The sequence below is a fragment of the Nonomuraea sp. B12E4 genome, assembly GCF_039871825.1.
Taxonomy (GTDB): domain Bacteria; phylum Actinomycetota; class Actinomycetes; order Streptosporangiales; family Streptosporangiaceae; genus Nonomuraea.
The window spans coordinates 168,773-225,930 of sequence record NZ_JBDPME010000002.1; the positions used below are offsets into that span (position 1 = coordinate 168,773).

Below are 57,158 nucleotides of genomic sequence, written 5' to 3' on the forward strand. Positions count from 1 at the left end.
CCGGCGCTTCCTCACCCACCTGTCACGCGAGGAGAAGGCCGGGCGGGTCTGCCCCGCGGACTGGTCGTGGATCGTGCCGCCCCTGTCAGGCAGCGCCACCCCGGTCTTCCACCGTTACTACGACACCCGCGTCCTCACCCCCGCCTTCGTCCACCACCGTTAGCCGCTCGCGCAGCAAGGCCAGCTCGGCGGTGGTCAGGCCGCCCGCCCGCAGGTATTCCTCGATGTCCAGGCCGTCCAGCAGGGTCATGATCACCTCGGGCGTGGTGGTGCCGGCCCGGGTGAGGTGTCCCCGCACGCGCAGGTCGTCGTCGGGCTGGCCCAGCAGGGCGTAGAGGGGGCGCAGGCGGGCCGCCGACAGCTCGTAGTCGGCCAGGATGTCGGGCTCGGCGACCCCGGCCAGGGCCAGCAGCAGCAACGTGATCAGCCCGGTGCGGTCGCGCCCGGCCACGCAGTGCACGAGCACCCCGCCCGGGGGCGCCTCGGCGATCACCCGCAGGGCGGCGGCGCACCGGTCGGGCCAGCGGTCCATCTGCGGGCGCAGGTAGAGCGGCGTCCCGCGGTAGAGGTGGACGTCGGGGTCGCCGGGGAGGTCCAGCGGGACCCGCACGACGGTCATGCCGGGGGGACGGTGGCCGGGCTCGGCCCGGTGCTCGCCGGGGCGGCGCAGGTCCAGGATGGTGCGTACGCCGTGGGCCGTCGCGGCGGCCCAGCCCGCCGGGGTCAGCCGGTCGGGCGTGTCGGAGCGCACCACCGCCTTCCAGCGCGTCCGGCGCCCGCCGGTGGCCGGTAAACCGCCCAGATCGCGCACGTTGTGGCAGCCGTCCCAGGCGAGGTCCCTGTTCATGCCGTCAGGGTATCCTTGCCATCGGCTACTAGAACATGGTTCTGTTGGGCTATGGAAGAACTCGTACTCTCCACGGTCGAGCAGGGCGTGCTCACGTTGACCTTCAACCGTCCCGACACGCTCAACGCCTGGACGGACGCCATGGGGCGACGCTACTTCGACCTGCTGGCCCAGGCCGAGAAGGACCCCGAGGTGCGCGCTGTGGTGGTCACCGGCGCGGGCAAGGGCTTCTGCTCGGGGGCCGACTTCAAGACCCTGGCCGCCATCCAGAGCGGCTCCTACGGCGAGGAGCCGGATCCGCGGCCGAACACGTTCCCCATCACCGTCGGCAAGCCGATCATCGCCGCGGTGAACGGGGCCTGCGCGGGGCTGGGCATGGTGCACGCGCTCGTGTGCGACCTGGTCTTCACGGCCGAGGACGCCAAGTGGACGACGGCGTTCGCGCGCCGCGGGCTGATCGCCGAGTACGGGCTGTCGTGGGTGCTGCCCCGCGTCATGGGCCAGCAGCGGGCCATGGACATCCTGCTGTCGGGGCGGGTGTTCAGCGGGCGGGAGGCGTACGAGCTGGGGCTGGCCAACCGGGCGCTGCCCGGCGAGTCGCTGCTGGCGCGGACCCAGGAATACGCCAGGGAACTGGCCGAACACAGCTCGCCCGCGTCGATGGCGGTGATCAAGCGGCAGGTGTGGCACGACTGGGAGGCGACCCTGCAGGAGTCCGCCAAAACGGCCACCCGGGAGATGGTCGTCTCCTTCGGCCGCCCCGACTTCACCGAGGGCGTCGCGAGCTTCCTGGAGCGCCGCCCGCCCCGCTTCCCCGCCCTGTGAACCGCCTGTGAAATCCCCGGTGAATCCGGGGTCAGGCCACGCGGTGCGCGCCCGCGGCCGGGGTCGCGGGCATGAAGCGCGGGGCCTGGAAGCCGTGCTCGGCGTAGGCGCTCGACACCGACTCGCGCACCCTGTCCAGGCGGTCCTCCGGCACCAGCGCGATGGCCGAGCCGCCGAAGCCGCCGCCGGTCATCCGCGCGCCGCGGGCGCCGCCCCGCAGCGCCGCCTCCACGGCCACGTCCAGCTCGGGGGAGGAGACCTCGTACTGGTCCCGCAGTGACAGGTGCGAGGCGTTCAGCAGGGCGCCGATCTCCGTGACGGCGCCCGCGCGCAGCAGGCCGACGAGGGCCTCCACCCGGTGGTTCTCGGTGACGACGTGCATCGTGCGTCTGCGCTCGGTGCCCTGCAGCCGCCCCAGGGCCTCGGCCAGGTCCGTGACGTCGCGCAGCGCCGGGACGCCGAGCTTGCGGGCGGCCGACTCGCACTCGGCGCGGCGCTTGGCGTATTCGCCGCCGGCGTGCTCGTGGTGCACCTGGGTGTCGATGATGAGCATGCTCAGGCCGTGCGCGGCCAGGTCGAGCGGGATGTCGCGGGAGCCGAGGGAGCGGCAGTCGAGGAACAGCGCGTGCCCCTCGCGGGACAGCGCCGAGGCGCCCTGGTCCATGATGCCGCAGGGCATGCCGACGAAGTCGTTCTCCGCCCGCTGGCTCAGCAGCGCGAGCTCCATGGGCGTCATGCCCAGCTCGTGCAGCTCGTTGAGCGCCGAGGCGACCGACACCTCGAGGGCGGCACTGGAGCTGAGCCCCGCGCCCTGCGGCACGTCGCCGTCGATGGCGATGTCCGCGCCCGCCGCCCGGTCGCCGAGCATCTCCAGCACGCCGACGACGTAGCGGGTCCAGCCCCGCGACTCCTCGTGGGTCTCCATGGTGACGGGCTCGCCGGGGGACTGCAGCGAAAGCAGCCGCACGGTACGGTCGGCGCGCGGCGTGACCGCGGCCGTCACCCCCCAGGGCACCGCGAAGGGCAGGACGAAGCCGTCGTTGTAGTCGGTGTGCTCGCCGATCAGGTTGACCCGGCCGGGCGCGTGCCAGACGGTCGCGGGGGACGCGCCGTAGGCGGCACGGAATGCTTCAACAACGCGCATAACCCAACACTCCTCAACAAGGGCCCGACCGTAGACTAGCGCCATGGAGGAACTCCTGGATCCAGCGCTCGGTCAGGTCCGGGTGTTCCTGATGCACGACGACAACAAGCCGCGCAAGCTCAAGTACAACCTGGGGCACGCGCGGCTGCTGACCTTCGGCGGCGCCTACTCCAACCACATCAGAGCGGTCGCCGAGGCCGGGCAGCGGCACGGGATCGACACGATCGGCGTCATCCGCGGTGAGGAGCACCTGCCGCTCAACCCCACAATCGCGCACGCCGTGGCCTGCGGCATGACGATCACCTATCTCGACCGCGCCTCCTACCGGCTCAAGCACACCGAGGAAGTGCGGGCGCGGCTGCGCGAGCGATGGGGCCAGGACGTGGTGATCCTGCCCGAGGGCGGCAGCAACGCGGAGGCGGTGCGCGGGTGCGCGGAGCTGCCGGCGGAGATCACCGCGGACTACGACGTCGTGGCCTGCCCGGTCGGCACCGGCGGCACACTGGCCGGGATCTCGGCGGGGCTGCCGGAGGGCAAGCGGGCGCTCGGGTTCGCGGTGCTGAAGGGGGCGGGGTTCCTGGCCGGGGAGGTGGAGCGGCTGCAGCGGGAGGCGTACGGGCGGGTCTGGTCGAACTGGGAGCTCAACCTGGACTACCACTTCGGCGGGTACGCCCGATCAACCCCGGCCTTGGAGCGATTTATCGCGAAATTTCGGGTCGAGGGGATTTATGTGGCCAAAATGCTCTACGGCCTGCTCGACCTCGCCCGCCAGGGCGCCTTCGCCCCCGGCACCCGCATCGTCGCCGTGATCACCGGCCGGCCCGCCGAGCGCGCCACCTCCGCCTCACAGCCGCGACCAGCCCATCGCGAAGAACCACGCCAGCCCGACCACGATGATGGCCAGGGTCAGCGCGAACATCACCCGCATCAGTCCTCCACGTCGCACTCGTAGGGCAGATCGCCCATCGGCTGGCAACCGGCGGCCGTGACCCGCCAGCCGTCGCTGAAGCGGTGCAGGAACAGCGTGTCCCCGGTCAGCCGTACTTGTGCCTCGTCGCCCCACACCGAGACGGAGACGAGCCCGCCGCCCGCCCCGAGCCGCACCTCCCGCAGCGCGTCGGCGCACCCCTGGCCGGGGTCGGGCAGCTTGTCGGCGGTCTTCCGGGCCAGCAGCGCGCACGCGGCGTCCTCCCGGTGCGCGGCCAGTGCCGCGTGGAAATCCGCCGCCGCCCGCGCCGGAGCCGACGTGTCCACGGCGCAACCGGCGGCGGCCAGGGCGAGCGCGAGCACGACGAGCGTGATCCTCATGCGTCCCGGCCTACCCGCGAGTGCATCGGGCATGCGGCCCGCGCGGGCTAGCCGAGCTGGTCGAGCACGGGGGAGACCAGCGCGTTGAGCTCGCGGGCGAGCACCGTCACCGCCCGGTGGGCACTCTGCTCCACCTCGTCGTGCGGCCCCTCCGGCTCCGGCGGCAGGTCGTCGAGCGGCACCGGTGCCTCGACGAGCAGCGTGGCCCGCAGGAACGGGATCCTGGCCAGGTCCTGCTGGGTCGGCTCGACGTACTGGCCGAAGGTCTCCTGCCAGCCCAGCCATCCCCGGTCGCGCCACCAGGCGCGCGACCGCGTGAGCTCCTCGGGCAGCGGCGAGACCAGCCGGACCCGGGCGTAGAGGGTGCCGTCCCAGGTGTTGCGGTGGCAGGTCGCCTCCAGCACGCGCCGGTCCCAGCGCACGAAGCCGGGGGTCAGTGACGGCGGCGTCGCCAGCCGCCACGCCGCGCAGGCGAACCTGACGGGCGCGATGTCGCCCCACTCGAACTCGTCCAGGTTTTTACGCACGTGAACCGCGTAGCGCCCGTCACGGTCCCTGTCGAACTCCTGGTCGACCCAGAACGCCTTGCCCATGGACTACACGCTACGGCGCTCCCGCACTTTCCGGCGCGAGGACCGGAGATCTCGGAATGCCCTATGACATGCGCGACAGATGTGTAGCTTTTTCACACTGTGTGGGATGACTTGGGAGTGAAGTGATGGCGTCAGAACAGCTTGACGCGGCCATGGGCCACTGGAAAGAGGGCAACCTCGACGCGGCCGCCGCGCTGTTCAGGCAGATCGCGGCCACGGGGGACCCGGAGGCGTCTCATTTGCTGGCCGGGCTGCTGCAGGAGCAGGGGGACCTGGACGGCGCCGAGGCGGCGCACCGGTCGGTGATCCAGTCCGGTGATCCGGTGTTCGGCCAGCGCTCGGCGATCGCCATGGGAATGATGCTGGTCAACGCCAAGGAGTGGCCGGCGGCGCACCGGGTGTTGTCGATCGCCTCCAGCGGGGCCGACTTCGAGGTGGCCGCGCTCGCCGACACGGCGCTGGTGCTGGTGTGCACGCAACTGGGGGACGCGCCGGGCGCGCAGGCGGCGCTGGAGCGGGCCCGGCGCTGCGACAGCCCCTCCGTGGCCGAGCTGGCCGAACGCTTGGAGCTGCCCGAGTTCCACCAGGACCCGGCCTCGGCCCGTGACCTGTACGAGCAGGCCGAGGACGAGGACGACTACCGCGCTCTGCTGACGTGCGGCGACCCGAACGTGGTGTCGCTCTCGGCGTTCCGGCTCTACCAGCTGTACGCCGAGGAGGAGGAGTACGAGTCGGCCCGCGAGGTGTGCGAGCACGCCATCGCCGTCGGCCACCCCGACCACCTGTCGATGGCGCACAAGCTGCTCGGCGCGGTGCTGGTGGACCTGGGCGAGTACGCCGAGGCCGCGGCCGCCTACCGCGTGGCCGCCGAGGACCCCAGGCCCGAGATCCGGCTGGAGTCGCTCATCGAGCTGGCCAAGGTGACCGCGCAGCTCGGTGACGTGGCCGAGACGAAGGCCATCTTCCGCCGGGTGATCGCCAGCGGCCAGCGCGAGTACGTCGTGCAGGCCCAGGCCTGCCTGGCCCAGATGCACACCGAGGCGGGCGAGACCGCCGAGGCACTGATCGCGTTGCGCGCCGTCCTGACGGCGGGCGAGAGCGAGTGGGCCTCGGTCTGCGTCCCCCTGCTCGCCCTGCTGCTCGACCAGAGCCCGGAGGCCCACGACGCGATCATGGAGCTGGTGGAGCTGGCCGCCGGGCACGAGGACTCGGACGCCGCCTTCAAGGCCGCGCTGCTGCTGGAGCACGCCGCCCGGCAGAAGCCGCTCGCCGACCCGGTCGCGGAGCAGGCGGTGCAGGACACCGACGCGGCGCTGGCCCACCTGAAGGCGGGCGAACTGGCCGAGGCCCGGCGGCTGCTGCGCGGGGTCGCCGACTCGACGGCCGTCACGGAGTCGCTGCGGGCCATGGTGATGCTGGCCGAGCTGGAGATGGGCGAGGGTGACCGGGAGCAGGCCGACGAGCTGCTGGCGTACGTGGCCGAGTCGGACGACATGCTCCAGGGGTTCCACGCGACCTTCGTGCTGCACCTGCTGCGCGAGTCGGGCGAGGAGCTGCATCCCGTGCTGGCGGCCATGCTGGCCCACCAGCGGCAGGGGAGGGAGGAGGGGCTGCTGCGCTACCGTGCGGCGACGGACCATGCCGACCCCGCCGTGGCGGCGATCGCCACCGCCGCGTTCGCGCAGGTGCTGGCCTCCTTCGGATATGACCTGTCCGAGGCGGCCAAGATGGTCCAGGCGACGGCGGACTCCGGGGACCCGCTGGCGCTGTCGTACACCGCCATGATCTGCAAGGCGATGCTGAACGACGCGGACGAGGCGCTCGCGCTGCTGCGCCGGGCCCGGGCGGACGGGCATCCGGTGCTGGCGCCGTGGGTGGCGTACGCGCTGGGTGGGATCGTCGCGGAGCAGGACTACGCGGAGGCGCGCAGCGCGTACCAGGAGGCGATGGACACCGGCTGCGGCGGGCTGCGGTATTCCGCGGCCACGGAGCTGACGACGGTGCTGGAGCGGCAGGGCGACCTGCTGGCGGCCTGCCGGTTGTATGAGCGGCTGATCGCCGAGGGCCAGACGCGGCGCGGCGCGTGGCCGCTCGGCTACGCCAGGGTCAGGCTCGACGACTTCGACGCGGCCAGGGCCGCCTTCGCCGCCTCGGATGACGAGCTGTGCCCGTTCGCCGGGCTCGTGCTGGACCGGGACTTCGCGGCGGCCGCGCGCGCCTTTCCCGAGGAGCCGCTGGACCTGCTGGCGAGCACGCTGGCGATGGAGTGCGCGCACGCCTGGCAGCGCGCCGGGCAGACGGAGGCCGCGGACGGCGCGTTGTCGCTGGTGCTCGCCGCGGGCCGGCCGGACATGCGGCAGGAGGCGGCCGGTTTCCTCGGAGCGCTGCGCGACGACGCGGGTGACAAGCGCGGGGCGCTGGAGGCATGGCGGCAGTCCGTGGGCGACGACGAGCGGCTCAGCGGCCTGGCCTGGCGCACCGTCGGGCGGATCCACCACGAGCTGGGGGAGCACGACGAGGCCGCCGAGGCGTTCGCGCAGGCGCTCGACGACGAGGACGGGCGGGCCGAAGTGGTGCTGCGGCTCGGCGACTCGCTGGTGGCGTGCGGCCGCACGGACGAGGCCCGCGAGCGGCTGGCCGGGATGTTCGGCCCTGCCGGGATCGTGTACTACGCCCGGTTCCTGAGGGAGCACGGCGACCCCGAGGGCGCGCTCGCGGCGTTGCGGGACGCGCCGCCCGAGCCGACCGGCGAGTCGGAGCGCCTGCTCGGCGGCCTCCTGGCCGTGACCGGCGACCTTGAAGGAGCCAGGGCGGCCTTCGAACGCGCGGCGGCCGTCGACCCCGACTCGGAGGCGCGGACCATGCTGGAGGCGGGCCGCCGCATGCTGGCGGCGGGCGACACCGAGACCGCGCACTTCGCCCTGGAACGGGCCGCCGCACAGGACGACGACGAGTACGCCGCGGCCGTGGCCCGCCTGCTGCTCGGCCGGGCCACGCCGGACGAGCTGCCCTGGGTGCTGGCCGCCGAGGGCGACCGGCCGGGCGCGCTCGCGGCGCTGACCGAGCAGACCGGGTCCGAGCTGACGGCGGAGGTGATGCTGGCCGTTCACGACGAGAACGTGATGGCCGTGCGCGGCCTGGTGACGTCGGTGCGTGACGCGGCCAGGGAGAAGATCCTGCTGACCGTCGCGGAGCAGGCCTTCGCGCTGGACGACGAAGACGTGGCCGAGGCGCTGTTCCGGCTGGTCGCCGAGCTGGGCGGGCAGGAACTCGTCGCGCGGGCCGCGATCGAGCTGGGCGCGATCAACGCGAACCGCGGCCAGCACAGCCGGGCCGAGCTGGCCTTCCTCCCCGCTACCGAGCACCCGGACAGAGCCGGGATGGCCTGGCGCAACATCTCTGTCGTCCGCCACCGCCGCGGCGATCTCGACGGGGCGATCGAGGCGGCCCGGGCGGCGCTGCCGGACACCACGCTCCTGCTCGCCGACCTGCTCGACGAGCGGGGCGACCGGGCCGAGCTGCGCGAGCTGCTGGCGGCGGGCACGGCGCGCGGCGACCGCGAGTGCCGCCTGCGCCTGCTCACCCACCTGCTCCTGGAGGAGGACTACGACGCCCTGGTCAAGGAGGCCGAGCTGGCCGTCGGAACCGGCGATCCCGAGACCGTGTCCATGGGCTACTGGGTGTGGGGTGACGCCCACAAGGCGTTGGGCGACATGCAGCAGGCGGCCCTCATGTACGGCAGGGGCATCGACACCGGGTTCGCCGATACCACGGCGAGCATCAGGGTGGACCTCGCCGGCGCGCTGCGCGAGCTGGGCGACACCGGCGGGGCCGTCCGCGAGGCGCGGCTGGCCATCGAGTCGGGCGACCCCGACGGGATGGCCAGGGGCGGTATGAAGCTCGGCGTCTGGCTGTACGAGGACGGTGACCACCTGGGCGCCGCGCGGGCGTTCGCGGCGGCGGCCGCGACCGACGTGACCGACCTGGCCGGCCCCGCGACCGAGAACCTGCGCGCTCTGGCCTACCAGGCGTTCCACCGGGGCGAGCACGCCCTGGCGGTGCAGGTGCTGGAGCTGATGGGCGAGCGGGCCGCCGAGGTGGCGCGGGAGCTGGGCGGGCAGTGCGACGACCCGGCGGCCGTGCGGGCGTACTTCGAGGCGGCGGGTCCCGGGCCGTTCGCGGAGCTGCGCATCGCCGACCGGCTGGCCGAGCTGGGTGAGGCGGCCGAGGCGCGGGCGATCTTCGAGCGGCTGAGCGGGCACGACGACCCGGAGGTGCGCTTCGTGGCCGGGGGCCGGCTGCTGGAGCTGCTCGACGGCGAGGGCGACGACGACGCCTTCTACGACCTCGCGCGGCGGCAGGCGGCCGACGCCGACAGCCCCATCCAGGGGGTGTTCGGGAGCCTGCTCGGCATGCTCCAGGGCAGCAGGGGCGACACCGAGGCGTCGATCGAGACGTTGCGGGAGGCGGCCGCCGGGGGCGAGCCCATCGCGCTGTCCACCCTGGCGCAGACGCTGATCGAGGCCGGCCGGGTGGAGGAGGGCCGGGAGGTGTACCTCCAGGTGCTCGACGCCGGCGACACCGAGTTCGCCACGCGGGCGATGATCGCGATCGGGCGGACGTACCACGACGACGAGGAGGAGCGGGCCCGCCACTGGTACCTCAGGGCCGTCGAGGAGGGCACGGGGCACACCGCCGCGTTGGGAGCGATGTACCTGGGCGCGCTGGCCAAGCGCAAGCGGGACTTCCCCGACGCGCTCACCTGGTACCAGCGCGTGATCGACTCCGGGGACTCGGAGTCGGGGATGGCCGCGGCGCACCTCGGCGAGCTGTGCTACTGGCTCGGGGACCGGGACGGGGCGCTCCGGTACTACGAGCTGACGCTGGGGCTGACCGAGCAGGACGACCTGGTGGCCGAGGCGGCCTGCCGGGCGGGTGAGATCCGCTACGAACGCGGCGACCTGGAGCCGGCCCGCCGCCTGCTGGCCCAGGCCGTGGGCACCGGCGACCCGTCCTTCGGCCCGGAGGCGGAGGCCCTGCTGGCCAAGCTCGGCTGAATCCATCTGCGAACCGGCCCGGCCGACTCCCCGCGCGGGAGGTGCGGCCGGGCCGGTTCGGCGTTTCCGGAGACTTGTGCTTAATTAAATGACCAACTAGTCTCATCTGGTCAAATAAATGGGGTGAGACTCATGGGCAAGGTCGGGCGGCCGCCGCAGGATCCCGCGCGCCAGGCCGAGCGGGCGCACCGGATCCTCGACGCCGCCGCCGAGCTGATCCTGCGCTGGGGCTACGACAAGACGACGATCGACGACGTGGCCAAGCGGGCCGAGGTGTCCAAGGGCACCATCTACCTGCACTGGAAGACACGCGACGAGCTCTTCAGCGCGTTGCTGCGGCGCGAGCGGGTCCACATGCTGGCCGAGGTGCGCCGGAGCGAGCCAGCCACGCTGAGCGCGGTGTCCGGCGAGATCGCCCGCACCCTGCTGCGGCGCCCGCTGCTCAAGGCGGTCCTGTCCGGCGACTCCGAGGTGCTCGGCAAACTCACCCGCCAGAAGCGGCAGGGCACGGGCGGGCTGGAGCCGGGCGACGCCTTCGAGGGCTATCTGGCGGAGCTGATCCGGCTCGGCACGGTACGCGACAAGCCGGGGGACCACATCAGGGTGATCAACTCGATCGTCTACGGGTTCCTGATGCTGCCGGGCGGGGCGAGCCTGCCCGGCGACACGATCGCGGACCTGGTGGCCGACACCGTCGAGCGCGCCATGAGCCCCGGCCGGGAGCCGACCGACGAACAGGCGGCCGCCATGGCACGGGCCACCCTGGATTTTCTCGACGCCGTTGAGGAGATCGCGCAGCGCAGGCTGGCGGGCTCCCTGGGCTCAAAGGAGCGTATGAAGTGAAGGCCGTACTCCCTCTCGGCGATGCCGCGGCCGACCTGGCGACCGTGGGCGGCAAGGGTGCCTCCCTGGCCAGGCTGATCAGGGCCGGGCTGCCCGTGCCCGGCGGGTTCCACATCACGACCGGGGCTTACCGCGCGTTCGTGGCGGGGTTCCAGGAGGAGATCCTGCGGGCCGCCGCCGAGGGCGCCCCGCAGCGGATCGCGGCGCTGTTCGAGGCGCACGACATGCCCGCCGGCCTCGCCGCGGAGATCCGGCGGGCGTGCGAGGAGCTCGGTGTGCCGGTGGCCGTGCGCTCCTCGGCCACCGCCGAGGACCTGCCGGACATGTCGTTCGCCGGGCAGCAGGACACCTACCTCAACGTCCGGGGCGAGGACCTGCCCGCGGCGGTCAAGCGCTGCTGGGCCTCGCTGTGGAACCCGCGGGCCGTCGCCTACCGCGACCGGAACGGCGTGCCGCACGACGACGTGGCGCTGGCCGTGGTGGTCCAGGAGCTGGTGGACGCGGACGCGGCCGGCGTCATGTTCACCGCCAACCCGGTCAGCGGCGCCCGCGACGAGATCGTCGTCAACGCCTCCTGGGGACTGGGCGAGGCGGTCGTCGGCGGCCAGGTCACCCCCGACACGGTCGTCGTGTCCGGCGGCGCGGTCACCGACACGCGCCTCGGCGACAAGGCCGTCATGACCGTCCGCACCGCGACGGGCACCGAGGAGCGGCCGGTGCCGTCCGAGCTGCGCGGCCGCGCCGTGCTCGACCCCGCCGAGGCCGTGGAGCTGGCCGGGCTGGGCGCGCGGGTGCAAGCCCTGTACGGCGGCACGCCCATGGACGTCGAGTGGGCCCGGCACGACGGCAGGTTCGCGATCCTCCAGGCCCGCCCGATCACCGGCCTCAGGCCGCGGCCGGAGGAGTGGAACGACAGCCTCAGGGGCGACTACCTGTGGACCGGCGGCAACCTGGGCGAGGCCATCCCCGACGTGATGACGCCGTTGACGTGGTCGTTCGTGCGGCTGTTCATCCATGAGGCGATGTCCGCCTCGGCTCTGCCCGGCTTCGACCTGGTCGGCAACATCGGCGGCCGCTTCTACATGAACCTGAGCGTCACCTACTCCATCGCCAGGGCCCTGGGCATGCAGTCCCGGCTGGGCGCGGTCGAGCAGCTCTTCGGCAAGATCCCGCCGGGGCTGGACGTGCCGATGGTGCCGATCTCGCGCTGGGGGATCATCAGGCAGGTGCTGCCCATGGCCGTACGCCTGCGCCGCCGCGTACGCGAGAACCTCAAGGGCATGCGCGCGTTCCTGGCCACCTCTCGCCGGCGGTGCGAGGAGCTGCGCGCCCGGATCGCCGCCACCGGCTCCGCCGCCGAGCTGGCCGACCTGTGGGCGCGCGAGATCGAGCCGCACGTGGTCACCTCCTCCCGCATGCTGGAGGCCGCGGGCCGCCAGGGCGGCGCGACGCTCGTCTACACCCGCGACAAGCTGCGCAGGATGATGGGCGAAGTGGACGCGGAGTCGATGCTGACCGGCGTGAACGCCGACGGCGAGCTGGCCAGCCTGGGCCCGATCATGGGCCTGACCAGGCTCGCCCGCGGCGAGATCACCAGGGACGAGTTCGCCAGGACCTACGGGCATCGCGGCCCGCACGAGTTCGAGGTGTCGATGCCCCGGCCCGGCGAGGACCCCGGCTGGATCGACGCCCAGCTCGCCGGCCTGCGCGACCTGCGCTCCGGCACGGAGGCGCTGCTCGCCCGGCAGGCGAAGGCCAGGGAGGAGGCGTGGGCCCGCTTCGCCCGGCGCTACCCGGGTAAGGAGGCCGGGATGCGGGCCAGGGTCCAGCGCTGGAACGCGGTCGTGCGCGACCGTGAGTCCACCCGATCGGAGAACATGCGGGCGTTCTGGGTGTTGCGGGCGTTCGCGGTGCGGGCGGGCGAGCTGACCGGGCACGGCGACGACGTGTTCTTCCTCGACCTGGAGGAGCTGCTGGCGCTGCTGCGCGGCGACCGGGCCGGGCTGGAGCGGGTGCCGGTGCGCCGGGCGACGCACGAGCGGTACGCGGCGCTGCCGCCCTACCCGGTGCTGATCGTCGGCCGTTTCGACCCGGTGCGCTGGGCCGCCGACCCCGACCGGCGGGCCGACCTCTACGACGCGCGCGGCGGCGGGACCCCGGTGAGCGAGACCGTGACCGGGTTCCCCGGGGCTCCCGGCGTGGTGGAGGGCGTCGCCCGGGTGATCGCGGGGCCCGAGGAGGGGGAGCGGCTCAAGGCGGGCGAGATCCTGGTGACCACGCTCACCAACGTGGGCTGGACGCCGATGTTCCCGCGGGCCGCCGCCGTCGTGACGGACATGGGCGCGCCGCTGTCGCACGCCTCGATCGTGGCCCGCGAGCTCGGCATCCCCGCCGTGGTCGGCACCGGCAACGCCACCATGCGGCTGCACGACGGCGACCGGATCAGGGTGGACGGTGAGCGGGGCACGGTGGAGCTGCTGGAGCTCAATGAGTCCGCCAAGCCGGTCGCCCACGGCTGAGTGAGGTGATCAACCCACGTGGATGCGGGGCCGCCGGTCGGGATCGGGCTCGCTGGAACGGATGATCTCCCGTACGACCGGAGCCGTGTCCCCGCGGCCCAGGATGAGATAGCGGAACAGGTGCATCAGCGGAGCCCCCTCCGCCCACTCGAAGTAGCAGTGCGGCCGGACTCCGGTGGCATCGCGCAGCGCGAGCAGGATCGCGGCGATGGCGTTGGGCCCGGCCGGGCTCTCCGCGCGCAGCACGCGGTATTCGCCCACCTTCGCCCCGTGCACCCGCAGCACGTCGCTGAAGCCGGACGGATCGATGATGTCGATCTCCAGGAACAGCACGTCCGCCCGCCCGGGCACCGGGTTGATGCCGCGCTGCTCGGCCTCCTTGGCCGCGTACTCCGCCCGGTCGCCGGGGCCGCGCCGGTTGGCGATGAGGTTGAGCGCGCCGTCGAAGTCCAGCGAGTCGGTCACGAACCGCCGGGCCGCCTCGTCGAACTCGATCCGGTCGGCCCGCAACTCGGTGGTGCGCGACACCCGCGAGACCAGGGAGATCGCGATGATGCCCAGGATGAACAGCGCGGAGATGGCGATGCCGTCCGGCTTCTCCCTGATGTTCTCCACCAGGGCGTACAGCAGGACCAGGGTGAGCACGACGAACCCGGCGGTCGCCGGGCCCTGCCGGCGGCGGATGGCGGAGATCGTCACCGCGACCGCGCCGGAGACCATCATGGCCAGGATGCCCGTGGCGTAGGCGCCCGCCTGGGCGTCGACGTCGGCGTCGAACGCGATGGTGAGCAGGATGCAGATGCCCGTGTAGACCAGCACCACCGGCCGCACGGCGCGGCCCCAGTCGGGAGCCATGCCGTAGGACGGCAGGTAACGCGGCACGATGTTGATCAGTCCGGCCATCGCGGAGGCCCCGGCGAACCAGAGGATGAGGATGGTGCTGATGTCGTACGTGGTGCCGAACGCCTCGCCCAGCCGCTCGTGCGCCAGATACGCCAGCGCCCGGCCGTTCGCCGCGCCGCCCGGCTGGAACTCCCGGGCCGGGATGAGCACCGTGGTCACGAAGCTGGTCGCGATCAGGTAGACGCTCATGATGAGCGCGGCCGTGGTCAGCAGCTTGCGCGTGTTGCCGATGCGCGCGGCCAGCCGCCGCTCGGGGTCCTCGCCCCGGGCCGCCACCAGCGGCATCATGCTGACGCCCGTCTCGAACCCTGACAACCCCAGCACCAGCAGGGGGAAGGCCAGCACCGCCGGCCCGATCACCCCGGTGAGGCCGCCCTGGCCGCTCATCAGCGCCTCGGTCCACCGCGACCACGTCTCGGGCGCGCCCAGTACGTCGCCGATCCCGACCGCCACGACCACGGCGTTCAGCAGCAGGAAGAGCGCCACCAGCGGGATCGCCACGCCGACGGCCTCGGTGAAGCCGAGCAGGAACACCCCGCCGAGCACCACCAGCAGCACCACGGTGATCGCCACCGCGTGCCCGTGCAGGAACGCGGGGAAGTAGGGATTTTCCAGGATGTGCACCGACGCGTCCGCAGCCGACAGCGTGATCGTGACGATCCAGGAGGTGGCCACGAAGCCCAGCAGCACCAGCACGAACAGCTTGCCCTGCCAGAACGGCAGCAGCCGCTCCAGCATCGCCACCGAGCCCTGCCCGTGCGGGCTCTCCCTGGCCACCCTGCGGTACATCGGCAGCATGCCGAGCAGCGTCAGCGCCACGATCAGCAGCGTGGCCAGCGGTGACAGCGCTCCGGCGGCGAGCGCGGCGATGCCGGGCAGGTAGGCCAGCGTGGAGAAGTAGTCGACGCCGGTGAGGCACATGACCTTCCACCACGCCTGCGGCAGGGCGTGCCCCTCTCCCGTCTCGGGCCCGACCGGCTGAACCTGATGCCGCAACAACCAGCGGGCCAGTCCGTTGGCCGGTGGGGCGGGGCGGGTCGGGCTGTCGACCACGTCGGGGATGGCCAGCTCAGCGCTCACCGGATCTCCTTCTCCTCGATGAACGCACACCACCTTAGGGGGTGGATCTGCCGTGTACCCCCGAAGGCCCCGCGAAGCCAACGAACCGCCCAAAACACGTTGCCACCGGATAAATCGGTTGCCCGCGCCGAGGGACCTCTGTTGTGCCGGCCCCGAGCCGCCCGGCCAGGAGCAGAGGTCCCGGGGTGAGCGCGGTGGCGGTGACCCGGGCCGTCACCGCCACCGGCACCCGCCGGCGGGTCGCCTCAGCCGGCGATGATGGCGGGGTCGCTGGTGCTGGCCCGTCCCGTCTCGACGTGGCCGCACAGGCGGCGGAGGAAGCCGGAGTCCTGATCGGACGTCACCGAGAGGTCGTACCAGTTGCCGGCGTGACGCGTGTTCACCGACGTGGTGAACCTCGCCCCCGGCTTGAGCGCGTGCGACTTCGGGTGGTCCTTGCCGTAGGCGTCGGAGACGGTGAGCCGCGTGGTGGCGGTGCCCCGGTTGGTCACCACCAGCTTCACGTTTCCGCTCCTGCCTTCCTGACGCGCGCTCACCTCCAGGCCCGCACTGGCGGCGCGGCCGTTGAACTGCCGCCAGCGGCAGGTAGCCGCCGGTGCCGTCGTTGCCGGTAACCCGTCCACATGTATTGACGTGCTCCCTGGCTTGGAAGGCCGGGGATTCTGGCCTGTGCCACACCGTTCATGCGGCGGCACTTCCTCGGCTTCCTGCTTCGTCGGCCCGTGCCGCCGCGAGCGGTGGTCTTACCGGCCCTCCACAGGCGTTTTGTCTCTCCGCCCGTCCGGCGGCGAGAATGTTGATCGCGGCGTTCACGTCCCGATCATGGATGGCGCCACACGGGCAGGACCACTCCCGCACGTTCAATGGCATCGTCTCGACCAGCGTCCCGCAGGCCGAACACAGCTTGGACGACGGGAAGAACCGGCCGATTCTCGCGAACTGCCTGCCATACAGTTTCGCCTTGTACTCCAGCATGCGCACGAACGCCGACCAGCCCGCGTCGTGGACGCTCTTGGCCAGCCTCGTGCGCGCCAGCCCCTGCACCGCCAGGTCCTCCACATAGATCGCTTGGTTCTCGCGGATCACGTGGGTGGAGGTGCGGTGATGGAACTCACGGCGCGCGTCGGCGACCTTCGCGTGCTGGCGGGCGACCTTGCCGCGGGCCTTGGCCCGGTTGGACGATCCCTTCTGCTTACGCGACAGCGCTTTCTGAAGCTTCTTGAGTTTCTTCTCCGCCCGGCGCAGGAAACGCGGAGAGTCGATCTTCCGGCCGTCCGCCAGGACGGCGAAATGGCCGAGCCCGAGGTCGATCCCGGTCTCGGCAGGCGCGGCGGGCAGCGGCTGCTCCCGCACCTCGACCACGAAACCGGCGAAATACCGGTCCGCCGCGTCCTTGATGATGGTGACCGAGGATGGTGGCGCGGGCAGCTCCCGTGACCACCGCACCGGCACATCCCCGATCTTCGGCAGCCGCAGCTTGCCACAGGCGGTGACGGCGAAGCGGGCGTTCTTGGTGAACCGGATCGCCTGCCGGTTGTCCTTGCGGGACCGGAACCGGGGCGGCCCGAGTTTGGGCCCCTTGCGCTGCCCTTGGATCGAGGCGAAGAAGTTCCGGAACGCGGTGGTGCAGTCGGACAGGGCCTGTTGCAGCACGACCGCCGATACCTCGCCCAGCCAGGCCCGCTCGGGCCGCTGCTTGGCCTGGGTGATCACGGTGCGGGACAGTTCCGCATCGGTGATGAACGGCAGGCCCTGCTTGTGGGCGTGGTCGCGCAGCGCGAGCGCGTCGTTGAACACCACGCGGGCGCACCCGAACGCCTTGGCCAACGCGATGCGCTGTCCCGGCGTCGGGTCGATACGGAAGGAGTACCGCAACTGCACGAGATCAATCGTAGGGTCGGGTTGATGGCCGAGTGCGGCGAAATCAGAAAGGGCAGGCACTGTGTTTCGCCTTGCCTGCTCATTTGGTTTTCGTCACCAAGTTCCGGCACGAGGTGTTCACCGGCACCCACCTGGCCCGGCTGGAAGAGGTCATGAGGGCTGTCCGCGCCGGCTTCGCAACCACCCTGGTCGAGTTCAACGGCGCGGATGACCGCGGGTGAAAGATGTGCTGTTTCTGTCCGGATCCCCTGACACCTGCGGTTGACGCGTGCCATGGAGGACTTATCTTCCGTGGGATCTGTCTTCGGGACGAATCAAGCAAATCGCGACAGTATGTTCGGTTGATCAAGAACATGCCGCCCTCACCTTGCGGAATTCAGGGCGAAACCCGCGTTAACGCCACAAACGCACAGAAATATCCGCCTCACCTGGCGCCGGCCCGGCGCGCGACCGAGTCGATCGCCACCGCCAGGGCCAGCACCGCCGCGGTCACCATGAACCTGACGGAGGAGTCCACGTTGAGCAGCAGCATCCCGTTGGTGATCGACTGGATCACCAGGATGCCGAGCAGCGCCGCGTACGGCCGGCCGCGCCCGCCGAACAGCGACGTCCCGCCGATCACCGCGGCGGCGACCGCCATGAGCAGGATGTCGCTGCCGCCGGAGGCCTGGTTCACCGCGGACAGGCGGCTGGCCGCGAGGATGCCGCCGAACCCGGCGAGCACGGAGGCCAGCACGAACGCCAGCACCCTGATCCGGGAGGTGTTGATCCCGGCACGGCGGGCGGCCTCGGTGTTGCCGCCCACCGCGTACATCCACCGGCCGAACACGGTGTGCCTGAGCACGAGATCGAGGACGACCACCAGCGCGCCGAAGATGACGAGCAGCAGCGGCACGCCCCGGTCGGCGGACAGGACCGCCACGCCCCCCGCGAGCACCACCGCCACCCCGCCGATCCGCAGCGCGGTCAGGTAGACCGGCGGCACGGACAGGCCCGCGGCCCGCCGCAGCCGCCGGCCGATCACCGCGGCCGCCGACCAGCCGCCGGTCAGCACCGCCACCAGGGCCCAGGCCGGCCATGGCGGCAGCCAGGTGTCGCTCAGCTTCGAGACGAACCCGTCGAAGGGCAGGTTGATCGTGCCGCCCTGGCCGAGCAGGTAGAGGAGCAGCCCCTGCCAGCCGATCAGGCCGGCCAGCGTCACGATGAACGACGGCATGTGCAGCCGGGTGTGCATCAGCCCGTGCAGCAGGCCGATGGCACCGGCGGCCGCGAGCGCGACCGCGATGGCGGCGACGGGGTTCCAGGACTGCTTGACGTACAGGATCGTCATCACGACCGCGCACAGGCCGCTGACGGAGCCCGCCGAGAGGTCGATCTCCCCGAGGAGCAGCACCATGATGATGCCGAGCGAGATCGTGCCGGTGGCCGCCAGTTGCAGGGCCAGGTTGGTGAGGTTCTGGGCGGACAGGAAGTGCTCGTTCAGCGTGCCGAAGACGGCCGCGATGACGACGAGCCCGCCGGTGACCGGCCAGGCCCCGAGGTCTCCGCGCCGGAGCCGCCCCACCGCCTCCTTCGGCGTGTACCGGGTCAACGACGTCTCAGCGTTCATCTGTGCTCGCTCCGGTGATCGCGGCGACGATGGCCTCCTGGGACGCGTCGGCCGTCCGGAACTCGCCGGCGTTGCGCCCGAGCCTGAGCACGACCACCCGGTCGCTCATCGCCCGTACGTCGGCGAGGTTGTGGGAGATGACCAGCACCGCCAGGCCCCGTTCGCGCAGGCGGTTGACCAGGCCGAGGACCTGGGCCGTCTGCTCCACACCGAGCGCGGCGGTGGGCTCGTCGAGGATGACCAGGCGGGGCTCGCCGATCAGGGCCCGGGCGATGGCCACGGACTGGCGCTGGCCGCCGGAGAGCAGGGCGACGGGCACCCTGATGTCGCGGATCCGCACGTCGAGTGAGGTCAGCAGGTCGTGGGCGGCGAGTTCCATGGCGACGTGGCCGAGCACCGACCAGCGGCGGCGTTCGGTGCCGAGATACAGGTTGGCGACCACGTCGAGGTTCTCGCAGAGGGCGAGATCCTGGTAGACGGTGGACACGCCCAGGGCCTGGGCGTCCCGCGGAGTGGCGATCCTGACCGGACGGCCGTCCACGGTGATCGTGCCGCTGTCCGGGGCGACGACCCCGGCCAGGACCTTGACGAGCGTGGACTTGCCGGCGCCGTTGTCGCCGACGAGGGCCACGACCTCGCCCGGCCGCAGGTCCAGGCACACGCCGTCGAGGGCCTGGACCGCGCCGTACGCCTTGGCGATGCCGGTGACGGAGAACATCTACCGCAGGCCCGCCCGCGCGCAGGCGTCCTCGACCTCGGCGGTGCAGATGTCCCGGACGGTGTAGAAGCCGTCCTTGACGATCGTGTCCTTGACCTTGTCCTTGGTGACGGGGATGGGGTCGAGGAGGAAGGCGGGGATGTCGGCGGTGCCGTTGTTCACCTTGGCGGGGGCGGGGAGCCGCCGGCCCTTCGTGAGCGCGACGGCGAGTTCGGCGGACTTCTCCGCTTCTGCCCTGATGTCGAGGTAGACGGTCATGTACTGCTCGCCGGTGATGATCCGCTGGACGGCCGCGAGCTCGGCGTCCTGGCCGGTGATCGGCGGCAGTTCGGTGTAGCCGGCGCGCTTCATCGCCGCGATCGCGCCGCCGGCCATGCCGTCGTTGGCCGACAGCACGCCCACCACGGAGTCGCGGCCGAGTGCGGTGATCGCCTGTTCCATCTGCTGCTGGGCCTTGTCGGGGCTCCAGTCGGGCGTGTCGAACTCCTTGCCGATCCGGACCTTGCCGTCCAGGACGTTGTGCGCACCCTTCTTGTAGTCGGCCGAGCTGGGGTCGGTCGGGGAGCCGTGGATCATCACGATCTGGCCCTTGTCCGCGGTCCCCTTGGCGGTGAGCGCGTCGAGCAGCGCCTGGCCCTGCATCTCGCCGACCCGTACGTTGTCGAACGAGACGTAGTAGTCGTAGCCGATGCCGGAGATCAGCCGGTCGTAGGCGATGACCGGGACGTCGCGCTGCTTGGCCTGGTTGACCAGCGGGGCCACCGCGGCGGCGTCGACCGCGTCGAGCACCAGCACGTCCGCGCCCTGGGTGAGGGCCGCCTCGACCTGTTGCTGCTGCTTGGCGGGCTCCTGGTCGGCGTTGCTGTAGAGCACCTCGCACGCGGGGCAGAGGGCCTTCACCTTCGCCTCGAAGAGCGGCCGGTCGAAGGACTCGTATCTCGTGGTCTTGGACTCCGGCAGGAGCAGGGCGATCGTCGCCTCCTGCTGGGGATCGCCGGACGCGGTGCCGTCGGCGCCGCCGGATCCGGTGCCGCAGGAGGCGGCCAGTAAGGCCGTCACGGCGGCAATGGTCTTCCATCCTCGGCTCATCGCGTTGTTCCTTTCCGCGACCACCTCTGGCAGTAAAAAAGGTAATTTACTATCGGGGTGTTGGCCACCCTTCGGGCGTTTCCATCGAGGAGGAGTCCGACGTGCGCGGTGATTTGGGCAACCCGCGGCTGCTGCGCGTGATGAACGAGCGGCGCCTGCTCGACCAGTTGCACGAGCACGGCCCGGCGTCCCGCGCCGACCTGGCCAAGGCCACCGGGCTGTCGAAACCCACCGTCTCGGCGGCGCTGGCGGGCCTGGCCGAGGACGGGCTGGTCCACCTGGTGGGCGAGGTGTCCGGCAGGCCGGGGCCGGTGACCTCGCTGTACGACATGAACGCCGCTTCCGCGCACGTGGCGGGCATCGACATCGGGCGCGACTGGAACCGTGTCGTGGTGGCCGATCTGAGGGGTTCGTTCGTGGGCGGCAAAGACGGCCGCAACGACGCCCGCGACACGGCCGACCTGGCCGCTCACGTGCGCGAGCTGGCCCACGCGGCCGCCGCGGCGGCCGGCCTGGAGTGGTCCGCCGTCACGTGTGCCGTCGCCGGCACCCCGGGCGTCTACGACCCTGTGGCGGGACGGCTGGACTTCGCCGGCAACCTGCCCGGCGCCGACCTGGTCGAGCGGCTCCGCTCCGCGCTCGACTCCGACCTCGTCGTCGAGAACGACATCAACCTGGCGGCCGTCGGCGAGCACGTGTACGGCGAGGGCAAGGGCAAGAAGCACGTCGCCCTCGTCTCGATCGGCACCGGTGTGGGCATGGGCATCATCACCCACGGCGAGCTGTACGTCGGCGCCCACGGAGCCGCGGGCGAGGTGTCGTACCTGCCCACCGCCGAGGACCCGGCGGCGGCCGGGGACCCCGCCGCCCTGGAGCACGGGGCCACCGAAGCGGTGGCGTCCGCGCCGGGGGTGGTGCGCGCGGCCCGCGCCGCCGGGCTGGACCTGGGGAGCGCCAAGGAGGTCTTCGAGGCGGCCGAGAGCGGTGACCCCGTCGCCCTGTCCGTGGTGGCGGCCGAGGGGCAGCGCATCGGCGGGCTGCTCGTCGCGGTCGCGTCCGTCCTGGACCCGGAGGTGATCGTGCTGAGCGGCGGGGTCGGGCGCAACCTCGACCTGCTCGGCGGCGCGATCGAACGCCGCATCGCCGAGCTGGGGCCGCTCCGGCCGCGGGTGGTGGCCAGCGCGCTCGGCGACACGGGGGTGCTGCTGGGCGCCGTCGCCCGCGCCAGGAAGCGGGCCTGGGAGCTCATCTTCCGAGCCCGCCTCGGCTGAGTCTCCGGACGCGTCGCCCTGCCGATCATCACAGCGACGGACAGTTTCGAAAGCCTTTTTCGGTATGATGAACTGCAATCAAGATGCCCGCCAGCCGATCGGCGTTGGTCTGTTGCGTCGTGCCAGCTCGGTGACGCTGCAAGTGATTGCAGCGGCAGATTGACAGCCTCCGCCCGGCCGGTCTACATTCCCGAAAACCTTTTGGGTTAACCGCTTCAGTCCCGGCCAGTGAATGTTAGCGCCAACACGGGCAATATGCGCGACTGGCACGTCTCCATCAACGGCAACGGCCCCGGCTGGATGAACATCGGCGTGGCCGTCGGCAACAGCCCGCTCGGCCCGTTCGCCGCGCCCCCACAGGGCCCTAAGCCCCCAAGCCCGCCGTCACCGACCGACCGTCACCGTATCGGGAGAGTGTAGTGACTTTCTTACTTTTAGTGATGGATCACGCCACAATCAGGCAAGCTGCTGTCACGACTTGTCTCCGAGGGGTGGGCGATCACTATGGCGGCCAAGTGGCAGGCAGGCAATCTCCCCGCTGAGCTGACGACCCTGATCGGCCGCCGCGAGGAGCTGGACCAGATCCGCCGCGCCTGCCGGCGCTCGCGCCTGGTGACTCTCACCGGCGTCGGCGGGGTGGGCAAGTCCCGCCTGGCGCTGCGTGCCGCCGCCGACCTGCGGCCCGAGTTCGAGGGCGGCGCCTGGCTGGTCGAGCTGTCCCCGCTGGACGACGGGACGCTGCTGCCGCACGCCATCGCCGAGGCCCTCAGGCTCACCGACCAGAGCACCCGCCCGATGGCGGAGGTGCTGGCCGAGCACCTGTTCGGCCGCGAGATCCTGCTCGTGCTCGACACCTGTGAGCACCTGGTCGCGGCCTGCGCCCGCACCGTCGAGGCGCTGCTGGAGGCGGTGCCGGGCCTGCGGGTGCTGACCACCAGCCGCCGCCCGCTGGAGGCGGCCGGCGAGCTGGTGTACGTGGTCGAGCCGCTGTCGGTGCCCCCGGCGGGCGCCACGAGGCCGGGCGGCCACGACGCGGTGATCCTGCTGGCCGAGCGCGCCGCCGAGACGATCCCCGGCTTCGAGCTCTCCGAGCACGACCAGGAGGCCGTGGTGCGGCTGTGCCGGCGGCTGGAGGGCATCCCGCTGGCGATCGAGCTGGCCGCCGCGCGGCTGCGCGAGCTGCCGGTCGAGCAGCTCGCCGACCGGCTGGACGACCGGTTCGAGACGCTGGAGGGCGCGGGCGCGGCGAACGAGGCCGACCCGCCCTGGCACCGGGCGCTGCGCACCGCCGTCGGGTGGAGCCACGAGCTGTGCGAGCCCGCCGAGCGCCTGCTCTGGGCCCGGGTGTCGGTGTTCGCCGGCGACTTCGACACCGAGGCCGTGCGCCAGGTGTGCGCCGACGAGCTGCTGCCGGAGGCCGACATCGGGCTCCTGCTGGACGCCCTGGCCGACGAGTCCATCCTGACCTGGCTGCCGACCGGGGCGGGGGAGCGCTACCGGATGCTGGACACGCTGCGCGAGTACGGCGCGGGGTGGCTGCGCAGCCTGGGCGAGGAGGAGCGGTTCAAGCAGCGGCACCGCGAGCACTACCTGTCGCTGGCCCGCCGCGGCGAGGCGGCCTGGCTGGGCCCCGGACAGATCGCCTGGTACGACCGGATGATCGGCGAGCACGACAACCTGCGCACCGCGCTGGAGGTCTCGCTGAGCGGCGAGGACGGCACGGCGGCGCTGGAGCTGGCGGGCACGCTCGCGTTCTTCTGGTACGGCTGCGGCTACGCCAAGGAGGGCCGCCACTACCTGGCCCAGGCCCTGTCCCTCGGCCCCGGGTCCGGCCGGGCCCTCACCCGGGCCCTGTGGGCGGACGGCCTGCTGGCCGCGACTCAGGGAGACGCGGATGGCGCGGAGGCCAGGGCCACGGAGTGCGTCGAGGCCGCCCGCTCCGGCGACCCGTACGCCGCCATGTGCGCCAGGGCCCTGCGATCGTCGGCCGGGGTGATCCGCGGCGACCTGCTCCAGGCGGTGGCCGAGTCGGAGCGGGCCTTCGTCACCCGGCTGGAGGAGCCGGAGTTCACCCTGGCCAACCTGCTGGCGCTGCTGTGCCGGGCCGCCGCCCTCATCATGGACGGGCGGGCCGGGGACGCCATCGCCGTGCTGGACGACCTGCGTACGATGTGCGACCGGCGCGGTGAGCAGTCGATGCGCTCGCACGGCGACCTCCTGCGCGGGCAGGCCGAGCTGAGCAGCGGCCACCTGGACATCGCCGTCGCCTACGGCCAGGCGGCGCTGCGCACCAAGCAGCGCCTGCACGACAGCTTCGGCATCGGCCTGACCGTGGACCTGCTGGCCCTGGCGGCGGGCGCGGCCGGCCGGGCGCACCGGGCCGCCCGGCTGCTCGGCCTGGCCCAGCGCATCTGGAGCACGCACGGCCGGGCCCAGGCCAACGTGCCCGCCTGGGTGGCGGCCCGGGACGCGTGCGAGGAGCAGGCGCGTGACCTGCTCGGCGACAACGCCTACCACGCGGCCTTCCGCACGGGCTACGACAGCGACATCGACGCGGGCATCGCCTACGCGCTCGAACCGGAGGGCGAGGGCCTGCCCAACGGGGCGTGACCCCGCGCCCGTCCCGTCACGGGCTCTGGTCGCCCGGCGGCTCGGAGTCCTGGCCGGGACCGTCGGCGGTGAGCCGGTCCAGCAGGCTCAGGGCCAGCTCGGAAGGACTGTCCGGCTCGGCCTGGAAGACGACCAGATGCTGGCCGGGAACGCTGTCCACGGTCAGGATCTGGCAGCGCAGCGTCAGCTCGCCCACCAGCCGGTGGCGGAACCGTCTGGGCTCGTGGTGCTCCCTGCTCAGGTCGTTGCGGGCCCACATCCTGCGGAAGGGGTCGCTCTTCAGCGACAGCTCGCCGACCACCCCGATCAGCCGGGCGTCGTCTCCGTGGGCGCCGGCGGCCTCCCGCAGTCCGGTCAGGAAGCTGCCGGCCACCAGGTCCCAGTCCAGGTAGAAGTCGCGTGCCCGCGGGTTCAGGAACAGCGGCCGGACCATGTCGCCGCCGTTGGTGTGGCCGTCGAACAGGGCCATGCCGAGCGGACTGGCGGCCAGCACGGTCGTGCAGTGATCCAGGACCATGGCGGGCGTGTGCGGCCAGCGCTCCATCAGGCGGAGCAGGCTCGGGTTCACCTGCCCCCACCGGGATGGTGCTCGGCGGGCGTGTGCGGGCTCTCCGATCGGGTTTTCCCTGTCCATGTTCTGAGACTAGGACGGGGCAGGAACGGCAGGGAGGCCGCGGTACTCCTACGAACACCGGCCGGCGGGCGGACCCGGCCCGGCGGCCGGTGGATCTCAGCGGAGGCGGCCGGCGCCCGCGCCCCCGGGGACGAGGACGCGCAGCGCCCGCGGCGGGTGGATCAACCGTACCGGTGCGGTGACGTGGCACGACGGCACTGGCCGCGGCTACCTGGACACCAGCCACTGGGGGGTGTCGCGGCTGGCCGGGTGACGACCGCCCTCTGCCGTGGTTCCGTAGCCGTGCGTATAGTTCGTAAAGTACGTACTTGACGATGTGGGCGGAGTTGGCGACGATGGAACCACGGGAGGCAGAGTTCGTTGACCGGATGGGGCTGGTCATGGATCGAGTCGGTGGGACGCGGACGATGGGCAGGCTCTACGCCTGGCTGATGATCTGCGACCCACCGCACCAGTCGCTCACCGATCTTGCCGCCACGCTCAGCGTGAGCAAGACGGCGATCAGCACGGTGGCCAGGCAGTTGGAGGCGGCCGCCATGCTGGAGCGCGTCCCCACCTCGAGCCGCGAGCACCACTACCGGCTGGTCCACGGCGGCTGGGCGCAGATCCTGCGGGCCCAGTTCGCCGCGGTGCGGGCGGGGGTGGAAGCGCTGGACTTCGGGCTGGAGGTGGTCGGCGACCACCGGCCCGAGGCGCGGGCGCGGCTGCGGGAGTCCCGGGAGTTCTTCGCCTTCACCGAGCACGACTCGGAGCAGATGCTCCAGCGCTGGGAGGAATACCGCGAGAAAGCGGAAGCGGAGGAGGGGCGATCGTCCGAATGATCAAGCTCTGGCACTGGGGTCGCGCGACGGCGCGGAGATCGAACGCTGGAACCTCCCTCTCACCTGCGCCGAGGAGGTCTCCTTCGGCAAGCGCTACAACATGATCCCGGTGCGGCTCTACCGCGCCCTCTACCGCGCCCTCTACCGGCTCATGCGCGCCATACCACTGATGCGGAACATGGCCCGGGAATTCCGGTTCACGTTCTGACTTCCGCGAACACACCTACCACCTAGGGAGAGTCGATGACGGACATCGCCAATCGGTACAAGATCCCCGAACAGCTCTTCTGGCTGCACGGCTCGCGAAAGGAGCAGGCGGTCGAGCACGACGCCGCGGCCGGCATGTGGAACGTCTACGGATACCCGGAGGTGCACGAGATCCTGAGCGACCCGGCGACGTTCTCCTCCAACACCATGCGTGTGGTCCCCGAGTCGGTGCGGAAGGGCATGGAGGACTTCTCGCTGGAGGGCTTCATCACCCAGATCGACCCGCCGGAGCACGGCAAGCTGCGCAAGCTGGTCAGCAGCGCCTTCACCCGCAAGGTCGTCGCGGACCTCGAGCCGCGGATCGCCTCCGTCACCCACGAGCTGATCGACGCGGCCAAGGACCGCGGCGGCCGGTTCGAGCTGGTGGCCGACCTGGCCTACCCGCTGCCGGTCATCGTCATCGCCGAGTTGCTGGGGGTGCCCAGCAGCGATCGCGCCCTGTTCAAGAAATGGGCCGACGCGCTGTTCCAGCGCGACACCAAGGTCTCGCTCAATCCCGACGAGGACCGCAGCGCGGACATGCAGGCCGTGATGAAGCCGTGGCACGAGATGTCCGACTATCTCGCCGCCCACGCCGCGGAGCGCCGCCGGCAGCCGCGGGCCGACCTGCTCACCAGGCTGGTCGAGGCCGAGGTGGACGGCGAACGCCTGCCCGACGGCCAGGTGGTCAACTTCGCGATCGTGCTGCTGCTCGCCGGCCACGTCACCACCACGATGCTGCTCGGCAACACGGTGCTCTGCCTGGACGCCCACCCCGAGCAGCAGGACAAGGTCCGGGCGGACCGATCCTTGATCCCGGCCGTGATCGAGGAGTCCCTGCGGATGTTCACCCCGTTCGCCCTCCTCGGCCGCGCCACCACCCGCGAGACCGTGCTCGGCGGCGTGACGATCCCCGCCGACCAGGCGGTCATGGCCTGGATCGGCGCGGCCAACCGAGATCCCCGCCAGTTCCCCGACCCCGACACCTTCGAGCCCGGCCGCGACCCCAACCCGCACCTCGCCTTCGGCCGCGGCATCCACTTCTGCCTGGGCGCCCCCCTGGCCCGGCTGGAGGGACGGGTCGCGATGGACATCCTGCTCGACCGGTTCCCCGCACTGCGCACCGATCCGCAGGACCCCGCGGTCTTCATCCCCACGCCGAGCCTGACCGGCGTGCGCCGCCTGCCGCTGCTCTGACCCCAGGACAAGCCGCCCGCCGCCGGCATGCTTCCGGCCAGGACGCCTCCCGGATCACGGGCAGGGGGTGGAATAGGGGCGTCCCTGAATGTACCGGGCCCATTCGTCCCTGGTGATCGCCGCGCCGGTGGCCTCGCAGGCGCGCTCGCTCGCCTGCTCCACGTTCAGGCCCCAGAGCTGGGCCGCGGTGCCTGACGTGCTCACCAGGACGGCGCCGTCCTGGCGGAACTCCACGTCGCCCCCCACGTCCCGGCCGGCGAGCACGGCCCACAACGCCGGGCGGGCGCGGTCGGCGACGTCCCAGATCCGGATGGCCGAGTCCCGTGAGGCGGTGGCGAGCATGCGGCCGTCCGCGCTGAAGGCGACGCCGGTCACGTCCGCCGAGTGCCCGGCCAGGACGGCCAGCGGCATCGGCCGCTCGGGACGGGTGACGTCCCAGAGCCGGGCCGCGCCGTCCGAGGCCCCCGTCGCCAGCGTCCTGCCGTCCCTGCTGAACCGCAGGTCGAGCAGGTCGCCGGGGACCGCGGCGAGGTCGCCCAGCCGGCGCGGCCTGGCCGGCTTCGACACGTCCCACAGGCGGACCGAGGACGTGCCGGAGCCGGTCGCGAGGACCAGCCCGTCCGGCCGGAACGCGGCCGCGCCGAAGCGCTCGTCGGCCGGGCCGGGCGTGGCGACCCGAACCGGGGCGCCGGGGTCGGCGACGTCCCACAGAAACGACCGGCCGTCGCGGCCCGTGGTCACCAGCAGCCTGCCGTCCGGGCCGTACGAGACCGAGCGCACCCCCGTCGAGTGCCCGGACAACGTCGCCACCTGCGTCGGGCTCGCGGGCTCCGCCACGTCCCACAGCCGGGCCGTGCCGTCGAGCGAGGCCGTGGCCAGGTGGCGGCCGTCCGGGCTGAACGCCGCCGCCCGGACGAGCCCGGTGTGCCCCGTCAGCGTGGACAGCGGCCTGGCCACCGCGGGGTCGGAGACGTCCCACAGCCTGACCGTCCTGTCGTCCGAGGCGGTGGCCAGGGTCGTCCTGCTGATCGCGAGCCCGTTCACCGGGTCGGCGTGCCCGGTCAGCCGGGCGCGCGGGGTGAGGCGGGCGGGGTCGGCGACGTTCCACAACCGGGCGGTGCCGTCGGCCGAGGAGGTGGCGAGGTGGCGGCCGTCCGGGCTGAACGCCACCCCCGTCACCGAGTCGGCGAACCCGGTCAGGGTGCCGACGCGCTCGGGCTCACTCGGGGTCGCCACGCTCCACAGGCCGACCGTGGCGTCGGCGGAGGCGCCGGCCAGGACCTCACCGTCAGGACTGAAAGCGAGGTCCAGGGCCGCCGTGCCGCTTCCGTTCGCCGTGCCGACGAGCCTGGCCGCCGTGATGTCCCACAGGTGCAGCGCCCCGGTGGCGGCGGCCGTGGCCAGGTGGCGGCCGTCGGGGGCGAACGCGACGCTCCGGACGGCGCCGTCCGGCGAGGACAGCACCGCCAGGCTGCGCGGCCGCGCCGGGGTGGCCACGTCGATCAGCGCGATGCCGCCGGCCGACGAGGTGACCGCCATCATGCGGCCGTCCGGGCTGAAGGCCACCCCGGTGGGGTCCGCGTCCTGGGGCAGGACGGAGCGCCGCCGGGGCTTGCCGGCGGTGGCGACGTCCCACAACCGCACGGACCCGTCCGGGGAGGCGCTGGCCAGCAGGTCTCTCTCGGGGGAGAACGCGACGGAGACCACCCGTTCCGTGTGGCCCTTGAGCGTGGCGAGGCTCTTCGGTCTGGCGGGGTCGCTGACATCCCACAACCGGGCGGTCTTGTCCGCGGACCCGGTGGCCAGCACGCGGCCGTCCGCGCTGAACGCCGCCGCCGCGAGGCCGCCCGCGTGGCCGTGTATGACGCCCAGGGCGCTGGGGTGGAGGGGATCGGTGACGTTCCACAGCCTCGCGGTGGAGTCGGCGGAGGCGGTGACGACCACACGGCCGTCGTGGCGGTAGGCCACCCGCTCGACGGGGGAGGTGTGCCCGAGCATCCGCGCTCCCACCGGCCGCGACAGGCTCCCGAGCAGCGCCCCGCGGGCCTCCGGGGTGGCGGAGATCCGGTACGCGCTCAACGCGAGCTGGGCACCCAGCGCCGTGTCCCGGGCACTGTCGGCGGTGGCGGCGACCTGACGGGACAGCGCCTGGTCACGCTGCCCGGCTGCCTGTATGGCCCGGTCGCCGGCCGCCCTGCCCTGCCGCAGGGCCACGACCCCGCCCGCCGTGGCCGCGAGGAGGAGCACCGCGAGCCCGGCGATCGTGCCCCGGGCGATCAGCGAACGCCGTGCCCGGCGGCGCGCGGACGCCCGCAGGAATTCCCGGTCGGGATCGTCGGGCGCGTCCCCGGCCACCGCCCGGGCGGCCGCCAGCGTGCTGTCGTCGTAGAGGATCGAGAGGGGCTGTCCCTGCTCCTGCCACGCCCGCGCGTCCTCGGCCAGGCGGCGGCGGACGAGCAGCCCGGCCCGGTCGGTGCCGGCCCAGCCCGCGAGCCGGGGCCAGGCGTGGAGGAGCGCCTCGTGGGCGATCCGGGCCACGCCGCCGGCCACCGTGACCAGCCGCGCCCGTACGAGCTCCGCCAGCACCTGCTCGTGGACGGACGGCGGGCCGGGGATCAGGCCGGCCACCGGCACCCCGATCACGGCGGCGCCGCCCGGCGCGTCCGTGTCCACCAGCCGCACCAGCAGCTCGCGGACGACCGGCTCCGACTCCGCGCCCAGCCCGCGCAGCGCCTCCTCGGCGCTCGTCGCCAGGGCCTTCGTGACGCCGCCGGCCTCCCGGTAGCCGGTCATGGTGAGCATGCCGGCCGTCCGCCGCTGCCAGGTGGCCAGCAGGGCGTGGGAGAGCAGCGGCAGCGGGCCGCCGGAGCGTTCCAGCGCCGCCGCGCCCACCTGGAGATCTTCGAGCAGCAGCTCGGTGAGTCCCGGCTCCACGGCCAGGCCGGAGCGGGCCGCCGGTTCCTCGATCGCCGCGCGCAGCTCGGTCTCCGTCATGGGCACCACGACCTCGGGCCGCCGCACCGCCTCCAGCAGTCCGGGATAGGCGGCGCACCTCCCGAAGAAGTCGGCGCGCACGGCGATCACCACGGCCGCCGACCTGGCCAGCTCACCGAGCGCCGCCGTGAACCGCCGCCTGGCCTCCTCCTGAGCGCAGTGGGTGAACACCTCCTCGAACTGGTCCACCACGACCAGCGCCCGCCTGGTGAGCGCCCGCCGTGCCCCGGCGGGGTCCGACTCGATGATCGCGCGCAGGCGTACCTGATCGACGTCGCCCAGCGGGGCCAGCGCGGTTGCCAGCGCCCCCAGCGGATCGGCGCCGGGCACGAGCAGCGCGTACGGCTCGGGGCGCAGCGCCGGGATCAGCCCGGCGCGCAGCAGCGAGGTCTTGCCGCAGCCCGGCGAGCCGGTGACGACCACCGGCCCGCCCGTCCGGATCGGCACGGTGCCGCCCGCGGGCAGCGCGCCGTCCCCCGGGAAGGACTGCCGCACCCGCGCGACCAGCAGCCTGGTCATGGTCTCCCGGCCGAAGAACAGCTCGGCCTGCTCCGGCCCGAATCCGGCCAGGCCCGGGTAGGGGCTCACGTCGCCCGGCTGCCTCCGGCGGGTGTCCGGGACCGCGTACGCCGGGTTGACCGCGAGCGCCGGGCGCTCGCCCGGCTCGGCCACCACCCGCCGCGGGCGGGGAAAACCGGTGGCGGGCAGCGTGCGAGCCAGCCGGTGGTAGACGTGGTCCAGGGCGAACGCCGGAGGCCCGGCCGGGTCGCCCTCGTTCAGCAGCCTGACCAGCGCGCCGGTCAGCGCCGTGTGCCTGACGCCGGGCAGCGCCCACGTGTTTCCCTCCCGGCTCGACGACGCCAGCAGGTAGGACCCCCGCCACGTCGTGTCGAGCGCCCGGTCCAGCGCCTTGCCCGGCGTGCCCGGCGCGCCCGGGGTGAAGCAGCAGTCCAGGACCACCAGGGAGAGCCCGGCCCGCGACGAGGCCAGGATGTCACGCACCACGCTGTAGGGCAGCGCCTGGTAGCCGGGCACCCCGTGGCCGAGGTCCACGGTGGCGCGCGTGGCCAGGTGCAGCTCTCCGTCCGGGCCGAACAGGCCGTGCCCGACGTAGTGGAACAGCACCGCCGACGTCGCCTCCCCCGCCACCCGGTCGAGGGCCTCGCTCAGGTCGGCCGGGGTCGCCGGGTCCAGCAGCACGGTCAGGCAGGCGGGGTCGAGCCCGGCCCGCTCGACCAGGCACCGGCCGAGATCGCCGACCGTCGGCGACACGGCGGGGGCCGACGGCAGCCGCGACTCCGGGCGATGCGAGCCCGTGCCGGCCACCAGCACCCGGACGCCGTCGGCGGCCAGCAGCAGCGGTGGACCGTTCCATACGGCGCGCCGCACGAACCGGGTCCTCCCGAGCGTCGCAGCTTCGTCCTCGGTCATCCGGCGCTCCACGGCATCGCAGGTCAACGGCGGTGGTCGGCGGCCCAGGGAGGGCGGCGGGCGGGCCCGCGGCTCCTGGTCGTCAGGGCACGCAGGTCTCGGGCCGCCGTCGAGGCCGCCCGCGGCTCACCAGTTGGCGGGCAGCCCCGGGGTCGTGGCGGGCAGGGCCCGGCCTGGCGGATGGATGACGTAGGTGACGCCGCCGCTGCTGGAGCCGCGCAGCCACACGTTCTCGAAGACCGCCCGGGGATAGACGTGACGCACGGCGGCGTTGCTGGGGGAGGCGGGATCATTGGCGATCACGTCGCCGGTGCGGGTGAAGCCGACGACCGCCATCAGATGCCCGTCGGTGCCGTAGCCGGCGCCGGGCAGCTCGCCCTTCTTGAACGACTGCGAGGTGATGACCGGGATGCCCGCCTTGATCAGCAGCTCCAGCTCGGTCAGCGAGCGCAGCCGGGTGACGAATCCGTCCATGCCGTAGCGGCCCGCGTAGGCGATGTTGAACGTCCAGTTGCCCGCTCCCTTGTAGGCGTGGTCGTAGGTGTGGCGGGCGGCGTGGTCGACCTCGGGGTCGGGGTCGGACGGCGACACCCAGGCCGTGTCCTGCCCGCTCGGCCACCTGCCCCAGTAGCCCAGGATCATGGTGGTCGAGGTGGGGCTGCACCAGGCCTCGCCGCCGCCGCTCCACTCCGGGTAGTGGCCCTTGTGGATGCTCTGTGAGCGGCGCGGCACGGCCAGCTCCGTGCCCCAGGCGCCGCCGCCCGGGCTGACCGGGACGGCCTTGCGCGCGGGCACGTTGGAGCTCATCACCCCGGCCGTACGTATCCGCGGCGTCACCCCGGAGCCCGGCGCCCGGTAGAGGGTGAGGCGCAACTGATAGCCGACCATGGGCTTGCCGGCCGCCGTGACCAGCGTGTCCACGGCGACCTTGGCGTCCGCGTCGCGCTGTCCGGGCACCGACGTGCGGAGGATGTCGCCCTCGGCGTAGGACCAGCGGCCGAGTGAATACCATCTGGTCAGGCCCTCGGCGTTTCTGACGCGGGCCTCGACCTGGATCCAGCTCCGCGGCGGCACGTCCGCCGTCCAGGAGGCGATCAGCTCGGTGGCCTGGAAGCCGATGGCCTGCTCCGGGCCGGTCCAGCGGGCGTATTCCCAGGTCCTGGTGCCGAGCGCGTCGGTGTGGGCGACGGTGCCGGCGGCCGTGCCGAACGACAGCCCGGCGGCCGGCGTCGTGCCCTCGTAGGTGCCCTTGCCGAAGTCGGCGCGCTGGAAGACGACGTCCGGCTTGTGCGCGCCCCGGCGCCCGCCCGCGCCCGCCGGGGCGGCCAGGGCCGTGACCAGGAGCAGGGTGGACAGGAACACGGTCGGGACGCGCATTGATCCACCTTCCCCCGATGGCACCTGACCCGGCCGAGAGTAGGCCGCGCACGCATGTAAAGCATCGGGAAATGTACGTAGCCGCTCGCGGGTCCTCGACACCGCCCCCTGAGGGCCGGCTCTCCTCGCTTTGGAGGGCCCGGGATGGGATGGTGATCGGCAGACGACGTGAACCCCCGGGAAGTGCTATATGCGGAAATACGTGATTATGGGCGTGCAGGGGAGCGGCAAGGGCACGCAGAGCGTGATGCTCGCCGCCGATCTCGACCTGGTGCACATCAGTGTCGGAGACATCTTCCGCTGGCACGTCAAGCACCACACCAAGCTCGGCGCCCAGGTCCGCCGCCTGGTCGCCGCGGGCGAGCTGGTCGGCGACGACCTGGTGGCGGACGTCGTCAGGGACCGGCTGCACCTGCACGACTGGAACTACGGGTTCATCATCGACGGTTTCCCCCGCAACCGGCCCCAGGCGGAGTTCTTCCTGGAGAGCTACGACCTCGACGGCGTGATCCACCTGGACCTGCCCGACGAGGAGGTCCGCCGCCGCGTCCTGGCCCGGCGGCTCTGCTCGCGCTGCGGCATGGACTACAACCTGATCGCCCACCGGCCGGAGCTGGAGGGCCGCTGCGACGTGTGCGGCGGTGACCTGGTGACCCGCCAGGACGACACCCCGGAGGCCCTGGCCAGGAGGCTTCGCGACTACCACGGCAAGATCGACCCGGTGCTGGAGCTGTTCAGGCGCAAAGAGTATGTGCGGACGATCGACGCCCGCGCCGACAAGGTCACGGTCCAGCAGACGATCCGCACCCGCTTCAACCTCCCGCCCTACACTCCGCCCCACCCTGACTCGGCGGATCCGGCGCGCCCTGCCGGTGGACCGGCGGGCGCTTGAGGCGGGGACCGGCCGCACGCCTGCCTCTCGCGATCCGGCGCGGCGGCTGCTAGCTGGTGGCGCCCCAGGTGAGGGAGAGGCCGGTGGCTGCGCGTTCGGTGCGGATCTCCATCATGGTGCCGAGGATGGTGGCGTGGTCGGACACCATGGGCGTGGCGTCGAGCGTGTAGGTGATCCGGGTGCTGACGAGCACCGGGCTGCCGGCGGGCTCCTGCAGGTGGCGGGCGGTGCCGGGGTCGAGCAGGCCGGGCCGGACCACCTCCGACGCGCGGGCGACCGTCACCCCGGCGTCGGCGAGGGCCGTGTAGAGGGAGACGGCGGTGAAGTCGCGGTCGCGGATCTCCTCGGCCACCGGCCGGCGGACCCAGGACACCTGGTGGATCGCGGGCCGCCCGCCGAACTCGCGGACCCGCTCCAGCCGCAGCGCGCTGTCACCGGGACGCAGCCGCAGCTCGGCGGCGATCCGGGCCGGGGCCCGGCGCACGGCCCGCCCGGCCACCACGGTCCGCACCTCGTGGCCCTGCCGGCGCAGGTCGTCGACCAGGCTGTGCAGCGAGCCGAGCTGGTAGGCCAGGTGGGCCGGGGTGACGAAGGTGCCCTTGCCGGGCCGTTGCACGATCAGCCCCTCGTCGCTCAGCTCCCGCAGTGCCTGACGCAGCGTCATGAGGGTCACCCCGTAGGAGATGCTCAGCTCCCGTTGCGGGGGCAGCGCCGTGCCAGGGGGGTAGTGTCCCGACCGGATCTTCGCGGCGAGGTCGGCGGCGATGGCGCGGTATCTCGCCTCGTGCCCGGCGTCCGGGGTCATCGTGGTCGGTCACTCCTGGTCGAGGGCCCGGCGCAGGGTCGCGAGGAAGGCCAGCAGGTCGTCCGGCCCTGCCCCGTCGAGCACCCGCCGCATGACCGCGGCGCCGACGACCACTCCGTCGGCGTGCCGGCCGGCCTCCCGCGCCTGGTCCGGCGTGGAAATGCCAAATCCTAGCAAGACCGGCCGGTCCGTGCCGAGCTTGATCCGCCGCGTGAGCTCCGCCGCCGAGGCGGCGAGGGCGGCCCGCTCGCCGGTGGTGCCCATGGTGGACACGGCGTAGACGAACCCGCGGCTGCGGCGCCCGATCTCCACCAGCCGCGGCTGCGGCGTGGCCGGGGACGCCAGCAGGGCCGGCTCGATCTCCGCGGCGGCGGCCACGCCGATCAGCTCGTCCGCCTCGTCCAGCGGCAGGTCCGGCACGATCAGGCCGCCGACGCCCGCCCGGCGCAGCGCCGCGCAGAACGCCTCGGGCCCGTCGTGCAGCACCAGGTTGTAGTAGGTGCTGGCGACCAGCGGAATGCCGAGGTCGGGCAGCTCGGCCAGGTCGGCCAGGATCCGCCGGGCGGTCGCGCCCCGGGCCAGTGCCGCGTCGGTGGCCTCCTGGATGGTGACGCCGTCGAGGGTGGGGTCGGAGAACGGCAGGCCGACCTCGATCGCGTCCGCGCCGGCGGCGGCGAACGCCCGCAGGTACGCCGTCCAGCCGGACGTGATCCCCCCGGTGACGTACGGCATGAGCAGCCGCCGCCCGGCGTCCCGGCGGGCCCGCAGGTGCCGCTCGACCGCGCCCGAGGCTTCGTCCGGCGCCCGGCTGGTGGCGGCGGGTGGGGTGTGGTTCGTCACAGCAGCTCCTTCAGGGTCGAGACGTCCTTGTCGCCCCGGCCGGACAGTGTCAGCAGGACCGTCGAGCCGGCGGGCAGCTCGTCGGTCCCCGCCGCGCGGATCACCCAGGCGAGGGCGTGCGCCGACTCCAGCGCCGGGAGGATGCCCTCGGCGCGCGCCAGCCGGGTCACCGCGCCGACCACCTCGTCGTCGGTCACCGTGACGTAGCGGGCGCGGCCGAGGTCGCGCAGGTGGGCGTGCTCCGGCCCGACACCCGGGTAGTCGAGCCCGGCGGCGATCGAGTGCGCCTCGATGATCTGGCCGTCGCCGTCCTGGAGGAACAGCGAGCGGAAGCCGTGCAGGACGCCGAGCCTGCCCAGGGACGCCCCGGCGCCGCCCGCCGCCTCGACGCCGACGAACCGCGCCGGGGTGTCCACGAAGCCGGCGAACGTGCCCGCCGCGTTGGAGCCGCCGCCGACGCACGCGACGACGTAGTCCGGCACGCCGGTCACGAGCTCGGCGGCGCCCTGGACGCGTGCCTCCTCGCCGATGACCCGCTGGAACTCCCGGACCATCCACGGGTACGGGTCGGGCCCGACGACCGAGCCCATGCAGTAGTGGGCGTCGTCGGTCGCCCCCACCCAGTGCCGCATGGCCTCGCTGGTGGCGTCCTTGAGGGTGCGGCTGCCGGACTTCACCGGCACCACTTCGGCGCCCAGCAGGCGCATCCGGAAGACGTTCAGCCCCTGCCGCTCCATGTCGAGCTCACCCATGAAGACCGTGGCCTCCAGCCCGAGCAGCGCGGCGGCCGTCGCGGTGGCGACCCCGTGCATGCCGGCCCCGGTCTCGGCGACCAGCCTGCGCCGCCGCATCCGGGTGGCCAGCAGGGCCTGGCCCAGCGCGTTGTTGATCTTGTGTGACCCGGTGTGGGTGAGGTCCTCGCGCTTGAGGTAGAGCTGCACGCCCAGCTCACCCGACAGCCGCCACGCGGGCGTGAGCGGGGTCGGCCGCCCGACGTGCACGGCGAGCAGTTTGGTCAGGCCGCCCCGGAACCCGGGGTCCGCCCAGGCCTCCCGGAACGCCTCGTCCACCTCGCGGCACGCCTCCATCAGCGACTCCGGCACGTAGCGCCCGCCGTACTCGCCGAACCGGCCCCGGGCGGCGGGCTCGCCCATCGCTCCGGGCTCGGCGTCCGGCGTGCGCCAGGGCAGCGCGTTTCGCGTCCGCATGCGTACTCCGTTCTATAACGCTAGAGAGAGTTCTATAACAGTCGCCAGTGTGGCACAGACCCGCGCCATCCGTCACCCCCGGTCGGAGGGGAAATCAATTCTTAAGGAAGTTAATTATCGGGCAATCGGTCGCCGTGACGCGGGGCGGGCCGTACGCTCCAGGTGCCGACGAGCTTCCCGCGCGGGCGGTGGCTGGTCGAGGTGACCCGGGACGGGACCGGCGGTCTCGTGCTCGGGGCACACGTCGACCACATCCACTACGCCTGGTTCGGCGCCGAACACGCTGACCTTCCACGCCGCCGACGGCACCGACCTGGGACCACAGCTCATCAACGACGAGATGGAAGGCCCCGCAAGGTGGCGGTGACGCCGCTCGAACGCCCGGCCGACGTCGTCTCGCCCGACTACATCCGGCTCGTCCGCCCGTTCGTGCTCTGGTTCACCAGGGACGCGTCCCCGGGCTTCCACGACTTCTCCTCGGTGTGAACGCCACGCGGCTGGCGGACCAGCGAGGTGGCCACCGGCCTGCGTACCAGGGAGATGGAGCGGATCCGCCCGCACACGTGCGGATCTACACCACGATCGACGGCCGCCCCGGCATCATGCGCCCGCGCCTACACCACGCAGCGCAAGGACGCTGCCGCGGTGAACACGCTGCTGGAAGCCGAACGGCTCTCCCCGGAACTGGTCCGCTATGACCAGCGGACGCAGGACGTACTCACACAGTTGGTGAAACGCGAGCATCGACCCAGTACGCCACAACTGCGCGGGTTGGCGCACCGAGCAGGGGTTTTGTAACCCGCACCGAAGTGCGGGTCCTTTACCCGCACGTCCGTCACAGGCACGCCGTCCGGTGGCACCTAACGTCACGGGGCATGACCTCGGATGATCTGGCCGGGCGGGCAGACCTGGTCGGCCGCAACAACGATTCCTGCCCTCTGCCACATGAACGCGCGGCCTGCGACATCGATGGCTTCTACCTGTGGGACCTCCACAGCGGTCACGGCGACGGCGCTTGCGGCGTGACCGACCAGCGCCACCTCGCCCAGTCTCACCTTGCCCAGGCACTCGCCGAGCATCCCAGCCGGGGCACGAAGGGTTCCATCCGGCGCGTCTGGCTTGACCGCCTGGCCAACCAGCCCTGTTACATCTACGGGCGCGTGCTGATGCGAGCCCATCGTGACCAGGCCACCGGCGCGATCGTGTTCTACGGTGACAAATGATCGCTTGGAGAACGTACATCCCGCACTGTCGGAGCCCCAGAGTGAGCGAAACCTCGTGCTGCGGCGAGTTCGAGTGGTGCTCGGAAGGCGGCCAGTTCTTCATCCTGCGGCACAGTGAGGAGAACGGATAGGAGGAGACGGCCAGGGCCGCTACACCGAAGCCCGCCAGGTGTGGGCCCTCCTCGTGGGTGGACACCGGCACGAGCCGCAGCGGTGGTAACCGCGTGGGGCCAGCTCGCAGCCGGACACCACGTGCAGCTTGGCAAGTCCACTCTGGTGAGCGCCGTCGCGCCGAGACCCGCCCCGGGGGAGACTCTGCGCCGCCAGGCCATGATTCACCTGGCCGTCGCAGCGGAGGGGGATTCGGCACTCCGGGTGGACCAACGTCACGGCCCACCTCGAAGTGTAACCATACGATCGCGATAAGAGATAACCGAGGTAAGGAGGTCATCATGAGCGGCAAGCACAAAGGCGAGGACCCCAAACTCAAGCCCTTCGTTCCCCCCAAGAACCAGAAGAAGAGCCAGGGGGACGGAGACGGCAGCGAGGGTAAGCGCGGTGGCGGTGACGGGGACAAGAAGGATGGCAAGTGACCCTTGACCTGGGCCCCCGTATCGATGCCCTGATCGACGTGATCGGTGAACGCCGCCCGGTCAGTGACGCCCTCGCCGTCGCGCTCCGGGCCGTGCCCCGGCATCTGTTCGTGCCTTCCGTCGGGGTCGCCCTCGCCAAGGACGGCCCCTTTCTGATCGACCGGGACACCGACCCGGCCGCGTGGTGGGCCACGGTGTACGGGCCGGACGCTATCGTGACGCAGCTCGACTGCGGCGCGACCGGCATCCGCGAGGTGCACGGGCGTTACACATCATCCAACTCCGCGCCGGGGACCGTCGTCGACCTGCTGACCCTGCTCGCCCCCGAGCCGGGGCACCGGGTGCTGGAGGTGGGCACGGGCACGGGCTGGACCTCCGCGCTGCTGTCTCACCTCGTCGGAGATCACGGGGAGGTGACCTCCGTCGAGGTGGACGCGGCGGTCGCCGAACAGGCGGCGAAGAACCTGGCCGCGACCGGCGCGCACCCACGCCTGCTCGTCGGTGACGGCGCGCTGGGGTATGCCGACGGAGCGCTGTACGACCGCGTGCACGTCACCTGCGCCGTCCACACGGTGCCGTACGCGTGGGTCGAACAGGCCAGGCCAGGGGCGGTGATCGTGGCGCCGTTCGCACCCGGGTTCGACGTCGACCTCTCCGTGCGGCTCGTCGTCAGGCCGGACGGCACAGCCGTGGGCCGGTTCCCCGGCTACACGTCGTACATGATGATGCGGGCGCAGGACGGGTTCCCCGTCGCCGAGGACGACGGCGGGGGCCGACGGTCCACCACCCGGGTGGATCCGCGCACGATCGCACGCGCGTCAGCGGGGGCGGGGCTGGCCATGTCCGCCCTCACCGGCCTGCACATCCGCGAGGACGACGAGGGTGACCGGTTCGTGCTGTACGTGGTCGACCCGGCCAACCCGAACCACTGGGCGGCAGCGGTCCACGACCCGGACGGCGAGCACCTCGCGTACCAACTCGGCGACCGGTCCCTGTGGGACGAGCTCACCGACGCCTACGCACAGTGGGTGAGCTGGGGGGAGCCCGGCCGCGACCGCTTCGGGCTGACCGTCACGCCGGAGGGCCAGCGGATCTGGCTGGACACGCCGGAGCACGTCCTGGGTCACGCCGGGGCGTGAACGCGGATCCGGCCCGCCCTGCGGGCCTTTGGGCGGGCCGCGGGCGCCGTACCTCAGCGGGGCGGGGCGAGTTGGAGCCTGATGTCGGAGGAGTTCTCGATCACGATCGTGCGGCTCGTCGTACGCGACCAGCGGGCGGGGACCAGGAAGAGCCGCTTGTCGGACTCCACCAGCAGGCGCAGGCCGATGTAACGGTGCCGGAACTTCTCGTCGGGCAGGGCGATGTGCACGACACCTTTCGGCGGGATCTGGATGGGGTCGTGGGTGTCCAGGATCACGGGCGGACGTTCGGGGAGGTTCTGGGCGTCGTTCAGCGCCTGCCCGTTGCCGTACAGGAATGAGAAGCTGTTGGCCGTCCAGAACAGGCCGGCCACCATGAGGGCGATCAGTGCGAGGCGGGCGGTGCGCACGGTGGCGGGCGGCGGCGTCCAGGCAGCTTGCGGACGGCGGGCCGCCAGGGTCCGCCAGAGGGTCTCGCAGTAGGTGAGCAGCAGCGCGCCCAGAGTCAGCGACAGCGCCGTGATCCCGGGGTACTCGGTCCTCGCGACCTGCGGCGCCAGGCCGATGACCGCCCTGAGCAGCAGCAGGAGCGACACGAGCAGCACGGCGAGCGTGACCCATCCGGACACCGTGTCCCGTCCGGGGTCGGCGAGGAGCCACTGGACGGCGAGACGCAGGCCGGTGCTTACCAGCACGGCCAGCCCAACGATCACGACGGGCACATACAGCGCCTCCGAGCCGAACAGCAGCAGATCGGGTGTGGAGAGGTTGACCAGGTCCAGGTAGACGCCGAAGTACTCGAACCGGGCACGGGTGGCCAGGTAGCCGAAGTAGAAGAGCAGGGCGGTGATGAGGCTGGTCGGCGCGATGATGCCGCTGTAGGCCGTCAACTGAGCGATCAGCCCGGCCTCACGCCGGGCCTCCTCCCCAGACCGCTCCCCAGATCCCTCGTCGGGCCGCTGCCTGATCTCTTCCCCGGACTCAGCGGACCTCTCCTGGGACTGCTCGTGGGATTCCGTGGTGGTCATCGATCAACCGCTGGGGACGTCAACCGGTGCCTGTTCCTGAGCGTCGCCGGTGGCGGCCGGGGTCTCCTCTGGTGACGTCTCGTCGATCGGAGGGTCGGTGGGCTCGTCGGTGGGGGAGTCAGTGGGCTCGTCCGTCGGCTCGGAGCTCGGCGTTCCGGTCGGGGTCTCGTCGGTGATCCCTCTCCTGCTTTCGAAACCGATCTCCTGGGTGACGGTCAGCCTGACCGGAGAGTCTTCGCTCGGGCGAACATCGCGGCGAGAGGCCATCAGCGTGCACGGCGGGACGTCGCGCGTGGTGCAGCGCGCGCGGGTCACCAGGGTGACCGCTCCCTTGTTGTCGCCCTGGACCAGTACCTTCACCCCGATCGCGCACCCCTGTGGTCTGCCGGACCCTCGTGCCGGGAGAATGACGCCCTGCGCGCACGTGCCCACCGATGTGACGTTCGTGAGCCCCTCCTGTGGTTGGCAGGGATCTTCGGCGAACAAGGCCGGGGGCCCCACGCCGACGCTGACCACGGTGATCGGGATCGCCGGGCTGAGATTGACGAGGACGGCGCATGATCCGTCGGTGAATCTGCCGTCGAAGTTTTCTATCGGGTATTCGTTGCTCACGGTCGCGCCGCCGACCTGTAAGGACTTTATCGGCGAGGTCGCCCCGCCTCTATCAGGGTTATCAGGATTATCAGGGTCATCTGGGTTATCGGGATTCGAGCCGCCGTCGTCTCCGTCTCCGGATGTCGGCTCCCCGGTGCCGCCGTCACCTGTCGGCCCGGGCTCGCCGTACGTCGTCTCCCCCGACGCCGAGCCCCCTGTGTCAAAGGCGGATCGGATGATCAGAAAGGCCGCCACCACGAAGACCGCCGCGAACAGCCCCGCGATTAGAAGATTTCTTCGGGATCGGTTCATCGCACACCCCCGCACCATTATCGAGGAGGCATGGCGATAAAGCGCGTGAATTTCCGCGCTCGGCCTCCCCGATCAACCAGGCAGGGGTCGCGTTTGTTGCGTGGGACGGCCTACGTGCGCAAATAATGCTCGCGAATGAATCACTGGGCCAGGTGGCGGCTGATGACCAGGCGCTGGATCTGGTTGGTGCCCTCGAAGATCTGCATGATTTTGGCCTCGCGCATGTAGCGCTCCACCCGGAACTCACGGGTGTATCCGTACCCGCCGAACACCTGCACCGCGTCCGTGGTCACCTTCATCGCCGCGTCCGTGGCCACCAGCTTGGCGACGCTCGCCTGGCGGCTGTACCGCAGGCCCGCGTCGCGGCGGCGGGCCGCGTCCAGGTAGGTGGCGCGGGCGCTGTCGACGGCGGCGGCCATGTCCGCCAGCAGGAAGCCGAGGCCCTGGTGGTCGATGATGCGCTTGCCGAACGTCTGGCGCTCCTTCGCGTAGCGGACGGCCTCGTCGAGCGCGGCCTGGGCGAGGCCGGTGGCGCAGGCGGCGATGCCGAGGCGGCCGGAGTCGAGCGCGCCGAAGGCGATCTGCAGCCCCTGGCCCTCCTCGCCGATCAGCCGGTCGGGCGCGAGGATCGCGCCGTCCCAGTGCGCGCTGGTCGTCGGTACGGCGTGCAGCCCCATCTTCTCCTCGGGCCGCCCGAACGTCAGCCCGTCGGCGGCCCCCGGCGCCAGGAAGCAGGAGATGCCCCGCGAGCCCTCGCCCGTGCGGGCGAACAGGGCGTAGAAGTCGGCGATGCCGCCGTGCGTGATCCACGCCTTGCTGCCGGTGACCCGGTAGCCGTCCGGCACCCGTTCGGCCCGGCACGTGAGGGCCCCGGCGTCGGACCCGGCCTGCGGCTCCGACAGGCTGTAGCCGCCGATCAGCCGGCCGGCCAGCATGTCGGGCAGCCACCGCGCACGCTGCTCCGCCGTGCCGTGCGCGGCCACCGGGTAGCAGGCGAGCGTGTGCACGCTGGTCGCCACCGCGACGGCCGCCCAGCGCATCGCCAGCTCCTCGATCACCTGCAGGTACACCTCGTACGGCTGCCCGCCACCGCCGAACTCCTCCGGGTACGGCAGCCCGAGCAGCCCCGCCGCGCCCAGCGTGCCGAACAGCCCGTCCGGGTACGTCTCGGCGCGCTCATGCTCGTCGACCCGGCGCGCCAGCTCCTTGTCGGCGATCTCGCGGGTCAGCTCGATGAGGTCCCTGGCGTCCTGGTCGGGCAGTAGGCGGTCGACTGTCACGATCGATCTCTCCTGGCTCATGCGGGGTGCGCGGCCGGTTCGTCCAGCCGGGCGAGGGCGGTGGATGCACGTTCGCGGAAGTCGGCCACCCGGGCGAGCTTGATGTCCTCGTACCCGCGGATCAGGTCCGGCAGGCCGGCGATCTCCGCGACGGCGCCGGAGGTGTCCGGGGTGAGCCGGTCGAGGGCGGCACGCATCAGGTCGCGGTACTCGGTGACGAGCTCGCGTTCGACGCGCCGCACGTGGGCGCGGCCGAACACGTCGAACGCCGTCCCGCGCAGCACCCTGGCGGCCCGCAGCCCGCGGAAGACGATCCCGGCGGAGCGGCGCAGCCTGATCTTGCGCTTGAGGCCCATCGCGCGCAGCAGTGGCGGGTGCAGCAGCACCGACACGACCGCGTCCGGGCCGAACTCGCGCTCCCGCCTGGCCCGCTCGGCGGGGTCGAGGTGCAGGCGGGCGACCTCGTACTCGTCCTTGTAGGCCATCAGCTTGTGCAGGCCGCGGGCGTAGGCGAGGGCGATCGCGGCGCCCGCCGTCGCGCCCGCCCGCTCGGCCGCGACGGCGCGTACGTGGCGCACGTCCTCGGCATAGGTACGAGCGTAGTCGGCGTTCTGGTAGCCGGTCAGGTCGGCCACCCGGACGGCCATGACCTCCTCCAGCCCGGTGGCGGGTTCCTCGGCCGGTTCGCCGGCCGCCTTGCCCACCGTCTCCGGGTCGGATACGGCGGCGCGGCCCCAGCGGAAGGCGGCCAGGTTCTGCTCGACGGCGGCCCGGTTGAGCGTGATGGCCCGCTCGATGGAGGCGGCGCTGACCGGCAGGCAGCCGCGCTGGTAGGCGGCGCCGAGCAGCAGCAGGTTGGCCGGCATGTGGTCGCCGAACAGGGTCTCGGCCAGTTCGTGGGCGTCCACGCAGGTGACGCTCCGGGCGGCCGACTCGACGCGGGCGACCGCGTCGGCGTGCCCCGGCACGGGCATGCGCCCGGTCACCATGGCGGCGGTGGGCACCATGGAGGTGTTCAGCACGGCGACCGTGCGGTCCGGGGCGGCGACGGCCAGGTTGGCCTCGGCCGCCGCGCCGAGCAGGTCGAACCCGATGAGCACGTCGGCCGTGCCGCGCGAGGCGCGGGGCGAGCCGGTGAGCGGCCGCGGCGAGATGCGTACGTCGCTGACCACCGGGCCGCCCTTCTGCGCCAGCCCGGTCTGCTCCAGGCCGGAGGCGTACAGGCCGTCGAGGTGGGCCGCCATCTGCAGGATCTGCGAGACGGTGACGACGCCGGTGCCGCCGATGCCGGGCATCCTGATCAGCGCCTCCTCGGGCCGGCTCGCCGGCTCCGGCGGCTCCACGGGCGGCCCCGGGGTCTCGTGGGCGGCGACCGTGCCCGGCTCGACCAGCAGGAACGATGGGCAGTCGCCCTTGAGGCAGCTCATGTCGGAGTTGCAGGAGGGCTGGTGGATGCGGGTCTTGCGGCCGTACTCGGTCTCGACCGGCTGCACGGACAGGCACGTGGAGACGTCACCGCAGTCGCCGCAGCCCTCGCAGACCCGCTCGTTCACCACGACCTTCTGGACCGGGGTGGGCAGCTTGCCGCGCTTGCGCAGCCGCCGCTCCTCGGTCGCGCAGCGGTCGTCGTGGATCAGCACGGTCACGCCGTCGAGCGCGGCCAGCTCCCGCTCGACCTCGGGCAGGTCGTCGCGGTGCCGTACGGACGCGCCGCCGGCCAGCCGCACCCCCCGGTACGTCTCCGGCTCCGGCGTGGTCACCACGATCCGGCGCACGCCCTCCAGGGCCAGCTCCCGCGTCAGCGCCGGCACGTCGAGCCTGCCCTCCGCGCGCTGCCCGCCGGTCATGGCCACGGCGTCGTTGTAGAGCAGCTTGTACGTCATCGACACCCCGGCCGCCACCGCCGCCCTGATCGCCAGGGAGCCGGAGTGGTGGAAGGTGCCGTCGCCGAGGTTCTGCACGAAATGCCGGTCTTCGGTGAACGGGGCCAGCCCGATCCACTGCGCCCCCTCACCGCCCATCTGGGTGAGCCCGACCTGGGTGCCCCGCCCGTGCCCGTCCAGCGCGATCATGGCGTGGCAGCCGATGCCGACCCCGACCAGCGTGTCGTCGGCGGTGCGGGTGGAGATGTTGTGCGGGCAGCCCGAGCAGAAGTACGGCGTGCGCGCCGCCACCAGCGGCAGCAGCCCGCGCGCGGGACGCGACACCCGCACGGCCCGCCGGGGGAGGCGGTCCTCGCCCACGCAGGCGGTGATGGCCTTGGCCACGTCCTCGGCGGTGAGCGTGCCGCGCGCGGTCAGGAGTTCCCGGCCCACGACGGCCGGTGCGCGCTCGCCGCCGTACAGGGCCTGCTTGAGGTGCCCCTCCAGGAACGGCACCTTGTCCTCGACCACCAGCACCCGCCCCAGGTCGGCGGTCATGGCGGCCAGCTCGTCGTAGGCCAGCGGGAACGGCATCGCCACCCTGATCAGCCGCAGCCCGAGGTCGTCCCTGGCCGCCTCGTCCAGGCCCAGGTCCGCCAGCGCGCGCAGGACCACCGCGTACGTGGTGCCGGAGGCCAGGATGCCCAGCGTGGTGTTGCCCGCCCCGTGCGTCACCCGGTTCAGGCCGTGCTCACGGGAGTAGGCGCGGGCCAGGTCGAGGCGGCGGGTGTGCAGGTCGTGCTCGGCGTCCAGGGCGGCGGCCCCGAGCAGGAGAGGGGTCGAGGGGTTGGGGTCGCCGCCGGGCACCGGGATGCCGGTGAGGAGCGGGCCGAGGTCCACGGTGGCGGAGGCGTCGGCGATGTCGGCGACGATCTTCAGGCCGGTCCAGAGGCCGGTGGCGCGCGACATGGCGACCGCGTGCAGCCCGAACTCGATGATCTCCGCGACCGAGCCGGGCGCGAGCAGCGGCATCGACAGGCTCTGGCACATCGGCTCGCACGAGCTGGGCAGGGTGGAGGACTTGCAGCCGGGATCGTCGCCGATCCAGGCCACCGCGCCGCCGAGCGCCGCCGTACCGGCCGTGTTGGCGTGCCGGATGGCGTCGGCGGCCCGGTCGAGGCCGGGGTTCTTGCCGTACCAGAAGCCCGTCACGCCGTCGTGGCGCCTGCCGGGGACCTGGCCGAGGAGCTGGGTGCCGGCCACCGAGGTGGCGGCGAGCTCCTCGTTCAGGCCGGGGCGGAACACCACGCCCGCGTCCTGCAGGAACCGGGCGGCCCGGCCCATCTCCAGGTCGAGGCCGCCCAGCGGCGATCCCTGGTAGCCGGAGACGAACACCCTGGTGTCCAGGCCGCGCGCGCGGTCCAGGCGGCGCTGCTCCAGCGTCAGGCGGACCAGGGCCTGGATGCCGGAAATGAGCACGCGGCCGTCGTGAGCCGTGTACTTGTCGTCGAGCGACACGGGTGTGGGAGTCTCGCTCACGTTCACGCGAACCTCCTGGCTTCGTACGTTGTGATTCCCAGCACAGCAACGCGGGCGGGATATGCGCAAGTATTAGCGGAGAAAGTACTCCCAAGACGCAAACAATGTGAGGACATGAGCTTCACGGCTGATGTTCTTTGCGCCGGAGAGAGAGGTTCTCCCATGCCTGACGTGGACGACATCGATCAGCAGGTGCTCCGGTTGCTGCGGGAGGACGGACGCAGAACGTTCTCGGAGATGGCCGAGCTGATCGGGCTGTCGGTCGCGGCCGTGAAGCGGCGGGTGGACCGGCTCAGGCAGATCGGGGTGATCACCGGGTTCACCGTGCAGATCGACTACGCCAAGCTGGGGTGGGGCATCGAGGCGTTCACCGAGCTGCGCTATCCGGGCACGACGCCGGTCAGCGAGATCGTCCGCACGGCCACCGACGTGGCCGAGGTGCAGGCCGTGTACACGATCGCGGGAGACCCGGACGCGCTGATCCACGTACGGGTGCGGGATCTGGGGCACCTGCAGCAGGTCATCGACCGGCTGCGCAGGGCGGGGGACGTGACGGGCACGAAGACGCTGCTGGTGCTCGGGTCGTGGAGCAGGGAGGCGCTGGAGCCGCGTACCGGCTGAGCGGCCTTGATCAGCGCGGGCTCCCGGCCCCGCCGGGGGCGCCGCGCTTCCCGGCCCGGTCGAGGGCCGAACCACCGGTGCCCGCGAGGGCTTCGGCCGAGGTGTCGCGGCGGGAGACGGAGCGGACGAGCAGGCCGACGGAGAGCAGCACCGCCGCGCCCAGGCCGAAGATCCAGTAGGACACGCCGGTCACGGGCAGGGGGGAGCGGTGGTGCTCGGGCGCGGGCACCGCGCCGTCGCGGGTGGCGGGGCCGGGCGCGGGGCGGGGCCGCTCGGACTGAGCCGCCCGCCGGCGGTTCGCGCCGGGCTCGCGGTCGTGCCGCCCGCCCCGGCGCCGCACGTCGGGGACGGTCGCGAGGATCTGGGCGCGGCCCATCAGGGGGCTCATCGTCATGTCCACGACGGAGGTGGGCTCCGGGGTGGCGCCCTGGCCGGGGGCGACGGTGGTGGAGGCGCAGGAGCGGTTGTTCGCGGTGTCCTGTTCGCGGGCGGTGGTGTGGACGGTGGCGCAGCTCTCGATCGTGCCGGCGGCGTGCGGGGTGAGGGTGACGGTGAACGTCTTGCTCTCGTGCGGTTCCAGGGTGCCGAGCGGGCAGGCGAGGGCGGGTCCGCCGCCGGGGCACTCGGGCGGCCGGCCGGTGATCGTGGTCCCGTCGCCGGCGACCGGGTCGCGTACGGTGACGTCGGTCGCCCGCGACGGGCCGTGGTTCGTGACGGTGATCGTGTACGTGCTGCCGCCGTTCGCGTGCGCCCTGGCCGGGGCGCTCTTCTGGAGCTCCACGTCCGCCATGGTGCGGGCCTGGCCGATGATCTGGGCCGTGTCGGCCGTCGTCGCGCCGGCGGCGGCCTCGGCGCGGGCGCGCAGGTGCGTGCCGTCGGGCACGGCCGGGTCGGTCACGACGGGGATGTCGTACGTGACGCTCTCGCCCGGGAGGATCGTCAGGCGCGGGCCGCCGCAGGTGACGATCTGGTCGACGATGGCGCAGCCGGCGGGGAGGAGGCCGGGGACGGTGTTCGTGTCGAGGGCGTCGGAGACGGTGACGTGGTCGGCGGCCTGGTCGCCGGTGTTCGTGACGGTCAGCGTGTGTATGGACTCCGCACCGGCGATCGCTGGATTCGGGCTGAGAGCGGTGGCGAGCCGCAGAGCGGGACTCCGCAGGTCGGAAGCCCCGAAAGCCCGGCCGCCCGGGGCGGGGAGGGCGGCAGCCGCGAGGGGTGCCCCGGCGAGCGCCGCTTTGGCGGGCGTCCCGGTCGGGGCCGGTTCGGCGGGTTGGGATGCGCCGGCCAGGGCCGGGGCGGCCAAGCCGCCCAATGCCGCGAGTGCGATGATCGCCGCGATCCCGGGCCTGCCCATGTGGTTCCCCCCGCGTCGACGTGCTGTGCCGGGACGATCCTCGCCGCCCTGGACCGGCCCGCACCGGCGACCAGGCGGAAACCATAAGCTCCTGTGGCGGAGCCTTTGCCCGGCCGGGCCCGCTGGAAGACGTGCCCGCATCCGATGGCGGCCGCCCGCCCGCGACCGCCATCGGTTGGATCAGGAGCTCGGACAGGTGTGCCGGTACTCCTGGATCGAGGAGCCGCTCGGCGGCGGGCAGAGGAACTGCTCGTAGCGGGTGTCGTCGTCCACGAACCGCTTGGGCCAGGCGGCCATCGACTTGCCCATCGTGGTGTTGGTGGTCTGCGGGAAGAAGTGGCTGGCGTTGTTCAGCTCCAGGTACGCCTTCTCCGATGACGACGGGATGGACTGGTAGAACGGCTCCGAATGGCTGGACACCGGCGCGACGCTGTCGCTCACCACCGATGATCATCGTCGGGACGCGGATGCCGGACCACGACTTCGTCGTGTGCCAGGGGCACGGCGGCCTGCAGTGACGGCCGGTCGTCCGCGGCCTCCAGGCTGCCGCCGCCCATCGAGTGGCCTGCCACCGCCGGCCGGTTGCCGTCGACGCGGCCGCGGATCGTGGCCGAGCTGTCCTCGACCAGGTAGTCGAGCGCTGCCAGGAGCTGGCGGCCGCGGCTGGCGGGCTGGTCGTAGCGTGAGTTGGTCTCGATGCCGATCACGACGAACCCGTGCGCCGTACCAGTTCGACGCGGGAGCGGATGCCGAGCCTGCTGAAGATGTTCCTGAGGTGGTGCTCGACGGTGCGCCTGCTCAGGAAGAGCTGCTCGGCCACCTCCTTGTTGGTGGCGCCCTCGGCCACCATGTGGGCGATCTGCAGTTGCTGGGCCGTGAGCTGCTGAGTGGTCGCGGTGGTGGCGGGGCGTACCGGGTCGCCGGAGGCGCGCAGCTCGGTCCTGGCCTGCTCGGCCCGCAGCAACGCCCCGCCCGCGCCCGCCCGCGCGCCGTCGAGCAGCCGCGAAAGCGCGCGCTCCGCCTCGGCGCGGCCGCGTAGCGTGCGGTGCTGGCCCGTGGACACGCCTCCAGTGTTACGCGCGGATGTCGCCGCTGAAAGAGGACGTTCGGGTGATACCAGTGATTTAACCGATATATCCAGACGTTCCCGGGTCAACGGGTCCGTACCGGCTCCCGCCTCCTCGACAGGCGCCCGGCGACGGCCGGAAGCAGCCCCTGCGGCAGGAAGAGCACGACCCCGATGAGCACGAGCGCATAGACCGCGTACGACAGCACGCTCGGCGCGTACGACGGCATCCCCGGCAGCGCGGCCAGGCTGTTCAACCCCTGCACCAGCAGCGTGATCGCGGTGGCCCCGACGACCGCCCCCCAGATCGTGCCCAGCCCCCCGACCACGGCCATGACGATGTACTGGATCGAGATCAGCACCGGGAACGACCCCGGCGCCACGTATCCGGTGTAGAAGCAGTAGATGCCCCCGGCGAGCCCGGCGAAGGCGGCCGACAGCGCGAACACGACCAGCTTGTACCGCCCGACCGGGATCCCCGACGAGGCGGCGGCGGTCTCGCTGGTGGCCAGCGCGCGCAGCGCCCGCCCCGGCCGGGAGGCGATGACGTTGTGCGTCACCAGCATCACCAGCGCCACCCCGCCCCAGGTCAGATACGCGTACGCGCTCGCCGACCCGGCCTCGAAAGACCCCACGGAGAACTGCGGGATGGCCTGCAGCCCGATGTCCCCGCCGGTGAACTCCAGTTGCCCGGCCAGCGAGAGCAGGATGAGCTGCATGGCCAGGGTCGCGAAGGCCAGGTGGTGCCCCCGCAGCCGCAGCAGTGGCACCCCGACCACCAGCGCCGACCCGGCCGCCACCACGGGCGCGGCGACCAGCCCGGCCACCGGCGGCACGCCGCCCAGGGCGAGCAGCGCGGCGGTGTAGGCGCCGATGGCGTAGAAGGCGCCCTGCCCCAGGGAGACCTGCCCGGCGTACCCCATGAGCAGCGACACCCCGACCGTGACCATGGCGGCCAGGCCGAGCAGGATGTACACGGCCAGCGCGCTGTCGTCCAGCACCGCCGGCAGCGCCAGCGTCACGGCGGCGACCAGCAGCCCGGCGACGAGCCTGATCATGTGGACTCCTGCGTGATGGCCGAGCGCCGTCCGGCCTGCACGATCATGACGACGATCATGAGGCCCAGCGCGATCTCGAGCTGATGGGAGCCGTAGCCGTACCCCGCGGCCATGGTCTCGGCCACGCCCAGCAGCAGCGCACCGGCGAGGGTGATCACCGGCCGGGTGAGTGCGCCGAAGACGGCCGCGGCGAAGCCGTTCACGATGAGGGTGACGTCGGTGTCGAAGGAGATCGGCCGCAGTGGCGTCACCAGCACCCCGGCCAGGCCGCCGAGCAGCCCGCCCAGCGCGAAGGCCAGCAGCCCCATCAGCCGGATGTCGATGCCGACCACGCGGGCGGCGTAGGGGTTGGACGCGCACGCGGTGAGCGCCTTGCCCAGGTAGGTGCGCCCGAAGAACAGCGCCAGCAGCACGAACGTCGCCGCCGTCACGCCGATCACCAGCAGGTGCTGGGTCTGGATCCGCGCCCCCGCGACGATCACCGAGCCCGCCAGCCCGGGCGCCGAGCGCGGCTGGTCACCCCAGAGCATGATCTCGACGGCGTACGCGAGCACGCCCACGCCCAGCGTGATGATCAGCGCGGAGAGCGCCGTGGTGCCGCGCCGGCCGATGGCGGCCAGCCCGGTCAGCAGGCCCGCCAGCGCCGCGACCAGGGCGGCGGCCACTTCGCTCAGCCCGTGCGGCAACCCCATCCCGAGCAGCGAGGACGTGCACAGCCCCGCGACCACGGCGAACGTCCCCTGCGCGAAGTTCACCACGCCCGTGACCCGGTGGATCACCACCAGCCCGCTGGCGATGAGCGCGATGGCGCACCCCACCGCCAGCCCGTTGAGCAGGTACGTCAGGAACGCGCTCATGTGATCGCCCCGCCCAGGTACGCGCTGGCCACCCGCGGGTCGCCGGCCAGGTCGGCGCAGTCGCCCTCGGTCACCACCCGCCCGGACTCCAGCACGTAGGCCCGCCGGCACAGGTCGAACGCCAGCCGCGCGTTCTGCTCGATCAGCAGCACGGTCAGCCCCTGCGTGCGGTTGAGCTCGGCCAGGTGGGCGGCCAGGTCGGCGGTCACGTTCGGGGCCAGCCCGAGGGACAGCTCGTCCACCACGAGCGCCTCGGGCCGCGACATCATGGCCCGGCCGAAGGCCACCATCTGCTGCTCACCGCCGGACAGCACGCCCGCCCGCCGCCCGGCCAGCTCGGCCAGCCGGGGCAGCAGGTCGTAGACGGGAGAGGGGTCGCGCTGCCCGGAGCGCCAGCCGCCGAGGGCGAGGTTGTCGGCGACCGTCAGGTCGGGGAAGAGCTGGCGGCCCTCCGGGATCAGCGCCAGCCGGCCGCCGATCGACACCGTGCCGGAGGCGGGCGGGATCAGGCCCGCGAGGGTGTTGGCCAGCGTCGACTTGCCGGCGCCGTTCGGGCCGAGCAGGGCGACCAGCTCGCCGCGCCCCACCGTGAGGGTGACGTGGTCGAGCGCGGTCGCGGTGCCGTACGAGACCACCAGGTCCCTGACGTCGATCATGTGGCCTGTCCCAGGTAGGCGGCGAGCACCAGCGGGTCGGCCCGCACCTCGGCCGGCGGGCCGTCGGCGATGACCTGTCCCAGGTCGAGCACCACGACGCGGTCGGCGAGCCGGGTCACGAAGGCCACGTCGTGCTCGATGAGCAGGATCGTCAGCCCGCCCGCGCGCAGCTCCTCGACCAGCGCCGCGAGCCGCTCGCGCTCCTGGCCGCGCAGCCCGGAGGCGGGCTCGTCGAGCAGCAGCAGCCGGGGCCGCGCGCACAGGGCGCGGGCGAGCTGGAGCGCCCGCTGCTGGCCGATGGGCAGCCGGTCCGCGGGCCGGTCCGCCCACTCGGCGAGCCCCACGCGTTCGAGCGCCACGTCCGCCTCGGCGGCGATCTCGCGCTCGTCGTGCCGGTGCCGCGGCAGCCGCAGGGCCGCCGAGACGAACCCCGCCCGGGTGCGGCCGTGCAGCCCGACCATGACGTTCTCCCTGACCGTCATGCCGCGGAAGACCCTGGCCGCCTGGAACACGATGGACATGCCCAGCCGGGCCCGCCGATGCGGCGCGAGCCGGTCCACCCGGTGCCCGAGGAAGGAGATCTGGCCCTGGTCGGCCGCCAGGTGCCCGGTGATCAGGTTGAACAGCGTGGACTTGCCGGCCCCGTTCGGGCCGATGATGCCGCACACCTCGCCCTCCGCGACGGCGAGCGAGACGTCGCGCACGGCGTAGACGCCCCCGAAGGAGCGGGAGACCCCGGAGACCGTCAGCACGTGCTACCCGACCGCGGCGACGGTCTTGTTGAGCTGCTCCTGGGCCCAGTCGGTGGGCACGAACCGGCCGTTCCGCACGGTGTTGACCGAGATGTATTCGGGGGAGAGCCCGGAATGGTCGGTGGCGGAGTAGCGGAAGCGCCCGTTCGGGGTGACCAGGTCCATGGTCTCCAGAGCCTGCTGGATCTTGGCCTTGTCGGTGCTGCCGGACTTCCTGATCGCCTCGAACAGCAGCAGGCTCGCACTGTATCCGTCCTGGGCGAACTGCGGCGGCGGGTAGCCGTGCTTCTGCTCGTACGGCCCGGCCATCTGGTCGATGACCTGCTTCTGCTTGCCCGCGGGCAGATGCTCGCCGATGACGCCGATGGCGCTCTGTACGGTCATGCCCTCGGCGTCGGCGCCCATCGGCTCCAGCCACAGCTTGCTGGCCTGCGAGGCGGTCAGGAACAGCGGCGTCTTGAGCCCGGAGGCCACGTACTGCTTGGCGGCCGTGACGCCGGGCGCGCCCGAGCCCCAGAACACCAGGGCCTCGGCGTCGGAGTCGCGCACGTGCTGGAAGACCGGGCTGAAGTCGGAGGTCGTGGTCTCGTACCGCTCGTCAACGGCGATCGTCACCCCGTATTTCGGCGCGAGCTTCACCATGTACTCGTGGCCCGAGACCGAATAGGCGCTCTTGGAGTCCCATGCCACCGCGATCGTCCTGATGCCCTGGGCCTGGATGTACTGCAGGTAGCGCTCGGCGTACATGCTGGACAGGGCCGGGGTGACGAAGATGTAGGACTTGATCGGCTCGACCTGTTCCTGGGCCGGGGCCAGCGACAGGTAGGGCATCTTGTCGCGCTGGGCGAGCGGCTCGACCGCCAGCGCGGAGTTGGAGAACACCGGGCCGATCAGCGCGTCGATCTCGCCCTTGATCTGGTTGTAGGCCACGATGCCCTGGTCGGGGGCGGTCTTGTCGTCGCGCGTGACCAGCTCCACCTTCCGGCCGAGCAGCCCGCCCTGGGCGTTGACCTGCTCGACGGCGAGCTCGACCGCCTTCTTGTCCTCGCTGCCGAGCGGGGTGTAGTTGCCGGTCAGGGAGACGATGAGGCCCACCTTGATCGCCGCCTGGGCGCCGCCACCGGCGTCGCCACCGCACGCGGTCACAGCGAGTAAGAGTAGGGCCAGGGACGGGAGCAGCCTGCGCATCAAGACCTCCAGACCCGCGATTTGGCCCTGACAGTAGGCAGGTACATTACGGCTGTCAATAGAGTGCCGAATATCCGGAAGGGATGGGCGATGCGGCCTCAATCAGTGATTCTGACCTTTCTCGGCGATCACGTATACGGCCGCGGCGTCTGCGTGTCCTCGCGCAGCTTCATCGAGGCTTTCGCCAAGGTCGGCATCTCGGAGGAGGCCACGCGCTCGACGCTGACCCGGATGGTCCGCCGCGGCCTGCTGCGTCGTCAGCGTTCGGGCCGCCGCATGTATTTCGGTCTCACCCCGGCCAGTACCGAGGTGCTCACGGACGGTGAGCGGCGTATCTGGCGCAGCGGCGTGGTCAACGACGCGGCCGGAGACCGGTGGACGCTGGTCGGCTTCTCGCTGCCGGAGGCGTGGCAGCGGCAGCGGCACGAGTTGCGCTCCCGGCTGATCTGGGCCGGGTTCGGCCCGCTGCAGAACGGGCTGTGGATCGCTCCAGGCGAGGTGGACGCGGCCGGGGTGATCAAGGACCTGGGCGTGAACGTCAAGGTGTTCGCCGCCGAGCCCCGGCCGCCCACCGACATGCAGGCCCTGGTCGGGGACGCCTACGACCTGACGGGGCTGGGCGATCGCTACCGGGCGTTCCTGCGGCGCTGGGACCGGGCCGATCCCGCGCCGGACGCGCCCGACGACCTGGCCCGCTCGCTGATGCTGCTGACCGGCTGGCTGCAGATCATCAGGGCCGATCCGCGGCTCCCGCTGCGTTACCTGCCGCACGACTGGCCGGCCGAGAAGGCGCAGCGGGTGTGCCACACGTTGCACGAGCGGTTCAGGCCGGAGGCCACGGCGCTCACGGAGCGGCTCATGGACACGGTTCCCGACGAAAGCTGGGCAGAACGGTGACAGCCATCGCATAGTGGCCTAACTTGATGGCTTGAGCGTCAAGGAGTGCCGATGCGGAATCAGGGGATCGGATCGTGGCCGGCACGCAGGGCACGCATGACGCCGGAACGGGTGGCGCTGACCTACCGCGGGCGCCGGCACACCTATCGTGACCTGCGGGACCGGTCGTACCGGCTGGCCTCGGCGCTGGGCGTGCGGCGCGGCGACCGGGTCGCCTTCCTCGGGGTCAACCAGCCCGCGCTGGTGGAGACGTTCTTCGCGGCGGGGCTGCTGGGGGCGGTGTTCGTCCCGCTCAACGCCCGGCTGGCCCGGCCCGAGCTGCGCTTCATCCTGCAGGACGCCCAGCCGGCGGTCCTCGTGCTGGGCGAGGAGCAGGACGGCGACGGGCTGCCGGGCCGGCACGTCCGAGCCGGCGACTACGAGGACCTGCTGGCCGCCGGCTCGCCCGAGCCGATCGACGAGCCCGTGAGCCAGGCTGACGTGTGCCTGATCATGTACACCTCGGGCACCACCGGCCGGCCCAAGGGCGCCATGCTCACCCACGCCAACCTGACCTGGAACACCGTCAACCTGCTGGTGGACGTGCCGCTCGCGCACGATGAGGTGACGCTGATCAGCGCGCCGCTGTTCCACATCGCGGCGCTGGCCCAGACGCTGGTGCCGACCGTGCTCAAGGGCGGCACGGCCATCCTGGAGCCGGCCTTCGACGTGGACCGGACGTTCGACCTGATCGAGTCGGAGCGGGTGACGGTGATGTTCGGGGTGCCGTCGATGTTCAACTTCCTGACGCGGTCGCCGCGCTGGGCCGGAGCCGACCTGTCGAGCCTGCGGCACCTGCTGTGCGGAGGCGCGCCGGTGCCCGAGCCGCTGATCCGGGTCTACCAGGACCGGGGGCTGACGTTCCTGCAGGGGTACGGCATGACCGAGACCGCGCCCGGCGCGCTCTTCCTCGGCGCCGAGCACTCGATCGCCAAGGCGGGCTCGGCCGGGGTTCCGTGCTTCTTCTCCGACGTCCGGCTGGTGGCGCCGGACGGCTCGGCGGCGGCACCCGGCACGCCGGGCGAGGTCTACGTGCAGGGCCCCAACGTGACGCCCGGCTACTGGCGGCGGCCCGAGGAGACCGCCAAGGCGCTGTCCGCCGACGGCTGGTTCCGCTCGGGGGACGTCGGTGTGGCCGACGAGGACGGTTACGTCCGCATCTCCGACCGGCTCACCGACGTGATCATCTCCGGCGGGGAGAACGTCTACCCCGCCGAGGTGGAGAGCGCCCTGTACGAGCACGCCGCGGTCGCCGAGTGCGCGGTGATCGGCGTACCGGACGAGCGGTGGGGCGAGGTCGGCAAGGCCCTGGTGGTGACGCGCCCCGGCGCCGCCGTCGGCGCCGAAGACCTGCTGAAACACCTGGACGGCCGGCTGGCCCGATTCAAGATCCCGAAATATGTTGAATTCGTGGCCGAGTTGCCCAAGAACGCGGCGGGCAAGCTCCTCAAAGCCCCGCTCAGGAAGCTCTACGGAGGGCAGTCTTGATCGACCCCGACGCGATCGTCGCGATCGACGTCCACACCCACGCCGAGATCGCCGAGAACGGCGCGGAGTCGCTGGGCGGCGCGCTCAAGGCCGCCGCCGACCGCTACTTCAAGGCGGGCCGGGACCGCCCGACCGTGCCGCGACTGGCCGCCTACTATCGGGAGCGGAACATGGCGGCCGTGGTCTTCACCGTGGACGCCGAGACCGCGACCGGCCATCCGCCGGTGCCCAACGAGGAGGTCGCCCGGGCCTGCGCCGACAACGCCGACGTGCTGATCCCGTTCGCGGGCGTGGACCCGTGGAAGGGCCGCGTCGCCGTCCGGCAGGCGCGCCGCCTGGTCGAGGAGCACGGCGTGCGCGGCTTCAAGCTGCACCCGAACCTGCAGGCGTTCTTCCCCAACGACCGCATGGCCTACGAGCTGTACGAGACGATCACGGAGCTCCAGGTGCCCGTGCTGTTCCACACCGGGCAGACCGGCATCGGCGCCGGCGTTGCGGGCGGCGGCGGGGTGCGGCTGAAATACTCCAACCCGCTGCACGTGGACGACGTGGCGGCCGACTTCCCCGACCTGACGATCATCCTGGCGCACCCGTCGTTCCCCTGGCAGGACGAGGCCCTCGCGGTCGCCACGCACAAGCCGCGCGTCCACATCGACCTGTCCGGCTGGTCGCCGAAATACTTCCCGCCGCAGCTCGTCCAGTACGCCAACACGCTGCTGCAGGACAAGGTGCTCTTCGGGTCCGACTATCCGCTGATCACCCCGGACCGCTGGCTGGCCGACTTCGCGAACCTCCCCATCAAGGACGAGGTCCGCCCCAAGATCCTCAAACACAATGCCGCACGACTGCTCAACCTCCACTGAAGAGGAG

At 72.3% G+C, this 57,158-nt stretch carries 46 protein-coding genes and 2 pseudogenes (1 of these 48 cut by a window edge); 20 read left to right on the plus strand and 28 right to left on the minus strand.

Annotation, left to right across the window (positions count from 1 at the left end; genetic code table 11):
• Positions 1-163 carry the final stretch of a nitric oxide synthase oxygenase gene (locus ABGB18_RS06610; protein WP_347694458.1) on the plus strand. The gene continues 953 nt to the left of window position 1, outside the view, so 163 of the gene's 1,116 nt are visible here — the last part of the coding sequence; its start codon lies beyond the left edge, outside the window; its stop codon occupies positions 161-163.
• Here the strand turns inward: ABGB18_RS06610 and ABGB18_RS06615 are convergent.
• Positions 86-847: a tyrosine-protein phosphatase gene (locus ABGB18_RS06615; RefSeq protein WP_347694459.1), complete on the minus strand. Its 762-nt coding sequence runs from the start codon at positions 845-847 to the stop codon at positions 86-88. The two genes, ABGB18_RS06610 and ABGB18_RS06615, sit on opposite strands and share 78 nt — an antisense overlap.
• A 51-nt stretch (positions 848-898) precedes the next feature.
• Between ABGB18_RS06615 and ABGB18_RS06620 the strand changes: the two genes are divergently transcribed.
• Entirely contained in the window at positions 899-1,672 is a 774-nt protein-coding gene (locus tag ABGB18_RS06620; RefSeq protein ID WP_347694460.1) for an enoyl-CoA hydratase-related protein, read from the plus strand.
• Positions 1,673-1,703: 31 nt separating this feature from the next.
• On the opposite strand, the gene galK is transcribed toward ABGB18_RS06620, so the two are convergent.
• Positions 1,704-2,816, minus strand: a complete 1,113-nt coding sequence (gene galK / locus ABGB18_RS06625) for a galactokinase (RefSeq protein WP_347694461.1) — start codon at positions 2,814-2,816, stop codon at positions 1,704-1,706.
• 43 nt (positions 2,817-2,859) lie between these two features.
• Between galK and ABGB18_RS06630 the strand changes: the two genes are divergently transcribed.
• Positions 2,860-3,768, plus strand: a complete 909-nt coding sequence (locus tag ABGB18_RS06630; RefSeq protein ID WP_347694462.1) for a pyridoxal-phosphate dependent enzyme — start codon at positions 2,860-2,862, stop codon at positions 3,766-3,768.
• On the opposite strand, the gene ABGB18_RS06635 is transcribed toward ABGB18_RS06630, so the two are convergent.
• The gene (locus ABGB18_RS06635) at positions 3,744-4,124 is read right to left on the minus strand and encodes a hypothetical protein (RefSeq protein WP_347694463.1); all 381 of its coding nucleotides are present in this window, start codon (positions 4,122-4,124) and stop codon (positions 3,744-3,746) included. The two genes, ABGB18_RS06630 and ABGB18_RS06635, sit on opposite strands and share 25 nt — an antisense overlap.
• Positions 4,125-4,171: 47 nt before the next feature.
• The gene (locus tag ABGB18_RS06640) at positions 4,172-4,717 is read right to left on the minus strand and encodes a hypothetical protein (protein WP_347694464.1); all 546 of its coding nucleotides are present in this window, start codon (positions 4,715-4,717) and stop codon (positions 4,172-4,174) included.
• A gap of 125 nt (positions 4,718-4,842) precedes the next feature.
• Between ABGB18_RS06640 and ABGB18_RS06645 the strand changes: the two genes are divergently transcribed.
• The 3 genes from ABGB18_RS06645 (at position 4,843) to ABGB18_RS06655 (ending at position 13,136) form a co-directional block, all read left to right on the plus strand.
• A complete protein-coding gene (locus ABGB18_RS06645) occupies positions 4,843-9,774 on the plus strand; it encodes a tetratricopeptide repeat protein (RefSeq protein ID WP_347694465.1) in 4,932 nt (1,643 codons plus the stop codon).
• Positions 9,775-9,906: 132 nt separating this feature from the next.
• Positions 9,907-10,617, plus strand: coding sequence for a helix-turn-helix domain-containing protein (locus tag ABGB18_RS06650; protein ID WP_347694466.1), 711 nt, complete (start codon positions 9,907-9,909; stop codon positions 10,615-10,617).
• Complete coding sequence (locus ABGB18_RS06655) at positions 10,614-13,136, plus strand: PEP/pyruvate-binding domain-containing protein (protein ID WP_347694467.1); 2,523 nt, start codon at positions 10,614-10,616, stop codon at positions 13,134-13,136. The genes ABGB18_RS06650 and ABGB18_RS06655 overlap by 4 nt, the downstream gene beginning before the upstream one ends.
• A 9-nt stretch (positions 13,137-13,145) precedes the next feature.
• Here ABGB18_RS06655 and ABGB18_RS06660 read toward each other — a convergent pair whose 3' ends face one another.
• The 3 genes from ABGB18_RS06660 to ABGB18_RS06670 form a co-directional block, all read right to left on the minus strand.
• On the minus strand, positions 13,146-15,119 hold the full coding sequence (locus tag ABGB18_RS06660) for an amino acid transporter (RefSeq protein WP_347694468.1): 1,974 nt from the start codon (positions 15,117-15,119) through the stop codon (positions 13,146-13,148).
• A gap of 245 nt (positions 15,120-15,364) precedes the next feature.
• On the minus strand, positions 15,365-15,814 hold the full coding sequence (locus tag ABGB18_RS06665) for a phospholipase domain-containing protein (RefSeq protein WP_347694469.1): 450 nt from the start codon (positions 15,812-15,814) through the stop codon (positions 15,365-15,367).
• Complete coding sequence (locus tag ABGB18_RS06670; protein WP_347694470.1) at positions 15,801-17,000, minus strand: transposase; 1,200 nt, start codon at positions 16,998-17,000, stop codon at positions 15,801-15,803. The genes ABGB18_RS06665 and ABGB18_RS06670 overlap by 14 nt, the downstream gene beginning before the upstream one ends.
• A 71-nt stretch (positions 17,001-17,071) precedes the next feature.
• On the opposite strand from ABGB18_RS06670, the gene ABGB18_RS06675 reads away from it, so the two are divergent.
• The gene (locus ABGB18_RS06675) at positions 17,072-17,221 is read left to right on the plus strand and encodes a transposase (protein WP_347694471.1); all 150 of its coding nucleotides are present in this window, start codon (positions 17,072-17,074) and stop codon (positions 17,219-17,221) included.
• Positions 17,222-17,424: 203 nt separating this feature from the next.
• Here ABGB18_RS06675 and ABGB18_RS06680 read toward each other — a convergent pair whose 3' ends face one another.
• Genes ABGB18_RS06680 through ABGB18_RS06690 form a run of 3 tightly spaced genes read right to left on the minus strand, consistent with a single transcriptional unit; the run spans position 17,425 to position 20,416 of the window.
• Positions 17,425-18,609 carry a sugar ABC transporter permease gene (locus ABGB18_RS06680; RefSeq protein ID WP_347694472.1) on the minus strand — a complete coding sequence of 395 codons (1,185 nt, stop codon included), beginning with the start codon at positions 18,607-18,609 and terminating at the stop codon, positions 17,425-17,427.
• Complete coding sequence (locus ABGB18_RS06685; RefSeq protein ID WP_347694473.1) at positions 18,599-19,327, minus strand: ATP-binding cassette domain-containing protein; 729 nt, start codon at positions 19,325-19,327, stop codon at positions 18,599-18,601. The genes ABGB18_RS06680 and ABGB18_RS06685 overlap by 11 nt, the downstream gene beginning before the upstream one ends.
• A complete protein-coding gene (locus tag ABGB18_RS06690) occupies positions 19,328-20,416 on the minus strand; it encodes a sugar ABC transporter substrate-binding protein (protein WP_347694474.1) in 1,089 nt (362 codons plus the stop codon). It abuts the gene before it with no gap.
• 101 nt (positions 20,417-20,517) lie between these two features.
• On the opposite strand from ABGB18_RS06690, the gene ABGB18_RS06695 reads away from it, so the two are divergent.
• Together ABGB18_RS06695 and ABGB18_RS06700 are read left to right on the plus strand one after the other, a co-directional pair.
• On the plus strand, positions 20,518-21,687 hold the full coding sequence (locus ABGB18_RS06695) for an ROK family transcriptional regulator (RefSeq protein WP_347694475.1): 1,170 nt from the start codon (positions 20,518-20,520) through the stop codon (positions 21,685-21,687).
• Between the two features lie 504 nt (positions 21,688-22,191).
• Positions 22,192-24,297, plus strand: a complete 2,106-nt coding sequence (locus ABGB18_RS06700) for an ATPase (RefSeq protein WP_347694476.1) — start codon at positions 22,192-22,194, stop codon at positions 24,295-24,297.
• Positions 24,298-24,313: 16 nt separating this feature from the next.
• Here the strand turns inward: ABGB18_RS06700 and ABGB18_RS06705 are convergent, their stop codons facing one another.
• Entirely contained in the window at positions 24,314-24,931 is a 618-nt protein-coding gene (locus tag ABGB18_RS06705; RefSeq protein WP_347694477.1) for a transcriptional regulator, read from the minus strand.
• A gap of 380 nt (positions 24,932-25,311) precedes the next feature.
• Between ABGB18_RS06705 and ABGB18_RS06710 the strand changes: the two genes are divergently transcribed.
• Positions 25,312-25,752, plus strand: a complete 441-nt coding sequence (locus tag ABGB18_RS06710) for a hypothetical protein (protein ID WP_347694478.1) — start codon at positions 25,312-25,314, stop codon at positions 25,750-25,752.
• A 243-nt stretch (positions 25,753-25,995) separates the two neighbouring features.
• The gene (locus tag ABGB18_RS06715) at positions 25,996-27,195 is read left to right on the plus strand and encodes a cytochrome P450 (RefSeq protein ID WP_347694479.1); all 1,200 of its coding nucleotides are present in this window, start codon (positions 25,996-25,998) and stop codon (positions 27,193-27,195) included.
• A gap of 54 nt (positions 27,196-27,249) precedes the next feature.
• Here ABGB18_RS06715 and ABGB18_RS06720 read toward each other — a convergent pair whose 3' ends face one another.
• Complete coding sequence (locus ABGB18_RS06720; protein ID WP_347694480.1) at positions 27,250-31,620, minus strand: hypothetical protein; 4,371 nt, start codon at positions 31,618-31,620, stop codon at positions 27,250-27,252.
• A gap of 126 nt (positions 31,621-31,746) precedes the next feature.
• Entirely contained in the window at positions 31,747-32,997 is a 1,251-nt protein-coding gene (locus ABGB18_RS06725) for a C39 family peptidase (protein WP_347694481.1), read from the minus strand.
• A 190-nt stretch (positions 32,998-33,187) separates the two neighbouring features.
• On the opposite strand from ABGB18_RS06725, the gene ABGB18_RS06730 reads away from it, so the two are divergent.
• Positions 33,188-33,889 (plus strand): nucleoside monophosphate kinase, encoded by a 702-nt coding sequence (locus ABGB18_RS06730; RefSeq protein ID WP_347694482.1) that lies wholly within the window; start codon positions 33,188-33,190, stop codon positions 33,887-33,889.
• 49 nt (positions 33,890-33,938) lie between these two features.
• On the opposite strand, the gene ABGB18_RS06735 is transcribed toward ABGB18_RS06730, so the two are convergent.
• From ABGB18_RS06735 to trpB, 3 genes are read right to left on the minus strand one after another with little or no spacing between them, the layout of a single operon-like run.
• Positions 33,939-34,694: a GntR family transcriptional regulator gene (locus tag ABGB18_RS06735; protein WP_347694483.1), complete on the minus strand. Its 756-nt coding sequence runs from the start codon at positions 34,692-34,694 to the stop codon at positions 33,939-33,941.
• A gap of 9 nt (positions 34,695-34,703) precedes the next feature.
• Positions 34,704-35,534: a tryptophan synthase subunit alpha gene (gene trpA / locus ABGB18_RS06740; RefSeq protein WP_347694484.1), complete on the minus strand. Its 831-nt coding sequence runs from the start codon at positions 35,532-35,534 to the stop codon at positions 34,704-34,706.
• Positions 35,531-36,688 carry a tryptophan synthase subunit beta gene (trpB, locus tag ABGB18_RS06745; protein WP_347694883.1) on the minus strand — a complete coding sequence of 386 codons (1,158 nt, stop codon included), beginning with the start codon at positions 36,686-36,688 and terminating at the stop codon, positions 35,531-35,533. The genes trpA and trpB overlap by 4 nt, the downstream gene beginning before the upstream one ends.
• Before the next feature lie 417 nt (positions 36,689-37,105).
• Here trpB and ABGB18_RS06750 point away from each other — a divergent pair, with 417 nt between their 5' ends.
• The 4 genes from ABGB18_RS06750 (at position 37,106) to ABGB18_RS06765 (ending at position 39,697) form a co-directional block, all read left to right on the plus strand.
• Complete coding sequence (locus ABGB18_RS06750) at positions 37,106-37,228, plus strand: hypothetical protein (protein ID WP_347694485.1); 123 nt, start codon at positions 37,106-37,108, stop codon at positions 37,226-37,228.
• A 389-nt stretch (positions 37,229-37,617) separates the two neighbouring features.
• On the plus strand, positions 37,618-37,965 hold the full coding sequence (locus ABGB18_RS06755; RefSeq protein WP_347694486.1) for a hypothetical protein: 348 nt from the start codon (positions 37,618-37,620) through the stop codon (positions 37,963-37,965).
• Between the two features lie 452 nt (positions 37,966-38,417).
• The gene (locus ABGB18_RS06760) at positions 38,418-38,558 is read left to right on the plus strand and encodes a hypothetical protein (RefSeq protein WP_347694487.1); all 141 of its coding nucleotides are present in this window, start codon (positions 38,418-38,420) and stop codon (positions 38,556-38,558) included.
• Positions 38,555-39,697: a methyltransferase domain-containing protein gene (locus ABGB18_RS06765; RefSeq protein ID WP_347694488.1), complete on the plus strand. Its 1,143-nt coding sequence runs from the start codon at positions 38,555-38,557 to the stop codon at positions 39,695-39,697. Before ABGB18_RS06760 ends, ABGB18_RS06765 begins: the two co-directional genes overlap by 4 nt.
• 53 nt (positions 39,698-39,750) lie before the next feature.
• Here ABGB18_RS06765 and ABGB18_RS06770 read toward each other — a convergent pair whose 3' ends face one another.
• From ABGB18_RS06770 to ABGB18_RS06785, 4 genes are all read right to left on the minus strand, one after another.
• On the minus strand, positions 39,751-40,725 hold the full coding sequence (locus tag ABGB18_RS06770) for a hypothetical protein (RefSeq protein ID WP_347694489.1): 975 nt from the start codon (positions 40,723-40,725) through the stop codon (positions 39,751-39,753).
• Between the two features lie 3 nt (positions 40,726-40,728).
• Positions 40,729-41,631: a PT domain-containing protein gene (locus ABGB18_RS06775; protein WP_347694490.1), complete on the minus strand. Its 903-nt coding sequence runs from the start codon at positions 41,629-41,631 to the stop codon at positions 40,729-40,731.
• Positions 41,632-41,771: 140 nt separating this feature from the next.
• Positions 41,772-42,911 (minus strand): acyl-CoA dehydrogenase family protein, encoded by a 1,140-nt coding sequence (locus ABGB18_RS06780; RefSeq protein WP_347694491.1) that lies wholly within the window; start codon positions 42,909-42,911, stop codon positions 41,772-41,774.
• Positions 42,912-42,928: 17 nt separating this feature from the next.
• Positions 42,929-46,318, minus strand: coding sequence for an indolepyruvate ferredoxin oxidoreductase family protein (locus tag ABGB18_RS06785; protein WP_347694492.1), 3,390 nt, complete (start codon positions 46,316-46,318; stop codon positions 42,929-42,931).
• Between the two features lie 156 nt (positions 46,319-46,474).
• Here ABGB18_RS06785 and ABGB18_RS06790 point away from each other — a divergent pair, with 156 nt between their 5' ends.
• Positions 46,475-46,933, plus strand: coding sequence for an Lrp/AsnC family transcriptional regulator (locus ABGB18_RS06790; protein WP_347694493.1), 459 nt, complete (start codon positions 46,475-46,477; stop codon positions 46,931-46,933).
• Between the two features lie 10 nt (positions 46,934-46,943).
• On the opposite strand, the gene ABGB18_RS06795 is transcribed toward ABGB18_RS06790, so the two are convergent.
• The 8 genes and pseudogenes from ABGB18_RS06795 to ABGB18_RS06830 form a co-directional block, all read right to left on the minus strand.
• Positions 46,944-48,287, minus strand: a complete 1,344-nt coding sequence (locus ABGB18_RS06795; protein ID WP_347694494.1) for a DUF11 domain-containing protein — start codon at positions 48,285-48,287, stop codon at positions 46,944-46,946.
• 180 nt (positions 48,288-48,467) lie between these two features.
• Positions 48,468-49,009: pseudogene (locus ABGB18_RS06800) on the minus strand (alpha/beta hydrolase); the annotation flags it as partial.
• Positions 48,991-49,176: pseudogene (locus ABGB18_RS06805) on the minus strand (LuxR C-terminal-related transcriptional regulator); the annotation flags it as partial. The pseudogenes ABGB18_RS06800 and ABGB18_RS06805, both read right to left, overlap by 19 nt.
• 263 nt (positions 49,177-49,439) lie before the next feature.
• Positions 49,440-50,411 (minus strand): branched-chain amino acid ABC transporter permease, encoded by a 972-nt coding sequence (locus ABGB18_RS06810; protein WP_347694495.1) that lies wholly within the window; start codon positions 50,409-50,411, stop codon positions 49,440-49,442.
• A complete protein-coding gene (locus ABGB18_RS06815; protein WP_347694496.1) occupies positions 50,408-51,268 on the minus strand; it encodes a branched-chain amino acid ABC transporter permease in 861 nt (286 codons plus the stop codon). The genes ABGB18_RS06810 and ABGB18_RS06815 overlap by 4 nt, the downstream gene beginning before the upstream one ends.
• Positions 51,265-51,924, minus strand: coding sequence for an ABC transporter ATP-binding protein (locus ABGB18_RS06820; protein WP_347694497.1), 660 nt, complete (start codon positions 51,922-51,924; stop codon positions 51,265-51,267). Before ABGB18_RS06820 ends, ABGB18_RS06815 begins: the two co-directional genes overlap by 4 nt.
• Positions 51,921-52,676, minus strand: coding sequence for an ABC transporter ATP-binding protein (locus ABGB18_RS06825; protein ID WP_347694498.1), 756 nt, complete (start codon positions 52,674-52,676; stop codon positions 51,921-51,923). Before ABGB18_RS06825 ends, ABGB18_RS06820 begins: the two co-directional genes overlap by 4 nt.
• Positions 52,677-52,679: 3 nt before the next feature.
• A complete protein-coding gene (locus tag ABGB18_RS06830) occupies positions 52,680-53,864 on the minus strand; it encodes an ABC transporter substrate-binding protein (RefSeq protein WP_347694499.1) in 1,185 nt (394 codons plus the stop codon).
• A 90-nt stretch (positions 53,865-53,954) separates the two neighbouring features.
• On the opposite strand from ABGB18_RS06830, the gene ABGB18_RS06835 reads away from it, so the two are divergent.
• The 3 genes from ABGB18_RS06835 to ABGB18_RS06845 are packed head-to-tail and all read left to right on the plus strand — an operon-like array spanning position 53,955 to position 57,151.
• Positions 53,955-54,761 (plus strand): PaaX family transcriptional regulator C-terminal domain-containing protein, encoded by an 807-nt coding sequence (locus ABGB18_RS06835; RefSeq protein ID WP_347694500.1) that lies wholly within the window; start codon positions 53,955-53,957, stop codon positions 54,759-54,761.
• Between the two features lie 51 nt (positions 54,762-54,812).
• Positions 54,813-56,288: a long-chain fatty acid--CoA ligase gene (locus tag ABGB18_RS06840; protein WP_347694501.1), complete on the plus strand. Its 1,476-nt coding sequence runs from the start codon at positions 54,813-54,815 to the stop codon at positions 56,286-56,288.
• Positions 56,285-57,151 (plus strand): amidohydrolase family protein, encoded by an 867-nt coding sequence (locus ABGB18_RS06845; protein ID WP_347694502.1) that lies wholly within the window; start codon positions 56,285-56,287, stop codon positions 57,149-57,151. The genes ABGB18_RS06840 and ABGB18_RS06845 overlap by 4 nt, the downstream gene beginning before the upstream one ends.
• The last annotated feature ends 7 nt before the right edge of the window (positions 57,152-57,158 follow it).

Excerpts from the sequence above, each read along its gene's own strand:
- ABGB18_RS06615 (WP_347694459.1), bottom strand. The coding sequence starts at position 847 with ATGAACAGGGACCTCGCCTGGGACGGCTGCCACAACGTGCGCGATCTG.
- ABGB18_RS06620 (WP_347694460.1), top strand. The coding sequence starts at position 899 with ATGGAAGAACTCGTACTCTCCACGGTCGAGCAGGGCGTGCTCACGTTG.
- galK (WP_347694461.1), bottom strand. The coding sequence starts at position 2,816 with ATGCGCGTTGTTGAAGCATTCCGTGCCGCCTACGGCGCGTCCCCCGCG.
- ABGB18_RS06630 (WP_347694462.1), top strand. The coding sequence starts at position 2,860 with ATGGAGGAACTCCTGGATCCAGCGCTCGGTCAGGTCCGGGTGTTCCTG.
- ABGB18_RS06635 (WP_347694463.1), bottom strand. The coding sequence starts at position 4,124 with ATGAGGATCACGCTCGTCGTGCTCGCGCTCGCCCTGGCCGCCGCCGGT.
- ABGB18_RS06640 (WP_347694464.1), bottom strand. The coding sequence starts at position 4,717 with ATGGGCAAGGCGTTCTGGGTCGACCAGGAGTTCGACAGGGACCGTGAC.
- ABGB18_RS06645 (WP_347694465.1), top strand. The coding sequence starts at position 4,843 with ATGGCGTCAGAACAGCTTGACGCGGCCATGGGCCACTGGAAAGAGGGC.
- ABGB18_RS06650 (WP_347694466.1), top strand. The coding sequence starts at position 9,907 with ATGGGCAAGGTCGGGCGGCCGCCGCAGGATCCCGCGCGCCAGGCCGAG.
- ABGB18_RS06680 (WP_347694472.1), bottom strand. The coding sequence starts at position 18,609 with ATGAACGCTGAGACGTCGTTGACCCGGTACACGCCGAAGGAGGCGGTG.
- ABGB18_RS06685 (WP_347694473.1), bottom strand. The coding sequence starts at position 19,327 with ATGTTCTCCGTCACCGGCATCGCCAAGGCGTACGGCGCGGTCCAGGCC.
- ABGB18_RS06690 (WP_347694474.1), bottom strand. The coding sequence starts at position 20,416 with ATGAGCCGAGGATGGAAGACCATTGCCGCCGTGACGGCCTTACTGGCC.
- ABGB18_RS06700 (WP_347694476.1), top strand. The coding sequence starts at position 22,192 with ATGGCGGCCAAGTGGCAGGCAGGCAATCTCCCCGCTGAGCTGACGACC.
- ABGB18_RS06705 (WP_347694477.1), bottom strand. The coding sequence starts at position 24,931 with ATGGACAGGGAAAACCCGATCGGAGAGCCCGCACACGCCCGCCGAGCA.
- ABGB18_RS06710 (WP_347694478.1), top strand. The coding sequence starts at position 25,312 with ATGGATCGAGTCGGTGGGACGCGGACGATGGGCAGGCTCTACGCCTGG.
- ABGB18_RS06715 (WP_347694479.1), top strand. The coding sequence starts at position 25,996 with ATGACGGACATCGCCAATCGGTACAAGATCCCCGAACAGCTCTTCTGG.
- ABGB18_RS06720 (WP_347694480.1), bottom strand. The coding sequence starts at position 31,620 with ATGACCGAGGACGAAGCTGCGACGCTCGGGAGGACCCGGTTCGTGCGG.
- ABGB18_RS06725 (WP_347694481.1), bottom strand. The coding sequence starts at position 32,997 with ATGCGCGTCCCGACCGTGTTCCTGTCCACCCTGCTCCTGGTCACGGCC.
- ABGB18_RS06730 (WP_347694482.1), top strand. The coding sequence starts at position 33,188 with ATGCGGAAATACGTGATTATGGGCGTGCAGGGGAGCGGCAAGGGCACG.
- ABGB18_RS06735 (WP_347694483.1), bottom strand. The coding sequence starts at position 34,694 with ATGACCCCGGACGCCGGGCACGAGGCGAGATACCGCGCCATCGCCGCC.
- trpB (WP_347694883.1), bottom strand. The coding sequence starts at position 36,688 with ATGGGCGAGCCCGCCGCCCGGGGCCGGTTCGGCGAGTACGGCGGGCGC.
- ABGB18_RS06755 (WP_347694486.1), top strand. The coding sequence starts at position 37,618 with ATGACCTCGGATGATCTGGCCGGGCGGGCAGACCTGGTCGGCCGCAAC.
- ABGB18_RS06760 (WP_347694487.1), top strand. The coding sequence starts at position 38,418 with ATGAGCGGCAAGCACAAAGGCGAGGACCCCAAACTCAAGCCCTTCGTT.
- ABGB18_RS06770 (WP_347694489.1), bottom strand. The coding sequence starts at position 40,725 with ATGACCACCACGGAATCCCACGAGCAGTCCCAGGAGAGGTCCGCTGAG.
- ABGB18_RS06775 (WP_347694490.1), bottom strand. The coding sequence starts at position 41,631 with ATGAACCGATCCCGAAGAAATCTTCTAATCGCGGGGCTGTTCGCGGCG.
- ABGB18_RS06790 (WP_347694493.1), top strand. The coding sequence starts at position 46,475 with ATGCCTGACGTGGACGACATCGATCAGCAGGTGCTCCGGTTGCTGCGG.
- ABGB18_RS06795 (WP_347694494.1), bottom strand. The coding sequence starts at position 48,287 with ATGGGCAGGCCCGGGATCGCGGCGATCATCGCACTCGCGGCATTGGGC.
- ABGB18_RS06810 (WP_347694495.1), bottom strand. The coding sequence starts at position 50,411 with ATGATCAGGCTCGTCGCCGGGCTGCTGGTCGCCGCCGTGACGCTGGCG.
- ABGB18_RS06815 (WP_347694496.1), bottom strand. The coding sequence starts at position 51,268 with ATGAGCGCGTTCCTGACGTACCTGCTCAACGGGCTGGCGGTGGGGTGC.
- ABGB18_RS06820 (WP_347694497.1), bottom strand. The coding sequence starts at position 51,924 with ATGATCGACGTCAGGGACCTGGTGGTCTCGTACGGCACCGCGACCGCG.
- ABGB18_RS06830 (WP_347694499.1), bottom strand. The coding sequence starts at position 53,864 with ATGCGCAGGCTGCTCCCGTCCCTGGCCCTACTCTTACTCGCTGTGACC.
- ABGB18_RS06835 (WP_347694500.1), top strand. The coding sequence starts at position 53,955 with ATGCGGCCTCAATCAGTGATTCTGACCTTTCTCGGCGATCACGTATAC.
- ABGB18_RS06840 (WP_347694501.1), top strand. The coding sequence starts at position 54,813 with ATGCGGAATCAGGGGATCGGATCGTGGCCGGCACGCAGGGCACGCATG.